The following is a 55,511-nucleotide window of genomic DNA, read 5'->3' as shown; positions in this document are numbered from 1 at the left end:
ACCGACCTCTTCGCCCTGCGCCCGCTGCACACCAGCGAGGAAATCCGCCTTTACGAGGAGATGGCGGGCCAGTTGATCGACAACGCCGACGAGACCACCCTCACCAATGTCGCGCGTAAATTGGGACGCTGCCTCGACGCCCCGCCCGCCCTGATCCAGCGCATCCGCGCGCGCGGCGGCGAGCCGGCCCGGGAAATCCTGCTGAGGGGCGCGAAGATCGGGTGGCGCGACCTGCGCCAGATCGCTTCGAGCGGCGCCTGCGACCAGGCCTGCGCGGTGGCGGGACGCGGCGACCTCGACCGCGAGATCGTCCGAATCCTCGCCGCCCGGCCGGAGCGCGAAGTCTTGCGCGCCCTTGCCGCCAATCCCAAGGCGCCCTTGTGGCCCGAGGACATTCGCCTGCTCGCGGCGCGCGGGCGCGACGATTCCGCGCTGGCGCGCGCCCTGCTTGATCGCGGCGATCCGACCCTCGACTGCCTGCCGCTTTATCTTTGCGCCGATGCGCGGGAGCGGACGCGGCTGCTCGCCCTGGCGCTCGACGCCAATCTGATCCACGCGGGCCGACCCGAACCCAGCGCGGCCCTCGACGCGGAGACGGCCGGGCGAATCGAAGCGTCAGCGATAAGGCAGAAGCGGGCGAGCTTCGCGCTGGCCATGGCCGAACTGCTGAAATGCGACGCGATGACGGCGCGGCGCATCGTGGACGACGAAATCGGCGACGCATTGGCCATCGCCTTCGTCGCCATCGGCCTGCCGGCGGATGTCGCCGCGCGCATTCTCCTGGTCGCCTTTCCCAAAATCGCTCTGTCACCCGAATCCTTCGACCGCGAAATGCGCCTGATCAAAACCGTTCCGCGCCGCGTCGCCCTGCGGATGATCGAAGCCATGGCCGGCGCCCCGCGCAATTCCGCGCCCGGCGCCACACGCCCGCCCATTCCCCGGCCCGCGGCGGCAGCCGAAAGGCGCGACATCGGCGAAGCGACATCTGTGAGAGCGACGAACCAGAACCGCGCCTGAACACGCGCCACCCGAAAAACGGACCGAGGAAGACGCTCGACAATGGCGTCGTCCACCGGGCGAAGAAAGGCGGCGCGCCGAGCTATTTCACGCGCTTGCGCGAGCCGGCGCGCAGCCAACGCAAGTCCTGATCGACAGTTCGGCGATCAAAGCCCGTCGCTCGGCGGCGGGCGCAAGACGACGATCCATGCGTTGACGGACGCCCAATGCCGCCCGCTTCATGCTGACCAGCAGGCAAGCCGCCGATTGCACGGCGGCCGCGGCGTTGCCCGAACGGCTCCTCGAGCGCCCGCGGTCAGGCGCTGGTTACGAGTCCGGCCTCTATGGCTCGATGACTTTGGCGCGGAACAGGGCGCCCGCCGCGACCGCGCCCGCAATCGGCGCGACGATAAACAGCCAGAGCTGCGCCAGCGCCTTGCCGCCGACGAACAAAGCCGGGCCCAGCGAGCGCGCCGGATTGACCGACGTGCCGGTGACGCGGATCAGGTTGATGTGAATGACGAGCAAGGCCACGCCGATCGCCACGCCGGCGACCGGCGTAACGCCTTTCTCCGAAGTCGCGCCGAGGATCACGACCAGGAAAAAGAAAGTCCCGACGAATTCGGCGATAAAGGCCGAGGTCGTCGAATATTCGGACCAGCCGTTCTGACCGAGGCCGCTCTTGGCGAGGTCCCAGCCGCCCTGATGTCCCGACAGGATGAGGTAGAGCACGCCGGCGCCGATGATCGCGCCAATGCATTGGGAAATGATGTAGCCGACGAGGTCGGCGGTCGAAAGCCGGCCCGCGACCCAGACCCCGACCGAAACCGCCGGATTGACATGACAGCCGGACACCGGGCCGACCCCATAGGCCATCGCCGCCAAGGTGAGGCCGAAGGCCATGGAAATGGCGATGACCGCGAGCGGCGCGAAAGGCGTGGACGAGCCGAGCAGATCGCCCATTCCCGCGAAGGTGACCGAGCCGCAGCCAAAAAAGACCAGAGCCGCGGTCCCTATGACTTCCGCAATATATTTTTTCATATTGACCTCCCCCAAGCCAGAATGGCGACGCCAGCTTAGTCGCTGTCTTCTGTGCGCCAAGTGACTTTTCGCACGGGAGGTCCCGAGCCTCAGCTGCGCTTCAGCTTTCCATCTTCACATGCGAGTTTGATGACGGCCCGCCGCCAGCCGCCGCTCGACGCCGCGCGCATAGGCCGACATGGCGAGGCAGAAGCCCAGATAGAACAGGCCGGCGAAGGCATAGGCCGTGACGGCGATATTCGGCCCGGCCCAGCGCGGATCGACCCGCGCCACGTCCACCGTGTGCAGGAAGTCGAAGATGCCGACGATCGCCACCAGGGTCGTGTCCTTGAATAAAGCCACGAAATTATTGACGATCGCGGGGATCACCGCCGCCAGCGCCTGCGGCAGAATGACGAAGCGCAGGGTCGCGATCCGGCCGAGCCCCAGGGCCTGCGCCGCCTCCCCCTGACCGCGCGGCACGGCGTTGAGCCCCGCGCGCGCGACCTCCGCCATATAGGCGGAGGCGAATAAAGCGATGCCGATCAGGGGCCGCAGCAAACGGTCCGGCGCCCAGTCCGGCGGCAGGAACAACGGCAGCATGGCGTTGGCCATGAACAGCACCGCGATCAAAGGCGCGCCGCGCACGAATTCGATCAGCCCCACGCATAGAGCTCGCACCGCCGGCAGGTCGGAGCGCCGCCCCAGCGCGAGCAGCACCCCGCCCGGCAAGGCGACGACAATGCCCGTCAGCGCGACCAGCAGCGTCACCATAGCGCCGCCCCACAGATTGGTCCCAACCCGCGGCAGACCGAGCGCCGGCGCCCCGCTGAGCAGCGCGAAACCAACCGCGGGAAGAGCGACGAAAAAGCCGAGAGCGGCGACGCCCTTGCGCTTCGCTCGCGGCCACAGCAGCCAGACAATCAGCGCGGCGGCGAGGGCGAAGGCGAGATCGACGCGCCAGCGCTGGTCGGGCGGGTAGGAGCCGTAAATGAAGAATGGCGCCTTGGCGGCGATGAAGGCCCAGCACGCGCCCGCGCCCGGCGCCCGGCATGGGACGCCGTCGGACGCCCGCCACACGGCGTCGGCGACGAGGAAACGCCACAAAGGCCCCAGCCCCAGCGCCAGCAAGGCGGCGACAGCGAGCGTGATCAGGGCGGACGTCCAATCCGCGAACAGATTTTCCCGCACGACCGCCCGGAATGGCCGCACGATTTTCGGCGGCGGGCGTTGCGGCGCCGGCGCCGCGCGCAAAAAGTCCGTCATGTCCGCCCTCCCCAGCGCAGCCGGCGCTCGTAGAGCCGCACCAGAACAAGGGTCGCCAGCGACAGGCCGAGATAGAGCGCCATGACCAGCGCGATGACCTGCAAGGCTGCGCCGGTCTGGTTGAGGATCGTGCCCGAGACCTGCATCAGATCGGCGAAGCCGACGAAGGCGGCAAGCGAAGAATTCTTCGTCATCGCCAGATATTGGCTGATGAGCGGCGGCAGGATCACCCGCATCGCCTGGGGCCGGATCACCAGCCGCCGCGCCTGCGACGCGCTCAGGCCCAAAGCCGCCGCCGCCTCGCTCTGGCCTTGCGGCACGCTTTGCACCCCGGCCCGCACGATTTCGGCGATATAGGAGCCGGTATAGATCGACAGGCCAAGGATCAGGGCGCAGGCCTCGGGCGCGAGGCGCCAGCCGCCCGCGACATTGAAAGGGTTCACCGCCGAATCGAACACGGGCCAGTCCGCCACGGGCCAGCCATGGGCAAAAGAAAGGGCTGGCCCACTCAAGCCGCGGTTGTTGAGGTAAAAGCCGGCGAAATGATAGGAATCCGCCGGCCCCGGCAGCGGCGCCAGCACCGCGACATACCAGAACAGGATCTGCAGCAGCAGCGGCAGGTTGCGCACGATCGCGACATAGGCGCCCGCAAGCCGCGACAGCGCCAGATTTCGCGACAGCCGCGCAAAGCCCATGGCGAAGCCGATGAGCGTCGCGAAAAGACCGGACAGCGCCGAAACCATCAGGGTATTGAGCAGACCGACCAGCAGCGCCCGGCCATAGGACGACAAGGGCGAATAGGGAATGAGACTCTGGTTGATGCTGAAGCCGGCGACGTCGTCGAGAAAGGCGAAGGACGTCGGGATTCCCAGGGCCCGCAGGTTGTCGCGGGCGTTGAGATAAGCGAAGACGAACAGACCGCCGACCGCGAGCAGCAGCGGGGCCTGAATCGCCCAGCGTCGCGCGGCGCGCGCCGTCATCGCACCGGAGGGGCGTAATGGAGCCCGCCATCGCGCCACAGCGCGTTGAGCCCGCGTGGAATTTTGAGGGCTGAATCCTTGCCGAGATTGCGATCGAAAATTTCGCCGTAATTGCCGACCGCCTTGACGATCCGCGCCGCCCAGTCCGGCGTCAGGCCGAGCCCCGCGCCGAAATCGCCCTCGACGCCAAGCAGGCGGCGGATGGCGGGATTGCTCGACGTCTTCATCTCCTCGACACTCTTCGAGGTCACGCCCAGCTCCTCGGCGTCGAGCAGCGCGAATTCCGTCCATTTCACCAGATTGAACCAACGGTCGTCGCCCTGCCGCACCGCCGGGCTGAACGGCTCCTTGGAAATCGTTTCCTTCAGCACGACATGGTCTTCCGGATGGGTCAGTTTCAGGCGCTGGGCATAGAGCGCGGAGCCGTCGGTGGTAAAGGCGTCGCAACGGCCTGAATCATAGGCCTTGATCGCCTCGTCGGCGCTCGCGAACACCACCGATTCCGCCTTCATGCCATGCGAGCGGAAGAAATCCGCGAGATTGAGTTCTGTCGTGGTGCCCTGCTGGGCGCAGATCGAGGCGCCGTTGAGCCGCAAGGCGGAGGTGATCCCGAGGCTCTTGCGAACCATGAAACCCTGGCCGTCAAAATAATTGATTCCGGTGAACAGCAGCCCCTGCCCCACCTCGCGCGATTCCGTCCACGTGGTGTTGCGCGAGAGAATGTCCACCTCGCCCGATTGCAAAGCGGTGAAACGGTCTTTGGCGGAAAGCGGGATGAACGTCACTTTCGCTGGATCGTCAAATATGGCCGCCGCGACCGCGCGGCAATAATCGATGTCGAAGCCCCGCCACGCGCCGCGATCATCCGGCAAGCCGAAGCCGGCAAGCCCAATATTCACGCCGCAGACGACAAAACCGCGCCTGCGCGTCTCGTCGAGCGTATCGGCCCGAACCGCCCGCGCCGCGAAAAAAGCCAAAAAAAAGAAGGCAAAGCCGATCGCCGCGAAATTGAGTTTCGGTTTGACAGATTTGCGCATGTCCGTTTGTTCCATCCGGCCCAGCCTATGCGCTGCGTCGCCGCGTGCAAAGCGATTCCGGCCAAGACCAAAGCGGATCGCGCCGGCCTCGCCAGCGGTCAGCGGACTCTGACGCCCGTCTCGATGCGCGTCTCGCGAACGTCCTGCGGCCTGTTTTCAGCGCCTGCCCTTGGCGACGAATTTGATGCAAACATACATCGGCCGTAACAAGGCGGCGCGAAAGTCAATCCAGTTCGCCCCATTCATTGCCCAAAAACGAAAAATCCCGACAATCCAGCCGGGCTTTCCGCAACAACTTATTGTTTTCCTTGGTGAGCGCGCTGGGACTCGAACCCAGGACCCTCTGATTAAAAGTTATGAAAAACGCTGTTTCCCACGATTTCCCGCCATAACTCTCTGATACTGAAATTGTCATATAATGCCGTTATTTTCAGCAAGTTATGAATGTCGCACATTTCATTCGTAGCCCCCGTCGATCACGCGGCTTCCCGTTTTGGTGGTTGCTAGGTGGTTGCTATTTTTGCCGAGCCGTTCGATGATTGCACGTCGCCCATGAGCCGCTACGCCATGCCCCGCCTTACCAAAAAGCTTGTTGACGCCCTCCCCTCCGCGTCTGAAGCCAGCTATGCATGGGACGATCAGCTGAGCGGTTTCGGCGTCAAGATTCTGCCGACCGGAAAGAAAAAATATATCGTCAAATATCGCGTGGGCGGTGGTCGCACGGGGCGACCTCGGTGGTATGCGGTTGGCGCGCACGGACAGCTGACGTGCGAGCAAGCGCGCGAAATCGCCACCCAAGTGCTAGCCGCCGTGGCTCGCGGCGAAGATCCGCAAGGCCAAAAGGAATCACTCCGCACCGCTCCAACGGTCGCTGATCTTTGGAAAAGGTTTGAGGACGAACATCTCCCGCGGAAAAAGCCGAGATCGGCCGCTGGCTACCGCCAGATCGCCTCGGCGCATTTGTTGCCAGCCCTCGGGCGACTTAAAGTCGCCGGACAGGCACTCCCACTTCGCTAAGAGCCTGACCTGAAATTGGTTGACCGGCCTCGCGGCCCTTGATTCCCTTGGTTTGCAACAACTTTGGGAGATTCGCGATGCCGTGGAGCGAGGCCGATCGCGCGAAGTATGAAGTCATTCGGGCGCGCTATTCAAGCGATATGTCGGAGGCCGAACTGGCGCTGATTTCGCCGCTGTTGCCGCCGCCCAAACGGCGCGGACGCAAGCCGACAGATGCCCAGATCATTCTCAACGCCTTGTTTTATTTGATCCGCTGCGGCTGCCCATGGCGATATCTGCCGAAGGATTTTCCGCCGTTCACGACCGTGCAAAACCGCTTCTACGCGTGGCGCGACAGCGGCGTGTGGGCGCAAATCATCAGCGTTCTCGTGATGGACGCCCGCGAAGCGGAAAGCCGTGAGGCCGCGCCGACGGCTGTCGTCGTCGACAGCCAATCTGTCAAGACGACGGAAGCCGGCGGCCCCCGTGGTTTCGATGCGGGCAAGAAGGTCAAGGGGCGCAAGCGCCATCTCGCCGTCGACACGATCGGTCTGCCCATCGAATGCCAGATCACGACCGCCGACGTGCAGGACCGCGACGCTCTCGCGCCGTTGCTGAAGGCCGTGCATCGCAAGAGCCCGTGGGTGAAAATGTCCTTCGTCGACGGGGGTTATCAGGGTGATGAAGCCAAGCGCGCAGCCTTCGAGGCGAGCCGCATTTCCATCACCGTCGTCAAGCGAACCGATAAAGAGGTGAAAGGATTTACGGTGCTGCCGAAACGCTGGGTCGTCGAAAGGACGCTCGGTTGGATCAATCGCGCGCGCCGTCTGTCAAAAGACTTCGAGGCGACCATCGAATCCGCCCTCGCGTGGCTGCAATTGGCCCTGGCTTTCCTTCTCATGCGAAGGCTGGCGAGGGCAAAAGCCAGTCAGAATTGAAATTCGAGTCGGGTTCTTATCAGGCCAATCGAAGCATCGCGCTTCTGTCGAAAATGATGATCATGGCCGAGGTTTGGGGCTATAGGCCAGACGGCAGCAACCCCTGTCGCCACATCGTGAAATATCGCGAACAAGCGCGACAAAGATACCTCTCACCCGATGAGCTTGTCCGCGTCGGCCAAGCGCTAGCCGTTGCGCTCGACGCCGGCGAAATCAACGCCCACATGGACGCCGCAATACGACTACTTCTTCTGACCGGCGCTCGCGTTTCAGAAATACTGGGCGCGCGCTGGGAATGGGTTGACTGGAATCGGCGCGTGATCGCCCTGCCCGAGAGCAAGACAGGCGCAAAGCCGCTGTTTTTGAGCGATCAAGCAATCGAATTGCTGCGCGTCAGAAAGGCGGCGGCGGAAGGATCGGATAACCCCCATGTCATCGAGGGGAGGCTTGCAAAAAAGCCTCTCGTCAATCTTGCCAAGCCGTGGGCGCTCATACGCAAGCGCGCCGGCGTCGAAGACGTCCGGATTCACGACTTGCGCCATACAGCGGCGAGCATCGGCGTCGCGAGCGGACTCAATCTGCCCGTCATTGGCCGGCTTCTTGGCCATACGCAGGCGGCGACGACGCAACGCTATGCGCATGTCGACATTGATCCCGCCCTTGCCGCCATCAACACGATCGGCGCGGCGATCGCGGCGTCGCTCAGCGGAGAAAAAACAGAGCTGCGTGAGGACGGCGCGGACGCGGGAGAGAACGAGAGCGTTGAAAGCGGCTCATAGTGTAGATTGCGAAAATTACACTTGCTTGGCCCTGCGAGTTTTCCTTTGCCGCAGACCTATCAATAGCTTGCTATTTCCTGCCACAGAATCGCGGCTCGCAGCGTCCCTTTCCTGAGGATTACTTTTGACGGCGTTTGATTGGCAAAGGCGTGCCCCCTCTGTCATTGGCGATTGGGTGTGTTCAACACTTTGCGGCCCTACCTCATAAAGGTCCCGCCAGCAGCTGCCGCACACTCAGCGGACGTTCCGAAAACGAAATGAACTGGCGTTCGTGACCCATGGCGGTCTTTCGCACCTGGAAAAGCCATCGGCTCGAAGAGGCGAAAAGCGGCCCTTGGCCGAATGATGGTATTGGGGCCGATGATGGCGACGATGCAGTTGGTCGACAGCTCGTCGACGAGGGCGAGCGCCATCGTCTCGCGGACGGGCCAGATGTCGCCGTTGGCGACCTTGTCGAGGTCGAGCGTGGACAGCGAGACAGCAGGGCGCGCTGGGGTGACAAAGCGGGCATCCCGCCTCGATCCGCAATTCCGCCACGTTGCGGGCCTTCGCTGCGCCCGCTTGGCGCTGCGGCTCGGCCCGGGAGGAGAAGAATGCGCGTCGTCCTTGGCCTTTGGCTCGCGCTCCTCGGGGTCGGCGTCGCGTTCGCCAAGCCGCCGTTGACGATCGAAAAGGCGCTCGCCGACAGCTGGGGCCTCGCCGGCTAGGTCAGAGGCTACGACAATCGATCCTCGCTCGTGCTGTTCCGCCGCAAGGACAAGACCTGCCTCGTCCAATGCGCGGCGCTCCACGACTGACGCGCAGTCCTCGCGTCGCCGTCAATTGCTACGAACGGCGCTGAACGCTTTGGCGATCGCGCCAAGCGGCGCGAGCGCCGATGGCCCGTCGAAGCCGAGGCCGCCGAGAAGCTGTTGCAGGAGCGTCCTGCGCGCCGCGGTTGCGACTTCGAAGAGGCGCGCCTCGTCCTTCAAGCGGAAGATGAGATCGTCGCCGGTCGACAAGGCGTCCACGAGGCCGAGGCCCACGGCCTCGCTCGCCAGCCACACGTCGCCGGTGGCGACCTTGGCGAGGTCGGCGGCCGGGCGGCGATCGGCGACGAAGCTCTTGAAGGCGGCATGCGTGTCCTCGATCTTGCCGCGGAAATGCTCGCGGCCGGCCGGCGTGATCTCTCCGAGCACCGAGACGGACCGCTTGAATTCGCCCGCCGTCAGCTCCTCGAAGTCGATATCGTTCTTCTTGAGAAGGCGATGGAGGTTCGGCACCTGCGCCACGACGCCGATCGAGCCGATGAGCGCGAAAGGCGCGGCGACGATTTTGTCCCCCGCGCAGGCCATCATGTAGCCGCCGCTCGCCGCGACCTGATCGACGGAGACCGTGACCCTGATCTTGCGGTCACGAAGACGCGAGATTTCGGCGGCGGCGAGGCCGTAGCCGGTCACCGTGCCGCCGGAGCTTTGCAGGCGCAACACGACCTCGTCTGTCTCCGGCCGGGCGACGGTAAGCACAGCGTCGATCTCCCGGGCCAGGCGCTTGACGGCCGACGCCACCAAGTCGCCCTTGAAGCCGAGCACATAAACGCGCTTGCCGGCCGGAGCCGCCGCGCGCGCCTTGGCCTCGCGCTTGCGGGCCCTGGCGAGCGACCGTCGCTCCTTGCTGTCGAGGATTTCCGCGTCGAGTTCGTCGCGCATCCGGTCGTAGCGCTCGTTGAGCGAGCGGACCTCGATTTCGCGCCCGCGCCCTGCGTCGCGGCGCGTCAGGCGCGCGACGAGCAGCGCGAGGGCGCTGAGCGCCGCAACGATAAGAACGGCTTTCAGGGCGAAGGATGCTATTTCCAACCAGAAGGCCATGGGAAGAGGTCCTTACGCGCGATCGGCTCGCCGCGTCTTTCCACGGCCGCCGGCGGAATGCAACTTTGACGCCGAGCGCGCGCCTGTCGCCGCTCCGTCTTAACGGAGGTTCGCCAAACGCCATGCGCTCGGAAAAGGATCGCAGCGGCGGCGCCTTTTGACGCTTCACGCCGCCTTGGCCGGCCGCTCGATCGGAACGACCTCGACCTCGTTCAGCTTTCCGCCCTGAATGACCCGCAAGATCGTCGGCCGACCGATACGCTCGCGGCCCAGGAGCCGAATCAGATCGTCGGCCCCGTCGATGGCGAGGCCGTCAAGGCTCAGCACGATGTCGCCGACATGAAGACCGCCGCGCTCGGCCGGACCGCCTGGCTCGACTTCGCCGACCCGCGCCGCCCGCGGCGCCGCGCCCGTCGCCACGACGAGACGGCGCGGGAGGGGGATAGTTTGCGCGGCGATGCCGAGATGGGCGCGTCGCACCCGGCCATGGGCGATGAATTCGCTGATGACGAAAGTCGCGGTATTGCTGGACACGGCGAAACACAGATTTTGCGCTCCCGCGATCATGGCGGTGTTGATCCCCATCACCTCGCCGCTCGCCGAAACCAGCGGGCCGCCAGAATTGCCGGGATTGAGCGCCGCGTCGGTCTGGATCACGTCGTCGATCAGCCGGCCGCCGCGTGAGCGTAACGAGCGGCCGAGCGCCGAGACGACGCCCGCCGTCACCGTCGACTCGAAGCCAAGCGGATTGCCGATGGCGATCACCAATTGGCCGCGCTTCAGCGTCTTGGAATCGCCCAGGCGCGCGATCGAAGCGCCGCGCGGCAATTCGGCGCGCAGCAAGGCGAGATCGGAATCGGGATCGTCGCCCAACAGCAGCGCGTCGGTTTCGCCGCCTTCGGCAAAGGACAGGCGCAGTTTTCTGGCGCCGCCGACAACATGGCTGTTGGTGACGACAAGGCCGTCGGGCGAAATGACCACGCCCGAACCGACGCCGCCGCGCCGGCTCAGAGGCGCCACGCGAACCACCGCCGGCCCGACCGTCTCCGCGACGTCAACAACCGCCTTCGAATAAGCGTCGAGAACGTTTTCCATTTTGGCCTACAAATGAAGGACGCCGAGCCGCGCGGCATGCGCGACCGCATCCGCGCGCCCATTGGCGTCAAGTTTGTCGAGCAGACGTCCGACGTGGAACTTGGCGGTGTGGGCCGAAATGCCGAGCCGCCGGGCGATGGTCTTGTTCGACGAGCCTTCGGCGAGCAGGCGCAGCACTTCCAGCTCGCGTTGCGTCAAAAGCGCATCCCCTTCGGGCGCGCGTTCAGACGGCCTCGCCTCGATAATGATGAGATCGGCGGCTTCGCCCGCCGCCGCGACCCGCAGGCCGCCCGCCTCGCGCAATGACGCGGCGACGCGTTCGGCGAGGGCGGGGTCGCCGATCTCAAGCGAGATGGTCAGGGGGCCATAGTCCTTCAATGCCGCGGCCTTTCGCTAATGGTCAGCGCCAGATCGAGTGGTTCGCCGCCGCGGCGCAAGCCGAGCGTCACGTTCTGGCCGACGCTGTCGGGCCCGAGCGTTCGCAGCAGCGAATAGACCCCATGCAAAGGCGCGCCGTTCCAGGCGACGATGACATCGCCCTGGCGCGCGCCGGCCTTTTCTCCGGGTCCGTCCTTGACGATCCCGGTAATGATCGCGCCGACGCCGTCCATGCCGTCGAGACGCACGGGCTGCAAGCCGAGGCCGAGAAATCCGCGCGGGACGCGCCCCTCGCTCACCAAAACGCTCGCCACCCTTGCGATCGTCGCCGCGGGAATGACCAGGACACGGCGTCGTGGCCCGAAAGTCGCCATGCCGATGGCGCGACCGGAGGCGTCGAGCGCGACGCCGCCTTGCGCGGCGCGGCGCAGACGCAGATCCAGCTCGATGCGCGAGTCGATTTTGCCGCCGCGCACCGACAGCCAGGACGGTCCCACGGCGGCCACGGATCCGACCGCTGCGAGCGCGCCCTCGGCGGCCGCGCCGACGACGAGCGCCAGGGCGCCGGCGCGGATCGGGGTCTCGCTGAATACGACCGGCGGAATTTTCGCCCCCTCGACACGTAGCAGCGCGATGTCGGTGGTCGAATCGCGGCCGAGCACTGTGGCCGGCCGGACTTCTCCGCCGGGGAGGACAACAGAAACGTCGCCCTCTTCCGCCAGGGCTTCGTCGGAAGTCACGATCGTGTCGGGCCGCCAGAAAAAGCCAGTCGATTGTGCGCGTTCGGAGGACAGGCGGACGACGCTCTCGGAGGCGGCGGCGACGAGGTCGGCGAGCGAATTCGAGAAGGCTTCGAGAGACACTTCGAGAGACACTTGGGGCATGGAAAAACTCCTTTCCCCAAATCTGTGTCTTCCCAAGGCGCGCCGCCACTGCCCGGATGGGCAGCGGCCACTTCAGGCGGCAAACTTGGCGCCGCGCCGCGACCAATTTCGCGGTGAACATCTGCGCCAGATCACCGCAATGGTTGCGAGTCTCGCTCCGCAGCGCGACCATGCCATGAACCGGCTTTGAACGCGACGGCTTCACACCTGGGATCTCGCTTTCCACCGTCAGAGCTTCGCCGAGCCGGCTCGATCGCTGCCAGCCAATTTCGCCGCTCGTGCGGATGATCCCGCTGGCGATCGCCGCGCCCCCGCCGACGAGTAGCTTCATGGTGATCGCCGCGACGCGCCAGCCGCTCGTCGCGAGGCCCCATTCGGCGCCGCGTTTTTTTTTCGCGCGTGGCCTGTAAGGATGCGTAAAGCGCATATAGTCTCAAAAAGCCGTCAGCGAGCCCTTCAAGCGCATTTGACCATTTTTAGCGCGTCCGCAGGAAGACGCAAATCGGCTCGAACGCCCCTTTCAAGCTTGTCTCGCAATGGCCGGTGCAACGCCGTCAGCGGACTTTCCCAGCTTCGGTCTGAACTGCGCCGGGTTTGCCGGAGGCTCCAACTTCCAAATAGATCCTATGGGGCGTGGATAGCAGCCCGCGCTCAGAACCCGACTCGAATTTCAATTCTGACTGGCTTTTGCCCTCGCCAGCCTTCGCATGAGAAGGAAAGCCAGGGCCAATTGCAGCCACGCGAGGGCGGATTCGATGGTCGCCTCGAAGTCTTTTGACAGACGGCGCGCGCGATTGATCCAACCGAGCGTCCTTTCGACGACCCAGCGTTTCGGCAGCACCGTAAATCCTTTCACCTCTTTATCGGTTCGCTTGACGACGGTGATGGAAATGCGGCTCGCCTCGAAGGCTGCGCGCTTGGCTTCATCACCCTGATAACCCCCGTCGACGAAGGACATTTTCACCCACGGGCTCTTGCGATGCACGGCCTTCAGCAACGGCGCGAGAGCGTCGCGGTCCTGCACGTCGGCGGTCGTGATCTGGCATTCGATGGGCAGACCGATCGTGTCGACGGCGAGATGGCGCTTGCGCCCCTTGACCTTCTTGCCCGCATCGAAACCACGGGGGCCGCCGGCTTCCGTCGTCTTGACAGATTGGCTGTCGACGACGACAGCCGTCGGCGCGGCCTCACGGCTTTCCGCTTCGCGGGCGTCCATCACGAGAACGCTGATGATTTGCGCCCACACGCCGCTGTCGCGCCACGCGTAGAAGCGGTTTTGCACGGTCGTGAACGGCGGAAAATCCTTCGGCAGATATCGCCATGGGCAGCCGCAGCGGATCAAATAAAACAAGGCGTTGAGAATGATCTGGGCATCTGTCGGCTTGCGTCCGCGCCGTTTGGGCGGCGGCAACAGCGGCGAAATCAGCGCCAGTTCGGCCTCCGACATATCGCTTGAATAGCGCGCCCGAATGACTTCATACTTCGCGCGATCGGCCTCGCTCCACGGCATCGCGAATCTCCCAAAGTTGTTGCAAACCAAGGGAATCAAGGGCCGCGAGGCCGGTCAACCAATTTCAGGTCAGGCTCTAAGGATTGCAGCGAAAGACAAAATTATTGAAATACAACATAATTTCGTATATGAAGACGATGCGTCGTTATCGCCTGAGATGCTTAGGAAAAATATGAAAGAGGCTATTTTTGCGGACGCGCTCACTGCTGATGAGCGTGATAAGCTGGATAAATTCTCTGCGTACATTGAAAAGATGTTCGCTTCTTGTTTAGCGAGAAAGGGCTACACGAAGGACGCAATAACGTTCATTAGCGATTTCGATGCGGCAGAGGCAGCAAACTTTAAATCAAACAAAAATTCTATTTCCGAGTTCGTTGCGAAATATCAAAATTGAGGCTGCCCCTTCAAAACCCGCCCGCACCCGGCGCTTTCATGCCGCGCCAATCTGGCGTCACGACTGCCCGCCTGCACTATCCACCCCCAACACAACCCGAACCAGTTTCCCTCCGCCCGGAACCCCATTCGCGCCCGCAGCCGGATCGTCAACCAACGCGACCTCGTTAGGCCGTTCCTTGCATCGATCGCACCGCAGGCGCGGCAGAATGTCGCTAAGGCGGGTCTGCGATCCGACGCGCTTAGGCGAGTAGCTTGATAGGCGTGTAGCTCTGGCGGCGCTTGCAATTCGTCTCCAGCCAATAGCCGGCTAGCAGCGACAACGGGGCGTCGAGTGGCGGAACGGTCACGCGTTCAGGTCCGGTTCGTATGAGAGAACAAGGCATGAACGCATTGGGGTTCGGCGTCAAGGGCGATGGGCTACAAGTGGGAAGCCTTAGTTGCTCTAGTTTGCATATTTGGAGCGAATTATCTCGACAGCTTTCGTTACAAGCGCCTCGGAATGAGTTCCGGCTTCATTGACGGCTTCAAAGACGATGAGCCACCCCCCTTTACGGGAGCATTTTTTGTAATTGGAAACTTGGTGAACCTGAACCGGAATGCATCCGGTGCAAATCGCTCAATCTCATTTGCTAAGAACCCGACTCGAATTTCAATTCTGACTGGCTTTTGCCCTCGCCAGCCTTCGCATGAGAAGGAAAGCCAGGGCCAATTGCAGCCACGCGAGGGCGGATTCGATGGTCGCCTCGAAGTCTTTTGACAGACGGCGCGCGCGATTGATCCAACCGAGCGTCCTTTCGACGACCCAGCGTTTCGGCAGCACCGTAAATCCTTTCACCTCTTTATCGGTTCGCTTGACGACGGTGATGGAAATGCGGCTCGCCTCGAAGGCTGCGCGCTTGGCTTCATCACCCTGATAACCCCCGTCGACGAAGGACATTTTCACCCACGGGCTCTTGCGATGCACGGCCTTCAGCAACGGCGCGAGAGCGTCGCGGTCCTGCACGTCGGCGGTCGTGATCTGGCATTCGATGGGCAGACCGATCGTGTCGACGGCGAGATGGCGCTTGCGCCCCTTGACCTTCTTGCCCGCATCGAAACCACGGGGGCCGCCGGCTTCCGTCGTCTTGACAGATTGGCTGTCGACGACGACAGCCGTCGGCGCGGCCTCACGGCTTTCCGCTTCGCGGGCGTCCATCACGAGAACGCTGATGATTTGCGCCCACACGCCGCTGTCGCGCCACGCGTAGAAGCGGTTTTGCACGGTCGTGAACGGCGGAAAATCCTTCGGCAGATATCGCCATGGGCAGCCGCAGCGGATCAAATAAAACAAGGCGTTGAGAATGATCTGGGCATCTGTCGGCTTGCGTCCGCGCCGTTTGGGCGGCGGCAACAGCGGCGAAATCAGCGCCAGTTCGGCCTCCGACATATCGCTTGAATAGCGCGCCCGAATGACTTCATACTTCGCGCGATCGGCCTCGCTCCACGGCATCGCGAATCTCCCAAAGTTGTTGCAAACCAAGGGAATCAAGGGCCGCGAGGCCGGTCAACCAATTTCAGGTCAGGCTCTAAGTCTTCAGGTGTTTCGACCCTCGGATTTAAATCGCGCCATGTTTTAGCGAAGACAAATACGCAATGCTTTCTTGTTTCGTCTATTTCTGCATCTAATCATGGTTGCCGTTTCCTACGAAGCAAGCCGAACATTCCCACCTCCATGATATTCAATATCAATCGATGGACGTGCGTGCTCTTTTAGCGGGCTAATGCTTTAGCCCATGGACCGACGTCCAGCGGGTCACGTCCGTCAAGGTGGTGGAAATTGTGGGGCGGTCGTTGCGCCTTTTCTCAGGCTGCGATTTTTGGCGGCGCGGCGGCTTCGTCGGCGAGGCCGGCCATCGTCTCCAGGCTCATGTAGCGATGCTGTAATTGCCACTCATCATTTTGTTCGAGCAGGATGGCGCCGAGGAGCCGCCTGATCGAAGTTTCGTTGGGGAAAATGCCGACCACGTCGGCGCGCCGTTTCACCTCCTTGTTGAGGCGCTCGATCGGGTTGGTGGAATGCAGCTTCGGCCAATGCGCGCGGGGAAACGCCATGAAGGCGAGCACGTCGGCCTCGGCGGCGTCCAGCATATCGGCCAGCCGCGAAAATCGCGCCCGCAATTGGTCGGCGACCTGGCGCCAGGTCCGTGACGCAGCGGCCTGATCCTCCTGGGCAAAGACGGAGCGGATCGCCGCCGACACCATGCCATGATGCGCTTTGGAAACATGAGCGAGCGCATTGCGCATGAAGTGCACCCGGCAACGCTGCCAACTCGCCTTGAAGACTTGGGCGATAGCCGCTTTCAGGCCTTCATGCGCATCGGAGATGACCAGCTTGACGCCCTTGAGGCCGCGGCTTTCCAGCGAGCGCAGGAAGCCGAGCCAAAACACCGCCGCCTCCGACGGCCCCAGCCCGAGCCCAATGATCTCACGCCGCCCTTCGCCGTTCACCGCTGTGGCTATTATTGCGGCGACCGAGACGATCCGGCCGTTCTCGCGCACTTTCAGATAGGTCGCGTCGAGCCAAAGATAGGGCCACTCGCCTTCGAGCTTGCGATCGAGGAACGAGTTCACCCGCTCGTCGATGTCCTCGCAGAGCTTCGACACCTGGCTTTTCGAGATGCCCGACATGCCCATCGCCTGAACGAGATCGTCGACCTTGCGTGTCGAAACGCCCTGGATCCAGGCCTCCTGAATGACGGCGACAAGCGCGCGCTCGGCGGTCTTGCGCGGTTCGAGGAAGCCAGGAAAATAGCTGCCCTTGCGCAGCTTCGGGATTTTGAGTTCCAGCGTGCCGAGCCGGGTGTCGAGTTCGCGCGGGCGATAGCCGTTGCGCTGCGTCGTGCGCACATCTGAACGCTCGTAGCGTCCGGCGCCGATCAGGTTGTCGACGTCAAAATCCATCAGCTTCTGCAACACCGCTTCGGCGAGGTCCTTCAGGAGGTCCTCCCCGCCGCGCTCGCGCAGTTGATGAAGAAATGCCATTGTGTCGTCGGTCATCATGTCCTCGTTTCGGTGGGGTCAAGCTTCAGCAACTCGACCATAACCAAAGAGGGCGCGGTGACCGCCCCGGCCCGCCGGCGGGCTCCGCTAAGCGGAGCTCCGCCCGCCGGCTTCACTCAGAAATCTCCACCACCTTCGTGGACGCTACCGTCCAGCGCAATGATGCGCAAGCGTAGCGTTAAATCCTGCTTACCGGAGGGCGTTTAGCTCAACGCCTCAACGTCCAATTCGACCTTGGACGCACAGAACTCGGACCAATCCGCCATAAGCTGCCTGCGCTTCTCGAACAGATCGCCCACCTATATGCCGCTTCGCCCTTTTGCGGACGGGAGGGCGTTCGAGTTAGAAGTCAGGGCGTTTCGCTTTCCGCCTCGCCCCGCGCGAATTTCGTTTCGGCGTTTTCGATCAAATCGCGGAATGCTTCTGTCGTTACGAATACGCCTTCCGACACGCCGTAGCCGGAAACGTGGGTCATAAGCAGTAGCGACCGATTTGAAAGCTCGGAAAGGCTTTCCCATACAGCGGCGAAACCCATTTCTCCCGCTTCGCTGAACGAAGTGAGCACGTCCATGACGGAAATCCCACCTTTGCTTGGTATTGGCGGCGGATTTGGTGGCGGCCTGTTCGCCAAATCGTTCATCAGCGCAATCACTTTCAAATCTCGCTTAGACAATCCTTCAATCCGTCGCGCCATCCTTGCGACGTGTCCGGGTTTCGGTTCGTCCTTTTTCATTTCGCCTGCAATGAAGGCGGCTAGGACCTCCAACGTATGTTCGTATTCGCCTTGTCTCGCGGCCTCGAAATAGCGAACTACCATCGGGACAAAGGCGGCCTGCTGTTCAACACTGAGCGAGGCCAAATTGAGCCGCGCGGTTTCGGCTTCTATAACCTCTTGGGCGCGCCTCGCGTACTTGTCGAACGCGAACGTTAAAGCCGCTTGCGACAGTCCGGCGAGTAGGGCGGCCTGCGGAAAGATCGTGGCGGCAACGGCGGTCAAAATCGAGGTTGTGAATTTGCCTCTGTCGGCGGCCTCTTGCGGGGGTACGGTAAGATTATTGCCGGGCATAATTTTCCCTGCCGACTAGTCCGAACCGATCAAGACCGCTCTACGGGCTTCCCTGAAGCTCTAATGCGCGTTTCCCCAACGTTTCCCAAGCCGGGAACCCGACCATGTTCCTATCAACACGCTGACGAACAAACCATTTATTTTATTTGCGAATTTGGTGCGGTTGCAAGGATCGAACTCGCGACCTACTGATTACAAATCAGCCGGAGTTCCACGAGCAATCGCGGGGCAGATCAGCGAAAGCAACGTTAAATATGTTGATGGATAATGCTCCGCTGAAAAATCCAAAAAATTCTTTGGGCGACCATGGAAGCCCCCGACCCCTCTGCATTCAAATTCCCCCCTCTGAGGCGGCCCTGCCGAAAAAAGAATTACTCACTTCGGCAGCGCCTTTGGACGAGCGCGACGCGCCAACGACCCAACGAGATCGAAGGAAGATCAGGCCAGAGGTGGGTGATGGCGAAGGCCATGACGCTATGAAGCCGGGCCTCCACGCCCCACCGTCATGATCAGGCGCAAGGCGCGCTGGGAGGCGGTCGCGAGTAAATTGGGTGGCAGTGCCCGCTACGGTTGGGACGCCTATGAACGGGGCGATCCGGCGATGGACGATGCTGACGGGACTTGTTGGGCTAGAAAGCGTAAAAAATCGTCATCGTGCTTCCCGGGTGCTGCCCAAATCGAACTTTTGGGAAGCACGCTCTTTAAAAATACAAGCCAAGTCTTTGATTTAACTTGGTGAGCGCGCAGGGACTCGAACCCTGGACCCTCTGATTAAAAGTCAGATGCTCTACCGGCTGAGCTACGCGCTCCCTCATGGGCGTGTGGGGAAGTACAGGGCTTCGGGGGCTTGGTCAATAGTTCGTTGTCGCGTTTTCCTCATCGGCAAGGCGCGAAATGGTCAGCGGCGCTGGATTTTTTCGGCGAGGGCGAGGAGTTTCGGGTTGCGTTTGATTATTCGTTTCGCGGCGGCGGCGAGCGTGAAAAAGGGTAGCGCCAGCCGCCCCCCGGCTGTCGGCGCGTAGAGCGCGTCGGCGAGCGGTTCGGCCTCGTCGCAAAAGGACGCCTTGTAGCGCGCGTCGCCGACACCGAGGTCGAAAGCGGCGAATTTGCGGGCGCAGGCGTCGCGCAGGACATGAGTGAGCAGGATTTCGCCGGGGCTCGACTTCGCGATCTCGGGATCGGGATCGTAGGAAATGAACATGCCCTGCAGGCGGGAGCCGGCCGCGCCGGCCCCGAGAACGGCGATGATGCGGTCGTCGAGGGCGAGCGCGTGAAGCTCGGCGCCGCTTTCGCCTGACGCAAGCGCGCGATAAAAGCGCCGCGTCGCGTCGAGTTCGGCTTCCGGCAGGGCGAATTCCGGGCGCCCGATCTTGTGCCGGAAAAAGGCGTCGAGAACATACCGCTTTTCTTGCGGGTCCCGGGCGCGGAAATAATGCAGGGCGCCCATAGCGGCGAGGCGTTTTTCCTTCTTGCGCAATTTTTTCCGCGTGTCGGTCGAAAGGCGGCTGGCGAGAAAGGCGTCGCCGTCCGCCGGCAAATGCGCGGCGTGGGCGCGGCTTGCGGCGGGCTGGTGATCGAGCCATGTCAGAGGATTGACGGCGCCGCGCCAAAGCAGCGGCAGATTCAGGAGGCGATAGAGATGGGGTCCGCCGGGCGTGGAATGGGCCGCCGCGCGCAGCAGTCGCCGCAGATCTTGCGCCGAAAAATCGGCGCCGGCGCGAAACAGGCCGAGATTGTAGTTGGAATGTTTTCCGCCCAGAAATTGCGCCACCCGCAACGGGCCGAAACGGAACAGGCCGAGCGGCAGGAAGGCGAGCGGCGCGCCGGCGGCGTCATAGGCGACGACGAAAAAGGGCGTCGCCTTGCGGCGCGGCGCGAAGATTTCGAGCCAAGCCAGCAAGAAAGGCTCGGTCTGGTAATACGAGCCGGGCGATTCTGGCGACAGGTCGCGCCAGGCCCGAAGCGCCCGCGCGGGATCGTCGTAGGTCTCGACGCGCGCGAAAGGCGACCGCGCCGGGGCCTCGGCCCGCGGCGCTGAAGATGACATGCTTTGCGGCGCGGCGACGGACATCGAGCCTTTCCTGCAGGCGAACCGTTCCTTACCTATCAATAAAAGGTCAATTCTTACTTGCTAATCTGGCGTTCCGTCTCAAACCCGGGCCCTCGACCGCGATGAACTGGAAGAAGAACGCAATTTCTGCCGGTTTCGGCCTGTTCCGCGCCACCCGGCTGCACCGCTTCGCCGGAGAGCTTTTTCGCGGGCGCGGCGTCCTCCTGACCTTCCATCGCGTGCGCCCCGCACCGCAGACGGGCTTCGCGCCCAACGCCCTGCTGGAAATCACGCCGGAATTTTTCGACGCCGTCCTCACCAGACTGCGCGAGAGCGGCTTCGCGCTGGTGTCGCTCGACGAGGCCATGTTCCGGCTGGTGAGCGGCGAGGGCGGCCCATTCGCCGCGCTGACCTTCGATGACGGTTTCCGCGACATTCTCGACGATGTCCTGCCCGCACTGGAGCGTCATGACGCGCCGGCGGCCTTTTATCTCGCGCCGGGTCTGGCGGATCGGACCGCGCGCCTGTGGTGGGTGGAGCTCGAAGAGGCGATACTCCGCCTGGACCGGATCGAACTCGAACTCGACGGCGCCCGCCTCTCCTTGCCGGCGGGCGGCGACGACGAAAAAAGCGTGGCCTTCGAGCGCGTCTATCGGCTGTTGCGCGGCGGCGGCGACGAGCGCCTCCTCGCCGCGGTGACGGAACTGAGCGCGAAGGCGGAAATCGAGGCCCGCGCCGTGGTCGAGGCCAATTGCCTCGACTGGGAAGGGTTGCGGGAACTGGCGGCGCATGATCTGGCGACGATCGGCGCCCATTCGATGACCCATCCGCGCCTTTCGAGCCTTCCGGTCGAGGCGGCGCGGCGTGAAATGGCGGAAAGCCGCGACCGGCTCGAAAGCGAACTCGGCCAGACCGTCCGGCATTTCGCTTATCCTTACGGCGCCGCCGATTCGGCGGGTCCGCGCGAATTCACGCTCGCCGCCGAAACCGGCTTTGCAACGGCGGTGACGACTCGACCAGGCATGATCTTCCCGGAACATGCCGGCCATCTCTTCGCCTTGCCGCGCCTTTCCGTGAACGGGCTGTGGCAGGACCTCGCCAGTTTCGACGTCCTGCTGTCGGGCGCGCCCTTCGCTCTATGGAACGCCGGCCGGCGCCTCAATGTCGGCTGAGCATCATCCCCACGAGATTTTGGCGTGGCCAGAGCGAACGATCAGGAACTCGCGAGCTTTTGGCGTAGGCCGGAGCGGGCGCGCAAAAATCCCACGAGCTCGCGGCCTCAATCGTCCCCGCGCTCCATCCAGCTGATGAGCGGGATGATGGGAATCGCCCAGCCGAGGCCGAGGGCGGCGAAGATCAACAGCCGCAGCGCCGCATTATTGACCTGGAGCGCCGTCGCCTGCGCCAGGACCATCGCGACCAGCGCATAGACGATGACGAAAAAGACCATGAAGATCGCGCCGATGAGTTTCCGTTGGCGGCTGCGCATATTGGTTCCCTCCCGCGCCTTGCATGCGTTCATATCAAGTTCAGGCGGGGGGGCGCAAATCTCAAGCGATGCCCGCAATCGCGCGGCGTCTCAGGTCATCCTGGAGAATTGCAATGCGCATCTTGAAAATTTCCACGCTCGCCCTGGCCTGCGTCATAGGCGGCCTCGCTCTTTCGCAGGCGCAGGCCGAACCGCCGGCGCCGCCCAAGGCGCCCGGGGCATGGATCAATCGCATGTGCTCCCCCGACGCGAAAGGCGACAAGTTCGCCGCCTTCATGGAGCGGCGCGTCCAGCGCTTCGCCACCATTCTGCAACTCACCGACACCCAGAAGGCGTCGCTCAAGGACATCATGGACGCCCGCGCCAAGGAGCGCGCGGATTTCAAGGCTTCGATCTGCGCCAGCAAGCCCGACCTTGCGAATTTCCCGGACCGCCTCGCCTTCCGCGAGAAAATGCTGCAACACCGCCTCGACGTCGTTAAGGCGGAAACGCCGAAGCTCCTCGCGTTTTACAACAGTCTCGACGCCAAGCAGAAAGGCGCCTTCGACGCAATGCGCGGCGGAATGCTGATGCATATGCGCGAGCGGATGATGGGGCGCGGCCATGGCGGCATGCGCGGCCCCGGGATGATGGGCGGCCCGGGAATGATGGGCGGCCCCGGCGGCATGGGCGGACCGGACCAGGAATAAGCCCCTTCCACGCGATAATGTTTCGCCGCGGCGGTCCTCCGCCGCGGCTTTTCCTTGGCGCGCCGATCTTCGCGGGCCCGAGCCGCGGAGACTCGCAGCCGGCCTCTCAAAAATAAGTATCCTATTGAAATTAAAATAAATTACTGATCTCAAGCGCCACGTGCGGAATGTCCCTGGTTTCGCAATCCCGCCAAGCGCGCTAAATTCAATTCAAGTTCGCGCGCGCAAGCGCAAAAATCTGGCGACGCCGTCGACTGCGCGGCGACGAAAAAAACATTGGGGAGAGTTAAAATGCGCAATTTGAAAATTTCGGCGCTGGCTTTGGCGGTTTTTGCGGGAGGATTTGCTCTTCCGGCGCAGGCTCAGCAGCAGGCCCCGTCTTCTCAGGCGCAGGCGCAGGCTCAGCCGCAGCCGGTGTCCGGCCCGCAGGAATGGATCGATCACATGTGCGAGGTCGCCAATATGGCCGCGCCGGACCCGTCCTTCATCGAGCGTCGCGCCCAGCATTTCGCCCAACTCTTGCAGTTGAACGAATCCCAGATGGCGGCGCTGAAAGATGTGGTGAACGCGCGCGTAAAAGCGTTCGCCGATGTCAAAGCCGCTTTTTGCGCCAAGAAGCCCGATCTCTCGACCTTCCCTAACCGGCTCAACTTCCGCATGCAGATGATGCAGCAGCGCCTCGACGCCCGCAAGGCGGTGACGGACAAGGCCATCGCCTTTTACAACGGCCTCAGTGACAAGCAGAAAGTGGTTTTCGACGACATGCGGCTCGGCATGATGTTGCATATGATCCTGTATTTTCACGAGCCGATGATGGAACATGAAATGGAGGACATGGGCGGTTCGGGCGAACCCGGCGGCATGCACGGCCCGATGGGCCCAGGCGGCATGCGCGGCCAGATGGGCCGAGGCGGCATGCACTGCCCGACGGGTCCGGACGGCATGCATTGCCCGATGGGTCGTCCCGGCGACATGGGCGCGCCGGGCGCCCCGGCCGGCGGTCCAACCTCGCATTGATCGCTCGGAAATGCCGATCGGCCGCGGCGGCGCCCCCCGCCGCGGCTTTCTTTTCGCAGCCTGCGGCCATTCAACTTTGCAGCTTATCCGCGCCGGGCTAAAATCAGGGAAGAAGGCTCGGAACCGCAATGCTGCATCGCCAACGTCCTGAAACCATCGTCCAGACCGCCGACCCCGACCGCGCCGTAAGAATCTGGCTTTGGCTCGTGGCGTTAAGCATTTTCGCCATGGTCGTCGTCGGTGGGGCGACGCGGCTGACGGAATCGGGCCTCTCCATCACCGAATGGAAGCCGGTCACCGGGGCGCTGCCGCCGCTCAATGCGGCGCAATGGGCCGACGCCTTCGAAAAATACAAGCAGATTCCGCAATATCACCAGTTATTCCCGGACATGGACCTCGCCCGGTTCAAGTCCATCTATGCCTGGGAATGGAGCCACCGCTTGCTCGGCCGGCTGATCGGCGTGCTGTTCGCCGTCCCCTTCCTGTGGTTCCTGGCGCGCGGCAAAATCACCGGCGGGTTGCGCTGGCGGCTCGCGGGTATTTTCGCGCTCGGCGGGCTTCAGGGTTTCGTCGGCTGGTGGATGGTGTCGTCCGGCCTCGTCCACCGCGTCGAAGTCGCCCCGCAGCGGCTGGCGATCCACCTTCTGCTCGCTTCGGTGACCTACGCCGCCGTCATCTGGACCGCCACCGGCCTCGCCCCGAATTACCGCGACCCGCTCGGCCGCGACGCCAAAACCTTCCGCCCCGAGGCGACCGCTTTGCTGGTTCTGGTCCTGGCGCAGATCGGGCTCGGCGGGCTGGTCGCGGGCTTGCGCGCCGGATATACCTATAACACTTGGCCCTTGATGGACGGCCGCTTCATCCCGCCGCTCGCCGACCTGTTCCGCCTGAAGCCGTGGACCGCCAATTTCGTCAATAATGTCACTTTGGTGCAGTTCCAGCATCGTATGGTCGCCTATGCCGTGTTGGCGGCGGCCTTGTTGCACGCCTTGCACATCGGCCGGGAAACATTGGCGAAGCGGGCGAAGCGCCGGGCGCGCGCGCTGGTCGCGCTGGTGCTGATCCAGATCGTCCTCGGCGTTGCGACCCTGCTGCTGGTCGTGCCCCTGCCCATCGCCATGGCGCATCAGGCCTTCGCCATGATGGTGCTGGCCATGGCCACCGTTCACCGGACGAAGCTGGGCTAGGACAATTCAGCGCGCGCGGTTGTCGCTTTCTTCATTTTTGCTCCCGATTGTAGCCGCGTTTCATCGCCCAGTTTCGGGAGAATTAATACATGTTGCGCGCAATTCTTGCCTCCGTCGCCCTGTTGGGCGCCGGCCTCCCCACACTCGCCTGCACCGCTGTCGATATGGTCGCCGCCGATAAAACCGTGATCGCGGGACGGACCATGGAATGGGCCTTCGACATGAAATGGGAGCTTGTCAGCCTGCCGAAAGGCTCGAAGCTGACGCTTGCGGCGCCCAAGAGCTCCGGACTGCCGGCCAAGGAGATCGAGACTCTTTATCCGGTCGTCGGCGTCGGCGTCGGCATCCTGCCGGGCGCGCCGCTGCTGGAGGGACAGAATTCGGCAGGGTTGGGCATGAGCGCCAATTTCCTGCCGGGCTTCACGACCTATCAAAGCGTGACGCCGCAGGATAATTCCTATGTCGAAATTCTCAGCTTCGGAGACTGGGCGCTCGGGCGTTTCGCCAATGTCAAGGATCTGCGCGCCGCGCTTCAGGAAACGAAGGTCTGGTCCGATCCCACCGCAGAGACCGGCCCCACCCCGCCGCTGCTCCATTTCGTCTTCACCGACCGCAGCGGCGCGGGCATCATCGTCGAATATGTGGGCGGCAAGGTCCAGATCCACGACAATGTCGCCCATGTTCTGACCAATGCGCCGACCTATCCCTGGCACCTGCTCAATGTGCGGAATTATCTCAGCCTGTCCACGGTCGGCGTGTCGAGCCGGCAGATCGGCTCGGTGGACGTCACCGCCATCGGCCAGGGCGGCGGCCTCGTCGGCCTTCCGGGCGATTACACGCCGCCGTCGCGCTTCGTGCGCGCGACCTTCCTGCGGCACGGAATCGCGCAACCGAAGACCGGCGACGAGGCGACCGAGGCCGTCGCGCATGTTCTCAACACGGTCGATATTCCCATCGGAGTCGCCCAGTCGCGCGAGAAGGACGGCTCGCTGATCTCGGATTACACCCAATGGGTCGCGATCAAGGACCTGACCCACAACCGCCTGACCTTCGCCGATTACAACCATCGCCTGCATTATCTGACCATCGATCTCAACCAGATCTTCGCGCAGACGAAGCCGATGTCGAAGCTGGTCGGCGACCTGCCCTATCCCAAGGCCGTCAGCGGCGTGGAAGCCCTCGCGCCCTGAGAGGGCTCATGGGGCGCGGGCCTGTTCCAGAAAGGCCCGCGCCTCGTCGGAAAAGGGTTTGGAGCGCCGCGTCGCCACGTCGGTGAGCACGACGGTGGATTCCCCGGTCGCGACACATTCGCCGTTCTGGAACACCGCCTGCGCCAGCTTGAGCGAGCTGCGCCCGACCGAGGCGACGCGCGTGCCGATTTCGACCTCGCCCGGCCAGTTGACCTCGCGCCGGTAATCCAGCAGCCGCCGCGCCAGGACGAAGGCGCCGTTCAGCCCCATCAGATCGACGTCGCCGCCGATCAGCATGTCGACCCGCCCGGTTTCCAGAAAGGTCGCGAAAGCGGCGTTGTTGACATGACCCTGGCGGTCGGTGTCGCCGTAGCGCAGCTTGTCGCGCGTTCGGAAGGGGAAATCCGTCAGCGCGGGCGCGGCGCCGGGACCGGGACCGGGTGAAGCGGTGGAAGGCTTGTCCGACATGGAAACTCGCTCGGCTGACGCGACTCGCCTGAGTCTAGCTGGTTTCGCGCGATGTTGCGACCACGCGCGCCCGTGCTAACCTGCGCGCGTGCAACGACATAGCCTCGAGAGGCCCCGCGCGTGACCAGATTGCTGCCTTCCCTCCTCTACGCCGTTTTCGTTCTGCTCGCGACGACGGCCGCCCGCGCGGAAACGGTCCGCACCGCCGCCGTGTTCGACGCGGTCTTCGTCAATTCCTCGCCGCAGCCGACGACGCCCGAAGAAAAGGCGCGGATCGCCAGATTGACCGCGCAATTGAAACAGGCGCTGGACAAGTCGGGCCAATATCATGTGATCGACGTCGCCTCGATCAAGCCCGAGGTCGACGCGGTGCGGGACGTCCACGACTGCAACGGATGCGAGGCGGATCTCGCCAAAAAGGCCGGCGCGCAGGTGGCCGTGGTCGCCTGGGTCCAGAAGGTCAGCAATCTGATCCTGAACATGAACATCCGCATCGTCGACGCCGCCACCGGCGCGCCGATCAAGGGCGGCAGCGTCGATATCCGGGGCAACGACGACCTCTCCTGGAACCGCGGCCTGAAATATCTGCTGGAAGAGCACGTCTTCAACGCGACGCGCTGATCCCCAGGGGTGCGCCGGACGGTCCCCGCGCGCGCCCGTCAGCAAACTGTCAGCTTGAATGTGCGATGGGAACGAACCCGGCGGCGGCGGCCCGGCGCGGCAAGCCTGCGCCGATCGACGACTGTCGCCGGCGTCCGGTTGACTGGCAAGACGCCGGGGCGTCAGAAACCAGATGAGGGTAATTCTTTGTCCGAGGACTTTCAAATGGTGCTGGCAGGCGCGAGGCGCATTCGATACTGTCGCGATGACGCCGTCGGACGAGCGGCTTTCGCCGTCGAGCGGAAGACCGCGCCGCGATCGATCCCCCTTCGACGGGAATGTCCGCACGGCGGGCGCGCCGGTCGCCCAAGCCTGAGCGGTGGTCAATGATGGCTCGGATTGGCTTCGGCCCCTCACCGTTCCGGCGTTGCGCGACGGTTCTGGCTGCGGCGGCCCTGATCGGCGGCATTCCGCCATCTGCTTCCGTCGCGAATGAACTCACCCTGACGCCCGAGCAGATCAAACAACTCGACATCAAGCTCACAGACGTCGGGGTCGCGACCAAGAGCATCGTCGCCACCCTGCCCGCCACCATTATCCCGCCGCTCAACACCCGCATTGCGATCACAGCGCCGTTCTCGGGGACCGTCGTCGCCGTGAAGGTCCTGCCAGGCCAGACCGTCCATCAGGGCGAACCGCTTGTCGTTCTGGCGAGCCGCGACGTCATGGAGGCCGTCGTCCGTCTCAAGCAGGCGGAAGCCGATCTGCACGCGGCCGAAGCCATCGCGCGCCGTCAACGCCAGCTGTTCGATAAAAAGCTGGTTTCGGTGAGCAAGGTCGGCGAGGCCGAATCCCAGGTCGAGAAAATCCGCGCGCTGGTCAGCCAGAGCCAACGCCTTCTGGCCATCGGCGACATCAAGCTCAACGCCGACGGCGGTTACAGCCTGACCGCGCCGAAGGACGGCCGCGTCGTCGAAGTCAAGGCCGCGCCCGGCGTCGCCTTGCAGGCCATGGACGCGGCCGTGATCATCGACACCAGCCACGAGCTTTGGCTGCAGGCGCAGCTGCCCGGAAACATGATCGGCGCGGTGGCGGTCGGGGACAAGATCGAATTGCCCAATGGCGACGCCGGCAAGGTGATCTCGGTCGGGATCGCGCTCGATCCGGTGACGCGTTCGACCATGCTGATCGCGAAAATTCCAGCGAGCCCTGAGCATATTTCCGGGCAGACGACGTCAATCACCGTCGTCAAGCAATCCTCGAGCAAGCAATTCGAAATCGCGTCCGACGCCATTTCATGGATCGGCGGGAAGGCTCATGTTTTCATTCAAACCACAGGCGGCTTCACCCCGACGCCGATCGTCGTCAAGGGCCGCACGGCCGCGATCGCGACGGTGGAGGGCGACCTGCGGCAAGGCCAGAAACTCGCGGTCAGCGGCCTCGCGCAGCTGGAAAAAATGATGTCCGGGGAATAGGCATGCTACGACGTCTCGTCGAATTCTCGCTGTCGCAGCGTCTGTTCACCCTGCTGGTCGCCGGGTTGATCGCCGGGTTCGGCGTCTATGCGTTCATGCGCATCCCGATCGACGCTTTCCCAAACATTGCCCAGGTGCAGGTCAAGATCATCCTGAAGGCGCCAGGGATGACCCCGGAAGAGGTCGAGACACGCGTCGTTACGCCGCTCGAAATGGAACTGCTCGGCATTCCCGGCAAAACCATCCTGCGCTCGTCGGCGAAATATGCTATCGCCGACGTGACGATCGATTTCGAGGACGGAACCGACATCTATTGGGCGCGCCAGCAGGTGGCCGAGCGTCTCGCCGCGGTCCGCGGCGACCTGCCAACCAATATTTCCGGCGGTCTCGCGCCGATCTCGACGCCGCTTTCAGACGTGTTCATGTTCACCGTCGAGGGCGACAGCCTGTCGCTCGAGGAAAAGCGCACGCTGCTCGACTGGACCATCCGGCCGGCGCTGCGGACGATTCCCGGCGTGGCCGACGTCAACGCCCTGGGCGGCTTTGTCCGCACCTTCGAGGTCGTTCCCGATTCGCGGCTCCTCGCCGCGGCGGGCCTCGGCGTCGCCGATCTCGTCGAGGCGATTTCAGTGAATAATCGCAATGACGGCGCCGGTCGCCTGGTCGACGGCGAGAAGGCGCTTGTCGTGCGCTCGGAAGGGGCGATCAAGACGCCGCAGGATCTCGAACAGATCGTTTTGAAGATCGAGGGCGGCCGGATCTTGCGCGTTTCAGACGTTGCGACGGTCCGCATCGGCGCCCTGACGCGCTATGGCGCGGTCACGCAAAACGGCAAGGGCGAGGCTGTCGAGGGCCTTGTGATCGGCTTGCGCGGCGCCGACGCCAGCGCGGTTGTCAAAGCCGTGCGCGAACGACTCGCCGAGTTGAAGTCGAGCTTTCCGCCCGGCGTCTCCGTCAGCGTCTTCTACGACCGCGCCGACCTCATTCACAAGGCGGTCGGAACGGTCAAGAAGTCCCTGATCGAAGCCACCGTCCTGGTCATCATCCTTCTCCTGCTTTTCCTCGGCGATCTCCGCGCGGCAATCGTCGTCGCGATCACCCTGCCCATGGCGGCCCTGGTGACGTTCGTGATCATGCGTTGGTTCGACATGTCGGCCAATCTCATGAGTCTTGGCGGCCTGGCGATCGCCATCGGCCTCATCGTGGACGCCGCTGTCGTCGTCGTCGAGAACAATGTCGACCGGCTCGGCCGGGCCAGCCACAGCCAGACGCCGCGGCTGCACCACATTTATCAATCGACCGCGGAGGTTGCGACGCCGGTCGCGTCCGGCATTCTCATCATCTGCCTGGTGTTCCTGCCGCTGCTTTCGCTCCAGGGGCTCGAAGGCAAGATGTTCGCGCCGGTGGCGCTCACCATCATCTTCGCCTTGAGTGGATCGCTTCTCCTGTCGCTGACCCTGATTCCGGTCCTCGCGTCGATGGTCCTGAACGTCACGGGGCATCACGAACCGTGGCTGATGCGAATTCTGAACCCCGCCTACAGAAAGGTCCTGGGCTTCGCCCTTCGGCGCCCGCTGCCCATCATCCTGGTCGCAACGAGCGGACTTGTCGCCGCGGCCTTCGCCTATGGCGCTGTCGGCAAGGCCTTCATGCCGACCATGGACGAAGGGGCCATCATCATGCAGACGACGAAGTTGCCGTCGATCAATCTGGCCCACAGCGTCGAGCTTGACCTTCTGCTGCAACGGCAAGTGCTCAAATCGGTTCCGGAAGTCGAGCGCATCGTCACGCGCGTCGGCGCCGACGAACTCGGACTCGACCCGATGGGGCTCAACGAAGCGGACAATTTCCTCGTGCTCAAGCCGCGGGAGCAGTGGCGCGTGCCCGACAAGGAATGGCTGCTGGGACAATTGCGCGAGGCTATGTCCGGTTTCCCCGGCGTCGAATTCGCCTTCACCCAGCCCATCGAAATGCGCACCTCGGAAATGCTGACCGGGTCGCGCGGCAATCTCGCGGTCAAGATTTTCGGACCGGACCTCGACACCCTTTCGACGCTCGCCAACCGGATCAAATCGGTCATTTCCAAGGTCAGGGGCGCCGCCGAGGTGATGACGCCCTCGGCAGGGGCGGTCGATTACTTTCAGGTCAAGCTCGACCGTATGGCGCTCGGACGCGCCAAATTGTCGGTGAATCGAATCGAGGACGAGTTGCGCTCGCTGCTCGAAGGCGCCCCCGCCGGCCTGGTCATCGAGCCCAACCGCCGAACCGGTATTGTCGTCCGCGGCCCGAAGGACCTCCGCGAGTCGCCGGAAGCCTTTGCCGACATGCAGCTGGCGTCGGGCGACGGCGGATTGATCCGCAGCCGGGATGTGGCGCAGCTCTCCAGAACGGCGGGCGCGGTGAAGATCGACCGCGAGGATGGATCGCGCTTCTCGATCGTGCAGACCTATGTCAGCGGCCGCGACCTCGTCGGCTTCGTCGACGACGCCCAGAAGGCGGTGGCGGCGCAGATTCCGCTTCCGCCCGGCTACCGGCTCGTCTGGGGCGGCGAATTCGAAAACCAGCAACGCGCGATGGCGCGGCTCGCCATCGTCGTCCCGATTGCGCTCGGCCTGATCTTCGTCGTGCTCTTCGCCACCCTCGGCTCGATCCGGCAGGCTCTGCTGATCCTGGCCAATGTGCCCTTCGCTTTGGTCGGCGGACTCATCGCGCTGTGGATTTCCGGTCAATATCTGTCCGTGCCCGCCTCGGTGGGCTTCATCGCCCTGCTCGGCATCGCGGTGCTCAACGGCCTTGTGCTGGTCAGCTATTTCAACCAGCTCCTGGCGGCCGGAGCGCCGATCGAGAGCGCCGTGTTCGACGGCGCGCTGCGGCGGCTGCGTCCGGTGCTGATGACGGCCACCATCGCGGCGCTTGGCCTCGTTCCGCTGCTTTTCGCGTCGGGTCCCGGCTCCGAGATCCAGAAGCCGCTCGCGGTCGTGGTGATCGGCGGGCTCATCACCTCGACTCTGCTGACGCTGGTGCTGCTGCCCATCTTTTTCAGACGCTTCGGGGAGGAGAACCGTTCCGCCTCGGATAAATCGCGGAAACCGCAATGGATCACGACCTCTGCAAGCTGAACCTAGTCTTTCCGGTGACGGCGGAAGACCAGATCCTGGATTTCCTGCTCGATTCCCGGCCGGCCCTGCCGGGGTTCACCAGCCTGCGCGTCGAAGGACACGGCGCTGGATTCGAAAACGCCTCGCCGCGCGAAATGGTTCGCGGCCGGATCGAACGACGCCTGGTCTTCATCGTCCTCGACCGCGCGAGGCTGGAGAGCCTCCTCGCCGAATTGCTCGAGCGGATCGCCGTGCCCAATCTCGCCTATTGGGTGGAGCCGGTCGAACAATTTGGACAATTCAAATGAACAGGGCGAACCATCTTCCGATGACCGACGCCTACGCCTTTGCGCGGCGAGAGCGGCCGATTGCGAGCGTCAGCGATATCACGGGGACGCTCGCATGACCCCTCGCGCGCGATTTTGCCTTGTCGCGCTGCTCGCGGCCGCGATCTCGAGCAGCGCCTTGGAAGTCGCGGCGGAGACGATTTCGGGCGCCCTGGGGCGCGCCTATCGAAACAATCCGGAACTCAACGAACAGCGCGCCGCCGTCCGCGCCAGCGACGAAAGCGTGCCGCAAGCCAAATCCGGTTGGCGTCCGAAAATCAACGGGAGCGTCGGCGACGGCCCTCAATATAGCGTCACCATTGGCGATCCGACGTCGCCGGCGAAAGACGTGTCGAAGGCGCCGGCGGCGACCTATGAAGTCGGCTTGACGCAGAACCTTTTCGATGGTGGGCGCACCGCAAATTCCGTGAGCGAAGCCGAAAGCAGCGTGCTTGCGGCGCGCGCGCTACTGCGCCAAACCGAATCGAACACGCTTCAGACTGCGGCGACCGCTTATATGAACGTCATGCGCGACACCGCGATCCTCAACCTGCGGCAGGGATATGTCGAGGCGCTGAAGGTCGAACTGGTAGATGCGCGCGCCCGTTTCGACGCCAATGAGGTAATGTGGACCGACGTCGCGCAAGCTCAAACCTTCCTGGCCGTCGCGCGCGCCGATCTGGCGATGGCGCGATCCAATCTGGAGGCCAACATCGCCAACTATCGTCGTGTGGTGGGAGTCGCGCCCGAGCAGCTGCAGCCGGCGCGTCCCATCGAAAAACTGCTTCCGGGCAGCCTGCGGCTGGCGATCGCGGCCGCGATGGCGCAACATCCGGCGATCATTGGCGCGCTGCATCAGGCAGCCGTCGCCGAGGCCGCGGTCAAGGTCGCCGAAAGCGCCCTGCTCCCGACCGTCGTCGCCCAGGGCGCGGCCCAGCAGCCGACCGACTTCACAGGCCCTCCCGACAATGTCGTTTCCTTCGCGAGCGTCGGGGGCCAGATCAACATTCCCATCTACCAGGGTGGTGCGGAATATGCCGCGATCAGGCAGGCGCGACAACATTTGGCCGAGGCGCGCCTCGCCGTGGAGTCCCAACGGGCAGCCGTCCGCGCGCGGCTTTCCACGGCCTGGGGCCGGCTTGTGGCCGCGCGTGCGACGATCCCCGCCGACGAGGCGACCGTCAGAGCGGACGAATTCTCATTGATGGGCCTGCGCGAGGAGGCCAAGGACGGATTGAGGACAACTCTCGACATTCTCAACGCCCATCAGGCCCTGCTCAACTCTCGGATAAGATTGCTGACCGCGCAATATGACCGGGTCGTTGCGTCCTACGCCGTGATGACGGCGTCCGGCCTCCTGTCGGCGCAGCGTCTCGGCCTTGCCGTGACGACATACGATCCGAGGACTCATTACGATCAGACGAGAGATCGCTTCATCGGCGTCGACACGCCCGATGGCCGCTGACGCAGCCGGCGTGGAACGAAGAATTTCCAGAAGCCCGCGTTCAGCTCGGCGAGGGCGGCGAGATCGTCAGCGTGATCCAACCATTCCAGTTCGCCGGGCGGTTTTCGGCCCAGAATTCCTTGTATGCCTTGAAATTCAGCGAACCCTGCCAGTCATTCACTGGAAAATTGTAGGTAAGCTGCGGACCGACGCCAAAAGCCTGGGAAATATCGCAGCCGTCGAAGGCGCCCGAACCGCTGTCGCAGTTAAGCTGGTGGAAGAAATAGCCGACCACACCCGCCGAGATCTTGTCGTTGAATGTATAGGACGCCGCCCAATCGAAATGGATGTCGACGCCGTCACGGTACTGCGTCGATGGATTGATGAAACTATAGGTAAAGCCGACGACGCCGGAATACTCCCATCCGGTCTTCTGATTGAAATAGGTATAGCCGCCGCCGGCGTCGATCGCCCAATGACCGATCCCGATATTGGAGAACCGGGCGGCGTTGAACAATCCGGCTGGAATATTGAACCCGGCATAGGCGAGAAAGTTGTGCACGCCGGAGGCCCATTTCAGACTGGCCTCCGGCGCAATGTCGCCGAGACCTGAAATCGTGTCGCCGCCCACGCCATATTGCGTATAGGGCTGAACGCCCGAGGGAGTCGAAGCAAATCCCAACCAATGTCCGCCGACCGTCGATGACGACTGCGTCACCTGGGCGGTGACGTTCAAGGCGAGTTGGCCCCAGAGAACGGGATCCTTGAACGTGTAAGTTGGCGAGATATAGCCCTGATAGGCCGTGTTATATTGCGTGGCGTAGGGGATGGCGGCCACATTGGCCGGCAAGGCCCCGAGCACGGGATCCCGCGAGAAAATCCCAGGCGCGTTCATCTGAGCGTTGACATAATAGAACCAGGTCGACACGGACCAGCCCGGAGCGGTCGGGACAGCCGCCATGCTGCCAAACGACCCGGGCACCCAATAGCTGGTTCCACCCTCGTCCGCGAAAGCGGCATGCGGGCCGGCGACCAGGACCGCAATCGCCGTCGCGCACACGCCTCTACGCAAGACCTTGCCCGAATTCATAAATGCCCCCAACTGATCCGCGGCGCGACGATTTTACGCAGCCTCTGTGACGATCAGCCATAGGCCACGGCGACCCGGATCCAAACCGGAATTCCAATCTTTAGAAAACTTCTAATTTGTCTGCCGAACATCAATCGGCGGCGGGCGTATGTCATAACATAAAATGTTTTTTGCAACCCCCTCAAAGCGCTAGCCTGGCTCCCGCGAAAACCAGCGAGAGGGCCAGAAGCGTGCGTAAAACGCGGTCTGGGGCGCGGGCGGCGAAATGGCTTGCGATCATGATTCCCGGAATGGAGCCGAGCAACAGCGAAACCAGCATCGACCAATCGACCGAACCGATCATCCAATGGCCCGCGCCGGCGATCAGGGTCAGGGGAACCGCATGAGCGATGTCCGAGCCGACGATTTGCAGGGTGGACATGCGCGGATAAAGCATCAGAAGAGCCGTGACGCCAATGGCGCCGGCCCCGATCGACGACATGGTGACCATAACGCCAAGCACAACGCCGAGGACCACGGTGAGGGCGCCGATCCTCTCGTCGGACATTTTCTCGAAGAACGGCTGGGTCTTCGCCACCAGCCAGGACCGGAACAGCAGGATGACCGCCGTCAGCAGGAGCGTATAGCCCAGAATCAGGGTAATGGCCCGGCTCGACTGCGACGAGACCACGCCGAAATGCGACAGACTCGCCAGCGTCAGGAGCGCCGCCGGCGCCGAGCCTGCCGCCAGGCGCCGCACCACTTTCCAGTCGATCGAGCCATTGGCGTGATGAACGGCGGAGCCACTGATCTTGGTGATCCCGGCATAGAGCAGGTCGGTGCCCACGGCGACCGCCGGATGGACGCCGAACAGCAGAACGAGCAAAGGCGTCATCAGCGAGCCGCCGCCCACGCCCGTCAGCCCCACCAGCGATCCGACGGCGATCCCGGCGATCGTATAGTGAAACTGGATGAAATGTCCGGCCAACATGGAGCCCCTCCATCTCGAGAAACTGATTAAGTTTGGAAATTATAGCAAATTAGTCAACTGATAATTTGACGCAGGACAGGAGAGCCTGACCGGCTCCACTAAAACATTGGCATTTCGCGCGCTGCGTGAAATATTTGCGACAGGCCGATCCGAAACGAATGGAGGAGCGGGACATGGGCGAGAACGCAAATGGCGACAGACGCGTCAGCGGGCCGCGGCTCTTCGCGATCGTCGGCCCGTTCCAGAGCGGCAAGACCACCCTGCTCGAATGCCTGCTGACCCGGGCGGGCGCGCTGTCGCGCCAGGGCTCGGTGCGCGACGGCTCCTCGGTCGGCGACAGCACCGCCGAGGCCCGCGCCCACGCCGCGAGCGTCGAGGCCAATATCGCCTCGGTCGATTATCTCGGCGACCGCTACACTTTCATCGACCTGCCCGGCTCCGTCGAATTCGCTCACGAGGCGCGCAATGTCCTGCCCCTGTGCGACGCCGCAATCGTGGTCTGCGAGGCGGATGAGCGCAAACTGCCGGCTTTGCGCATAATCCTGCGCGAACTCGAAGATCTTCGCGTGCCGCGCATCCTGTTTCTCAACAAGATCGACCAGACGGCGGTGCGCATACGCGAGATTCTCGCCATGCTTCAGCCGGCCTCGCAAACTCCGCTGCTGTTGCGGCAAATCCCGCTCTGGCAGAACGACATCGTCACCGGCTTCATCGATCTCGCTCTCGAACGGGCCTTCGTCTATCGCGAGCACGCGCCTTCCGTCGTCGTGGACGTGCCGGCGGGCGAGATGCCGCGCGAGAAGGAGGCGCGCTATACCATGCTGGAGCGCCTCGCCGATTATGATGACGCCTTGATGGAAGAACTGATCGCCGACATCGAGCCGCCGCGCGACCAGATTTTCGACGACCTCACCCGCGACCTGCGGGAGGGACTGGTGGCGCCGGTGCTGATCGGCTCTGCGGAGGCCGGTCACGGCGTCACCCGCCTGCTCAAGGCTCTGCGCCACGAATCGCCCGGGCTCGCCAGGCTGCGCGCCCGTCTCCATCTCGCCGACGACGGTCCCGCGCTCGCCCAGGCGGTCAAGACCATCCACACCGCCCATGGCGGCAAGCTCAGTTTCGCCCGGGTGCTGCGCGGTTCGTTCACCGACGGCGCGCTGGTCCGGAGCGGCGCGGGCGAGGATCGCATTTCCGGCCTCTCCCGTCTGATGGGCCTCACGGCGTCGAAGCAGGGCAAGGTCGAGGAAGGCGATTGCGTCGCCTTCGGCCGGCTGGAGCATGTCGCGACGGGCGACGCCTTCGGCGACGCCAAAAACAGCGACCCGGCGCCCGCCGTCGCGGCGGCCGCGCCGCCGCCGCCGACCCATTGCGTCGCCCTGAGCGTGAAGGACCGCAAGGACGAGGTGCGTCTCGCCGCCGCCATGGCCAAGCTCAGCGATGAGGATCCCTCGCTCTCCTTCGTGCAGGACCAGGATGCGGGCGAATTGAAATTATACGGCCAGGGCGAGATGCACCTGCGGGTCGCCCTGGAGCGGCTGGCCGCGCGCTTCGGCGTCACCGTCGAGGCGCGCAAGCCCGGCGTCGGCTATCGAGAGACGATCCGCCACGCGGTGTCCACGCGCGGACGCCACAAGAAGCAGTCCGGCGGCCACGGCCAGTTCGGCGACGTGGCCCTGGATGTCGCGCCTTTGCCCCGCGGCGAGGGTTTTTCCTTCAGCGAGACCGTCCATGGCGGCGCCGTGCCGAGGAATTATTTCGGCGCCATCGAGGAAGGCTGCAAGGACGCGATGGAGAAGGGACCGCTGGGCTTCCCGGTGGTGGACGTCGCCGTGACCCTCACCGACGGCTCCTATCACACCGTCGATTCCTCCGACATGGCCTTCCGCACCGCCGCCCGCATTGGCATGTCGGAGGCTTTGGCCAAGGCCGGTCCGGTCCTGCTGGAGCCGATTCTGAAAGTGGAAATCGCGACGCCGAGCGACGCCCTGTCGCGCGTGACCGCGATCGTTTCCGGCCGGCGCGGCCAGATCCTCGGCTATGACGCAAGGCCGGGCTGGGACGGCTGGGACGTGCTCAACGCCCTGATCCCGGAGGCGGAAATGGACGGGCTGATCGTCGAATTGCGCTCGGCGACGGCGGGCGTCGGCTCATTCACCCAGAAATTCGACCATCTGGCGGAAATTGTCGGCAAGACCGCCGACGCCATCGTCGCCCATCATTATGGCGCGAAGGCCCCGGCGCACTGAACAGGGAGCGGCGGCGTCACTTCTTGAAAGTGTTGCGCTCCGCCTTGCTGAAATTGCTGGCGTCGCCCTCGCGCGCCGCCGCCGCGCGCCATGACTTGCGAATGGCGTCGGATTTCAGCTCCGGCGCCAGCCAGGAGGGCAGGCGCTCCATCTTCTCGCCGCCGCAGGCCGGACAGACAGCTTTGTCGTCCGAACGCATCAGAAGTTCGGATTCCTTCCCGCAATCGGCGCATTTGTAGGAATAAAGCGGCATATGGGTCCCCGGATGAATTTGCCTAAGATTGAAGCAAGTTCCAGGCCAAGGATCGTGCCGGAAGGCAAGGAACGAGCCGGGGAAATGCCCTATAAGACAAATCAATAATAGATCGTCACTATCGCGACCAAATAAGGCCGTCATTACGGCGGTAACGAAGCAATCCGCCACTCAGTCCGCCAAAACACGACGACGGATTGCTTAGATCTGCTCGCAATGATGGCCTCATCGTTCGATTTGAAAGCCGCGTCTCATTCCGCAGCCAAACAGCACTTTTTGTATTTCTTGCCACTACCGCAGGGGCAAGGGTCGTTACGGCCGACATTCTTCAGGGGGTTTTCCGCCGGCGCCTCGGGCAGGTCGTCCTCGTCCACGTCGAAAACGGCCAGGGCGTCCAACGCATCGTCGATCGGCTTGATCCCCCGCTCTTCGAAAAGCTCGCGACGGTCGGCGGCGGCGCGGCTAGCGCGCAGATCGGCCTGGAAATCCTCGAAGGTCAGGACATTCTTCTCCACCAGGCCCTGGCGGAAGGCGCGCGCGACCGACGGCTCCAGTTCGCTCAGGCCCAGCAGCGCGACGCAGCCCTGCCAGCCATACCAGACCGGGTGGTTTTCGCGGGGCTGCAGCGTCTCGAAACATTTGGAAAGAAAAGCCACGGCCTCGTCCATCGGAATCTGGCCATCCGCGGCGATAGCCGAAAAACATTCGAGCGCCGCGACGCGGCCCCAATCGTCGGCCTGCGGCGCCTCGATCAGCTTTTTCAGCCCGTCGAGATCGCCCGGATAAAGGCTGAGCAGGATAGCGGGGAGCGTTTCCGAGGTCGCGTCGCCGATCATATCGTAGAGAATCTCGCGCTCCATCGCCACGGCGAGCAGGGGCGCCCATGCCTCGGTCTCGCGTTTTTCGGCCATGAGATGAAGGCCGAAAAAGACCTTTTCAGCGTTTTCCGGGCTGCGATCGGCGCCCGAGGCGAAAAGGTTCAGCGCTTCGAGGAGCGGCCCCCTCGCCTCGGCCCATTTCTGGCGAAGCGTCATCAAGGCGTCGAGCGGAAAGGTTTCCGCGCCGGAAAGATCGTTCAGAGCGATTTCGACCAAATTCATGGAATTATGCCTTATACCGGAACCCGGACGCTGGCCCGCAGGCCGCCGAGCGGGCTGGTGGAGAGAAAGATTTCACCGCCATGCGAGCGGGCGATGTCGCGCGCGATGGCGAGGCCGAGGCCGGTGCCGCCCTCGTCCTGGTTTCGTGCCTCGTCGAGGCGGACAAACGGCCGGAACACGTCCTCCCGAGCCCCGGCCGGAATGCCCGGCCCGTCGTCATCGATATGAATTTGCAGGAATTTCGTGTCGCATGAGCCTTCGAGACGAATGCGGTCGCCATGGCGCGCCGCATTGTTGAGCAGATTGGCGAGGCAACGCTTGAAGGCGTCGGGCCGCACCGTGGCGACCGGTTCGCCAGAGTAGAGAACTTCCGTGTCATGACCAAGGCGCTCGCCCTCCTGGCGCAAAGTTTCAAGCATGGCCGGAATATCGGTCGGGGCCGCGCCCTCGCCGATGTCGCCGCGGGCGAAGGCGAGATAGGCTTCGAGCATGCGCTGCATTTCATTGACGTCGGCGGTCAGTTCCTCCGCCTCCGCGTCGTCGCCAAGCAGGGCGAGGGAAAGCTTGAAGCGGGTGAGGATGGTGCGCAGATCGTGGCTCACCCCGTTGAGCATGGTGGTGCGCTGCTCCATGGCGCGCTCGATGCGCCGCTTCATTTCCAGGAAAGCATAGGCCGCGCGCCGCACCTCTCGCGCCCCGCGCGGGCGGAATTCGATCTCGCGGCCCTTGCCGAATTCCTCCGCCGCGTCGGCAAGCGCGAGAATCGGCCTGATCTGGTTGCGCAGGAACAGAATCGCGACCGTGATCAGCACGAGCGACGTGCCGACCATCCAGATGATGAAAATATGGGTGTTGGAGGCATAGGCCTGGCTGCGCAGCGCCACGACCCGCAGGATGGCGTCGCCCATGTCCACGCGCACCTCGATGAAATCCGAGCGCCCCACCGTGTCGATCCAGAACGGCAGGTGGATTTGTTTCTGGATCTCGCTCGACATGGCGCGATCGACCAGTGAGAAAAAGGGCTTTGGAAGAGCCGGCGGCAGCGGCCCGGGCGGGAGGATTTCGGCGTCGAGCTTGAGGCGCCGGCGCGCTATGTCCTCCAGCTTGCTGTTGTCGGGATCGAGGCTATGGAAATCGCGATAGATGTCGATCAAAGCGGCGATGTCCTGGGTCACCGCGTTGGAGAGGCGAAAGGTCACCATCTGCCAGTGGCGCTCCATGAAGACCAAAGCCACCGCCGATTGCAGCAGAACCATGGGCAGGATGACGATGAGCAGCGAGCGCGCGTAAAGCCCCTTCGGCATGACCCCCGCGAGCATGCGCGTGAACATCCGCCATAGCCGCAACGCCGGAAAAAAGACCCGCCAGGCCGAATTCATCTTTCGATCGCCAGCTTGTAGCCGAGGCCGCGCACGGTCTGGAGATGCAGGGGATTGGTGGGGTCGGTCTCGACCTTGCGGCGCAGGCGGTTGACCTGCACGTCCACGGTGCGCTCATTCGCCGCGCCACCTCCGCCGCCGAGCGCCTCGCGCGACACCGTCTCGCCGGGCTTTTCCACCAGGATTCGCAGCATTTCGCGCTCGCGTTCCGTAATCCGGATCACATCGTCGCCCTGGCGCAATTCGCCGCGGTCGGGATCGAAGGTGTATTCGCCGAAGCGCACGGCGTTCTTGCCCGGAGCGGTCTGGGCGGGCGCGCGCGGCGCGGCGCGGCGCAAAATCGAAGCGACGCGCAAAGCCAGCTCGCGCGGCTCGAAAGGCTTGGCCATGTAGTCGTCGGCCCCGGCTTCGAGGCCCTTGACGCGGTCCTCGGTGTCGGAGCGCGCGGTGAGCATCAAGATCGGCGCTTCCGCGAGCGGCGTGTTTTCGGCGCGGATTTTCGCCGCGAATTCCACGCCGCTCTGCCCGGGCATCATCACATCGAGAATGATGAGATCGAAATGGAGCCCGCGCAGATGGTCATAGGCGGCCTCGGCGCTTTCCGCGGCCGTCACCCGATAGCCCTCGCCTTGCAGATAGCGTTTCAGCAATTGCCGGATGCGGCGGTCGTCGTCCACGATCAGCAGGTGGAGGGCGTCGTCCGCCAGGGGGTGGAGTTCCGCATCGTTCATCTGGGCTCTCCTGGCGCCTCTCTTGGCGATTCCTTTGGCGCGCGGTCGCGATTTTCCGGGTCCCGCACGGCGGCGAGAAAGGCCGCCGCCTGTGCGCGCGCGCCTTCGGGCAAAGTGGCGAGCGCCCGGGCGAAACGGCGCGATTGCAGCTCCGCCAGCTCCAGCGCCAAAGCCTCGCCCTTCGCGGTCGGAAACATCAGGCGCTGGCGGCGGTCGAGCAGGCCCGGCCGCTGTTCGATGTAATTCTGGTCGAGCAGGTCCTTCAGCACCCGAGACAGGCTCTGCTTGGTGATTTTCAAGAGGTCGAGCAGTTCGGCAACCGAAAGGCCCGGCCGGCGATCCACGAAATAAAGCACGCGATGATGGGCGCGGCCGAAATTATAACGCATGAGCAGACGATCGGCGTCGCCGACGAAATCGCGATAGGCGAAGAAAAAAAGCTCGATCAGGTCGAACATCGGCCCCGAACCCGCCTTAAGCTCGGGGCGCGCGGGCGACGCGCCCCTGCGCTGCAAAGCGTCCGTCATGCGGCCGTCCTCCCGAGCCCGGTCGAAATACGTCAGGTCTATTGACATATTTCAGGTCGGGGTTTAGTCGTCAAGCCTTCCTATCGGGACGATTTCGAGGATTCCGCCATGTCTGTGCTGCCCTTCGACCAACGCGACGGCTATATCTGGATGAACGGCGCGCTGGTCGAGTGGAAGGACGCCAAGCTTCATGTCCTGTCCCACGGCCTGCATTACGCCTCCTGCGTGTTCGAGGGCGAGCGCGCCTATGGCGGCGTCATCTTCAAATCGCGCGAACATTCCGAGCGATTCAAGAATTCCGCCCAGCTGCTCGATTTCGCCGTTCCCTATTCGGTCGAGGAGCTGATCGCGGCCAAGGATCTGGTCGTCGCCAAAAACAACCTCAAGAACTGCTATGTCCGCCCGGTCGCCTGGCGCGGCTCGGAAATGATGGCGGTCGCCGCCCAGCACGCCACGATCCATGTCGCGATCGCGGTGTGGGACTGGCCGTCGATGTTCGACATCGCGACCAAGATGAAGGGCATCAAGCTCGACGTCGCCGAATACCGCCGCCCCGATCCGATGACCGCGCCGTGCCATTCCAAGGCCGCCGGCCTCTATATGATCTGCACCATCTCCAAGCATCGCGCCGAGCGCCGCGGCTATGCCGACGCCATGATGCTCGACTGGCAGGGCCGCGTCGCCGAATGCACCGGCGCCAATATTTTCTTCACCAAGGATGGCGAAATCCACACCCCGATCGCCGACTGCTTTCTGGACGGCATCACCCGCCAGACCGTGATCGGCCTCGCCAAGGCCAAGGGAATCAAGGTCAACGAGCGCCGGATCATGCCGGAGGAGCTTTCGGGCTTCGAGGAATGTTTCATTTGCGGCACGGGCGCCGAGGTCACCCCGGTTTCCGAAATCGGCCCCTATAATTTCGTTCCGGGCGCGATCTCGCGCGGCCTGATCGAGGCCTATACCGACGAAGTCCAGCCCAAGGTGGCGGCGGAAGCCCTGGCCCGATAAGGCGCACCAGCGAAATTTGCATGTGTAAGGCGGCCGTCCGTTCGGGCGGCCGTTTTTCTTTGTCCGGCCCTTGACGGCGTTTATATCTAAGATATATCTTTACCTATCTAAAGCGGAATAGAACATTCCGCTCTGGGTCCGGCGCCGGCCCCATGAAGGAATTGGGCGCGCACCGGCTTTTCATCCACCTCAAAAAGATATATCGGAGATAATACATGCTCGGACAATTCAAGGGCCGCGGCCATGGCTTTCAGCGCGGCGGACCGGAATTCGGCGAAAGGGAACAGGGCATGAGCGAGGGGCCGTTCGGCCGTCATTTCCGGCGCGGCCGCCAGATGTTCGAGGGGGCCGAAGGGTCGCTCGGACGCCATGGCTTCGGGCGCGGCGAGAAGCGCCGGATGTTCGAGGGCGGCGCGCTGAAGCTCGTCTTCCTGGCACTCATGGAGACCGAGCCGCGCCACGGCTATGACCTGATCCGCGAAATCGAAACCCGCACCGGCGGCGCCTATGCGCCAAGCCCCGGCATCGTCTATCCGACGCTTGCTCTGCTGGAGGAAACCGGCCAGATCGAGGCTCAAGCATCCGAAGGCGCCAAAAGGCAATTTCGCCTGACCGAAGCCGGCAAGGCGTTCCTCGACGAAAACCGGACCGAGGCCAACGCGGTTCTGGCGCGGCTCGACGCCGTCGGCGAGCGTGTCATGCCGATGGAGGCCGGCCCTGTCGCCCGCGCCATGAACAATCTGCGCACGGCTTTGCAGCAGCGCCTCGCGGAAGCGGCGGACAAGAAGCTCCTGTTCGAGGTCGCCGACATCATCGACGAAGCGGCCCGCAAGATCGAGCGGCTTTAAGGCGGGCCGGCGCCCGGGCGCCGGTCAACGCTCGCTCTGGCATGCGCCAACCGCTCGAGGTTCTTGGTCAACGCTCGTTCTGGCATGCGCCAACCGCTCGCTAAGCTTGGTCCGCTCGCTCTGGCATACGCCAACGGCTCGCTATTCTGGGCTCCAGCGCTTCAACGCGGCCTCGTCGTCGTCCTTCGCCGCGACCCAGTCTCCCTGACTGCCGTCGGCGCGATGCGTCTTTTTCCAGAATGGCGCGCGGCTTTTGAGGAAATCCATCAGGAACTCCGCCGCCGCGAAAGCCGCCGCGCGATGGGCGCTGGCGCAGAGAACGAGCACGATCTGCTCGCCGGGCAGGATCTTGCCGGTGCGATGGATCACGGTGACGCCGAGCAACGGCCAGCGGCTCTCGGCCTCGTCGACGATGCGGTCGATCTCCTCCTCCGCCATGCCTGGATAATGCTCAAGCTCCAGCGCTTCGAGCGTCCCGGCCTCGTCGCGGCACAGGCCGATGAAACTGACGACGGCGCCGATATCGGCGCGCCCCCGCGTCAGCGCCGCGCTCTCGGCGGCGGCGTCGAAATCTTGCGGCTGGACGCGAACATTATGGCGAGGCATGCGATCTTTGCTTGGCCCGGGAGAGAGGGAAAGGTCTGGCGCAGTTTATAGCCGGCGCATCGCCCGCGGAAAGACCAATTCGGTCGGGATGAAACCAGCAAGGCGTCGCCTCGACCGTCGTTTCGACCACGAGAACCGTTCATTCCTCCGGCCGCGCTCATGCCATGGGCGGCAAAAGAGAGCATGAACCTCCGGGTCATGGGCGCGTATTGGCGCGCTCCATCGCATTCGGATCGATTCCAACAGCCGTCAGCGCCTGATGCAGCGTGGAGAAAATCCTGTCGGCGCCGAGCGCCTCCACGATCCCGTGACGATCGAGATCATTGCGCAGGTCCGCGCTGACGCGGCCCATGACGACTTCGACGTTTTTGGTCGCGAGTTCGGCGAGCAGATCGCGAAGGCTTCGCGCGGCGGAGAAGTCGATATCGGTCAGCGCGCCAGCGTCGATCACGAAATGGCGGATCGGCGACGGCGCCGCGGCGATGAGGTCGCGCGCCTCGTCGGCGAAACGATCGACATTGGCGTAGAACAGATCGGCCGCGAAGCGGTAGACGATCAGGCCCGGCGCCGTTTGCAGGCCGGGCCTTGCCCGCGTCGGCTCCCAGCGTCCGAGGGCGTTAGGCGCCAGGATCGAAATTTGCGGCCGGTAGGAATGCCGGACGTGGCGGACCAGCGACAGCGCGATCGCCAGCAGGATGCCCTGCTCGACCCCGATTCCGGGAACGGCCGCCGCGGTCAGCGCGGCGAGGCGGAACTCGCCGGCGTCCTCCTTCAGAATCGCCTTGAGACCCTTGATGTCCACCATGCCGACGGCGATGGTGAAGACGATGCTCGCCAGCACGCAATGCGGCAGATATTGCAGCGGGCCGGTCAGGGCGACCAGCACGACGGCGACGATCGCGGCGAAGGTCAGCTGCGCGACCTGGCTGCGGGCTCCGGCATTGTCGGCCATCGCGGTCTGGGTCGGGCTGCCGTTGACGACGAAGGCGCCCGTGAGCGCGGCGCCGGCATTGGCCGCGGCGAGGCCGAGAATGTCGGCGTTTTCGTCCACCCGCTCCTTGTGACGCAGGGCATAGACGCGCGAGGTCGCAGCGCTTTGCGCGATGATCATCACGAAACAGGAGCCCGCGACGGGCAGAAGCGCGAGCGTCTCCTGCAAGGACACGTCGGGCCAGCGCAAAGACGGCAGGCCGCCGGGAACCGGGCCGATCAAAGCCACGCCATGGCTGGCGAAATCGAAACCCGCGCTGGCCGCGATCATGCCGAGGACGACGATCATCGCGACCGGGAAATGCGGTGTGAAGCGCTTGCCCAGCAGGATCGCGCCGACAACCAGAACCGACAGGCCAAGATCGAACTGATTGAGCCGCGGCAGGCCGAGCAGGACGTCCCAGAACTGGACGAGCGTGCGGTGGGACTCCGCCTTGACGCCCAGCATGTCGGGCAGCATGGCGACCCCGACCTGGATTCCGACGCCCGTCAGGAAGCCGACCAAAGCCGTGCGGGACAGGAAATCCGCGAGGAATCCCAGCTTGAAAATTCGGGCGAGCAGCAGCAGGAGCGCCGTCAGCAAGGTCAGCATGCCGACGAGCGCCATATATTTCTCGCTTGCCGCCGGCGCCATGCGCGACAGCGAGCTGGAGAAGATCGCGGCGGTGGCGGAATCCGCGGCCACCACCAGATGGCGCGACGATCCGAACAGCGCGAAGCCGACGAGCGGCAGCAGAACGGTATAGAGCCCGGTGACGACCGGCGTTCCTGCGATTCGCGTATATCCGAGAACCTGCGGCGCGTTCATCGAGGCAAGAGTCAGGCCCGCGAAGGCGTCCTTCAAAGCCTCGCGGCGTTTCAGCGGCAAAAGGCCTCCCAGAATGCTGAACCCCATCCCCCTGCGTCCCCCTGCCCCGAGTTACCGCAAGCGAAGCGCAAATTGGGTAGTGTCCTAATTTGATTTCAAGGTGGCGAGTTTCTCGTCAATAATCTCCTTCGCTTTTTGCAGAGCGAGTTCTGGGGTTTTTTCCAGCGGCCCATCATGGATCGGGGGCAGCCCGTCCCCTTCACGGATTTGCGCACGCGCTTTTGGCCGGTGAAGGTAGTAAAGAGCTATGTCATAGAACCCGACTCGAATTTCAATTCTGACTGGCTTTTGCCCTCGCCAGCCTTCGCATGAGAAGGAAAGCCAGGGCCAATTGCAGCCACGCGAGGGCGGATTCGATGGTCGCCTCGAAGTCTTTTGACAGACGGCGCGCGCGATTGATCCAACCGAGCGTCCTTTCGACGACCCAGCGTTTCGGCAGCACCGTAAATCCTTTCACCTCTTTATCGGTTCGCTTGACGACGGTGATGGAAATGCGGCTCGCCTCGAAGGCTGCGCGCTTGGCTTCATCACCCTGATAACCCCCGTCGACGAAGGACATTTTCACCCACGGGCTCTTGCGATGCACGGCCTTCAGCAACGGCGCGAGAGCGTCGCGGTCCTGCACGTCGGCGGTCGTGATCTGGCATTCGATGGGCAGACCGATCGTGTCGACGGCGAGATGGCGCTTGCGCCCCTTGACCTTCTTGCCCGCATCGAAACCACGGGGGCCGCCGGCTTCCGTCGTCTTGACAGATTGGCTGTCGACGACGACAGCCGTCGGCGCGGCCTCACGGCTTTCCGCTTCGCGGGCGTCCATCACGAGAACGCTGATGATTTGCGCCCACACGCCGCTGTCGCGCCACGCGTAGAAGCGGTTTTGCACGGTCGTGAACGGCGGAAAATCCTTCGGCAGATATCGCCATGGGCAGCCGCAGCGGATCAAATAAAACAAGGCGTTGAGAATGATCTGGGCATCTGTCGGCTTGCGTCCGCGCCGTTTGGGCGGCGGCAACAGCGGCGAAATCAGCGCCAGTTCGGCCTCCGACATATCGCTTGAATAGCGCGCCCGAATGACTTCATACTTCGCGCGATCGGCCTCGCTCCACGGCATCGCGAATCTCCCAAAGTTGTTGCAAACCAAGGGAATCAAGGGCCGCGAGGCCGGTCAACCAATTTCAGGTCAGGCTCATAGCCTCGATAGTAATCCACTCTATCAGCCATTCTTAGCCCTCGCCTCTGCCACGATCGCGGCCCTCACCGCATCCGCTGGCGACCTTATGCCGCCCATATGTAGCACGGTAAAGAACCTTCGCTTGTCGCTTCCCTCGATCGGCGAAGACCACGCATAGGCGCGCGTGGCCTTAGGATTGTCGGCGAGGTCGAAGACATGCACGACGCCTTCCCAGACAGTTTGGCCAGAGAAAGTCTCTTTGACCGGAACCGATTGGACATGAATCGCCGTTCCGCCGTGTTGGGATTCAACGGTCAAGCGAAGCTGATAAATATCTTCGTCTTTCATATTGGCCATACCTTCACGGCAAATTCGGCAAGTTCGGCCTGTCGTTTTTCGATTTGTTTTGGTCCCCAAGTTCTTTGTTTTGCAATTTCACTAGTTAATATAAACGGACTTATTTTTAAGATCGGCTTTTTTTCGACAAATGACTTGTTTCCCAAATCGACGTTTTGCCTAGAATTTAGGAGTGCCATGTTTCCGATGCGCTTATAATATGCACTGGCGATATCTGGTTCGATATCCCAATCCTCAGATGGTGTGACGGGCAATACATGCTCAAGATTCACTGCTGATGTGTCCTCATTCGGTAGTAATTGCGGCCGAGTTTCATCCTTAACATATAACTCTAACGCTTTTAGATAATATCTCGCTAGGTTGTTCTTTCGAACAGTCGCGCTTGAAAACGCCCGTTTAAATACTTCATCGTTTGGAACAACCTCAGACATTCTTTCTTTAAGCTGTTTAGCCGTCGTGAGCTCGCCTTTTGTTATTTCACGCGCTCTAGATCCATAATTCTTATCTAAAACGCCACCGCCGCCGCCCCCTGCTATGAGAAAGCGAACGGACCACGATACCATTATTTCAAAGGCCTTCTCGGCCTCTTTGGCTGGAAAATTCCTGGCGACAGCAAGGATTAAAGGCCTTATTTGTTCGCCACCCAATTCATGGCTAATGGTGTAAAGAGAGCCCTTAGCTGTTCGACTAAGTTCATTCCATCGTGGATGATCGCGCGGCTTTAGGATTGCAACGTAATCGGAAGCGTTAGAAGAAAGTGCGGTAATAATTTCAGCCGCCTGACGCTCGCTTTTGACAAATGCTTCCACGGACGATCCAAGATCGCGTTCAGTTGTCGGGCCGTGCTGAGATATCCAAAAATGTCGCACAAACTTTAGAAGCAGTCCGTCTTCTCCCAAACCTTCGATGGTTGAAATCATTTGAATCCAACGCGGGTGAACTTCGGCAAGTCTGTCCTTTGCGAGGTCAAATAAAAAGTTTTTGAGAATATCAAGTTGAGACGCTTCCATTCCGCGCGCATTCAACGTTTCAAACATTTTGAATGCGTTGCCAACCTTACCAGGAACCATGATAATAATTATTTTTGCAGCTTCGCGCAAAAAGTCGATCCAATCGTATAGCCTTGATGCCTTTTCGTTTAACGGAAAAGCTGCAACCATCTTTCGAACATGGTTGGATGCCAGTTTTGCAGCGGCAGCTAATCTATCGTGTGAGTTAAAATGCTGTCCCGCGAAGACCTTTCGTTCTTTTGGCGGCTTCAAAATTGTGGATAGAAAAAAGTCGTGGTCTTCATAATTCAAATAGAATTTTGGACTAAAATCCTTCTTTCTTGGGTCATAGTCTAGGAGAAATGTAGATTGGTATTTTGCTGCCCCTGCGTCGTCTCCAAGCTCAATCAAAAAATCTCTTACAGCAGCAATTAAAATAGATGTTGTTGCAAGCCTTTGCTGTCCGTCAGCGACCTCCCATTGCTTATTGTTTCCGCGCGTCAAAACAATAGTTCCAAGAAAATATATTGTTGCTCCTTCATCAAAAGCGCGATACAAGTCATCGACTAAAGTTTGAACCTCCTCCTCCGTCCACGCGTACGGTCGTTGATTGAGTGGAACGCGCAGAGTTCGTTGAGCGATAGCGTCAGCTATTCCTCGCTCTTCAAAATTTAGCCCTGTAGATGCGTGATCCATTATTTTTCGTCCCGTCTAAGTCTAGCGAACGGAACCTGCCGTCCGGCATCTTCAAGCTCGATACGCGCTGCGCGGCGCAGTCTCTCTCGCACCCATGCTGACAATGGTATGCCTGCCAATTCTGCGGATTCTTCGAAGGCTCGTTTCTCATCGATTTGAAGGCGCAGCTTCATAAATTCAGTTTTCTGCATTCTCGTTTCCCCGTCAAGGCTTATTGTTCCCACAAACGACACACAAAAGCAATTTAAAAGTTGATATGTGTGTTATTTGTGGGTACATTTTTGTTATTGAAGGAGATCGAAATGAACCGCATTTCCCTCGCTCGCCGCACTCAGATCATCGGGGCCTTGGTCGAAGGCAATTCGATCCGTTCAACGGAGCGAATGACCGAAACGCATCGCGACACGATCATGCGGCTTATGGTCGAGGTCGGAAACGGCTGCGCCAAGCTCTTGGATGAAGAAATGCACGATTTGCCCTGCAAGCGTATCCAGGTCGATGAAATCTGGGCCTACGTCGGAAAGAAGCAGCGCCAAGTCAGTAAGGACGACGACAAGACGCGCGTTGGCGATCAATGGACCTTCGTCGCCATTGATCCAGATACGAAGCTGATCCCGTCCTATTTGGTCGGCAAGCGGTCGAAGTCCAACGCTATCGCGTTCATGACTGACCTCTCCGAGCGGCTGGCAAACCGCGTCCAGATTTCATCCGATGCGCTCAGCTCCTATGTTGACGCTGTTGAGCAGGCTTTCGGCGCGGACGTGGACTACGGGCAGGCAGTTAAATTCTACGAAGCCGAGCCCATTGGCCCCGGTCGCTACAGCCCTCCCAAGGTTGGGCGGTCGGAACGGACGGCTATCGCTGGCGCGCCGGATCGTGCCCATATCCCCACCAGCATGATTGAGCGTCAAAACCTGACGATGCGAATGAGTATGCGCCGGTTCACTCGCCTGACGAATGGCTTCTCAAAGAAGGTCGAGAACCATCGCGCGGCGGTTGGACTGCATTTCGCTCATTACAATTTTGTCCGGCTCCACAAGACGCTCAGGACTACGCCAGCGATGGCGGCGGGTGTAAGCTCGCGCCTGTGGTCATTGGAAGAGTTGGTCGAGGCGACGACGAAGTGAGGAGACGGTCTATGCAAGCAAGTGACTCAATCATAGAGTTTAAGATAAATAAGCATCCATCTGGAACCTATTCCTTGGACTACAGACCAATTTCGTCCGGCATGTTTTTAATGCCGGACGAAATTGATTTGAAGGCGTGCGGAGACGAAGCCCGCTTTTACCGCGCGGTTGTCGGTTGGATCGCTCGGGCCGCCGAGGAGGGAAAAAGGGTGCGACTGCTGTACCCTCTACCAGAGGCAAATTAGGACACTACCCAATCGCGCGGCCATATCGTGGCGATGACCGGCGACTGCGTGAACGACGTCCCGGCGCTGAAACAGGCGGATTGCGGCACCGCGGTGTCCGGCGCGACCGACGCGGCGCGCGGCGCGGCCTCCCTCATCCTCACCGCGCCGGGGCTTTCGGTCATCAACAGCGCCATCGACGAGGCGCGGCGCATCTTCGGGCGCATCACCAGCTATACGATCTATCGCGTCGCGCTGACGATGGACATCATGTTCCTGGTCGTGCTGTCGTCGATCTTCCTGAATTTCCAGCCGCTGACCGCGATCATGATCGTCGTCATCTCCCTGCTCGACGACGTTCCGATCATGGCCATCGCCTATGACAAAGTCCGCGTCAGCGAACGGCCCATCCGTTGGCAAATGCCCAAGCTCCTGGGCGTTTCCGCGACGCTCGGCTTCTTCTCGATCGTTCAATCCTTCGGCCTGCTCCTGGCCGGTTTCGAAATCCTCGGCCATTCGGCCCACAGCGCCGCCTTCGGCCTGACGAGCACGGCCCAGTTGCAAACCATGATGTTCCTCCAGCTTGTCGCCGGCGGCCATCTGCTGCTGTTCGTGACCCGCACCGAACGATGGTTCTTCGAAAGGCCTTTCCCGGCCGCGCCCCTGTTCTGGGCGATCGTGGCGACCCAGGCGCTTGCGGTCGCGATCTGCGCCGTCGGCTGGCCGGTTCACCCGATCTCCTGGACCCTGATCGGCTTCGTCTGGGCCTATAATATCGTCTGGATGCTTTTGATGGGCGCGATCCGGATCGCGGCGGAAAAGTTCCTCGATTACGATACCTTGCGCCATCGCAGGAGCATCAGGATGTTGAACCGGTCGCTCCGTTCACGCATGGCCGAATCCATGCGGGCGGCCCGCAGGTCTTAAGGATTCGCCCTCAGCCCCCGGTCATCGGCGGGAAAAAGGCGATTTCCCGCGCGCCCACGACGCTTGCCTCAAGCTTGGCGTGTTTCTTGTCGATCGCGGCGCGGACGATTGTGTCGGCGAAGGTCGCGGCATAGGCCTCGTCGCGGGCGGCGAGCCAGGCGATCAGTTCGGCGATGGTGCGCACCTGCGGCGGCAAATCGACCTCTTCGGCATTCTTGCCGATGCGCTCGCGCAGCGAGGCGAAATAGATGAGCCTCATTCCTCGACCACATATTTGATGCCGGCGCGGAAATAGTCCCAGCCGGTATATAGCGTCAAAAGCGCGGACAGCCACAACAGGCCGAGGCCGATGCGCTCGGTGCCGGGCAACACGACCTCCCCCGCCCGGCCGGCGATGAGAAAGCCGAGCGCGATCATCTGCATGGCCGTCTTCCATTTGGCGACCCTGCTCACCGGCACCGACACCTTCAGCTCGGCGAGAAATTCGCGCAGGCCGGACACCAGGATTTCGCGGCAAAGAATCACGATGGCCGCCCATAAGGACCAGCTCTTGATCGTGCCGTCGGCGACGAGAATCAGCAAAACCGCCGAGACCAGAAGCTTGTCGGCGATCGGGTCCAGCATCCGCCCCAAGGCCGATTGCTGCTCCCAGGCGCGGGCGAGATAGCCGTCGAAGAAATCGGTCACCGCCGCGACGACGAACAGCCCAAGCGCGGTCCAGCGCAGGGTGAAATTGTCCGGCCAGAACAGGCAGGCGACCACGGCCGGAACGATCAGGACCCGGCCGAAGGTGAGGATGTTCGGCAGGTTCAAGGCGCGGCGGGAGCCGGAGCGGGCGTGGCTGAACGACATGGCGGGAGGGAAGCTTTTTAAGCGCGCCGCGTCAAGGCGCTTCACCCCTTTTCGTGGAAATGATCGAACACCAGCTTCGCGGTGGCGGCGGAAAGGCCCGGCGTTTTTTCGAGATCGGCCAAAGCCGCCGCCGCCACGGCCTTGGCGGTGCCGAAAGCCTGGAGCAGCGCCCTTTTGCGCGCCGGACCGACGCCGGCGATCTCGTCGAGCGGGTTTTTGGCGAATTCCTTCTTGCGCCGCGCGCGATGCGTGCCGATGGCGAAGCGATGGGCCTCGTCGCGCAGGCGCTGGACGAAATAAAGCGCGGGATCGCGCGGCGCCAGTCTGAACGGCTCGCGCCCGGCGACGAAAAAGCTCTCGCGGCCGGCGTTGCGGTCGGCGCCCTTGGCGATGGCGGCGAGGGTCACGCCGGTCACGCCCAGATCGTCGAGCACGGCGCGCACCGCGTCATATTGGCCGCGTCCGCCGTCGATCAGGATCAGGTCGGGGGCCTGGGGAAAGGCGTCGGGATCTGACGCGTCCGGCGTTTCCGCCTCCTTGAGCAGGCGGGCGAAGCGGCGCGACAAGACCTCGCGCATCATGGCGTAATCGTCGCCGGGCGTGACCGGGCCCTTGATATTGAAGGTCCGGTAATGGGTCTTCATGAAGCCGAGCGGGCCGGCGACGATCATCGCGCCGATTGCCGAACTGCCCATGATGTGGGAATTGTCATAGACCTCGACCCGGCGCGGCGGCTTTTCCATGCCGAAGGCGGCGCCGAGCGCCTCCAGGAGTTTCATCTGGCTGGCGCTGTCGGCGAGCCGCCGCCCCAAAGCCTCGCGGGCGTTGTTATGGGCGTCCACGACCATTTCCCGCTTCTCGCCGCGCTGCGGGACGAGGATCTCGACCCTGTGCTCCTGGCGCTCCGACAGGGCCTCCGCGAGCCAGGCCGCCTCGTCGATGGCGTGAGAGAGCAGGACCAGTTTCGGCGCCGGCCGCTCGGCGTAAAACTGGCCGATGAACGAGCCGAGCACCTCGCCGGCCGAAAGACTCTTGTCGGCGCGCGGGAAATAGGCGCGATTGCCCCAGTTCTGGAAGGCGCGATAAAAAACCGCCTCGACGCAGAACTGCCCCGCCTCCTCATGGAGGGCGAAGACGTCGGCCTCCGCGACCGTGCGCGGGTTGATCCCCTGCTGGCCCTGGATCGCAGCCAGCGCGGCGATGCGGTCCCGCAGCCTTGCGGCGCGCTCGAACTCCAGCTCTTCGGCGGCGGCGTTCATCTCCTCGGCCAGGCGCTCGCGCACGGCGCGGGATTTCCCGGCGAGGAAATCGCGCGCCTCGCGCGCCAGTTCATCGTAATTTTCCGCCGAAACCTCCCCGGTGCAAGGGCCCGAGCAGCGCTTGATCTGGTAAAGCAGGCAGGGCCGCGTGCGATTGTCGAAGAAGGAATTCTCGCAGGAGCGCAGAAGAAAGGCGCGCTGCAGAACGTTCAGGGTGCGGTTGACCGCCCCGACATTGGCGAAGGGCCCGAAATAATCGCCTTTCCGGCTGCGCGCGCCGCGATGCTTGGCGAGCTGCGCGCCGCGCTCGTCCTTCGTCAGCAGGATATAGGGAAAGCTCTTGTCGTCGCGCAGCAGCACGTTGAAGCGCGGCTTAAGCTGCTTGATGAGATTGGCTTCGAGCAGCAAAGCCTCGACCTCGGTGCGGGTCGAGACGAAAACCATCGACTCGGTAAGGGCGATCATGCGCGCAATGCGGTTGGCGTGGCCCGTCAACCGCGTATAGGAGGCGACGCGCCTGCGCAGGCTCTTGGCCTTGCCGACATAAAGCACCGCGCCGTTCTCGCCGATCATGCGATAGACGCCCGGCCCCATCGGGGCGTGCTTCCAATGTTCGTGGATCGCGCGCAGGCCCCGCTTGAACAAGGATGCGGCGGGCTCGGCGTCGAGATCGAGCTCGACGCTCGAGCTCTCATCGACCGCTTCTTGGGCGAAATCCGCGGCCGGCCCGGCGTCGTCCGCCGCGCCGGGCTCGAAGATTCCCTGCGGCGGCGCGTCAATGGGGTTTTTCAAGCGACTCATGGCGCCAATCCAAGCGGGATTTCCGAAAAGTGGTGACCGGTTTTCGGACAAAAATCCTGCTAAATCAAAAGAATCTAAGCATGAATTCGTTGGCGAGCCAACGAATTCATGCTTAAGCGCGATTTCCGAAAAGTGGCATAGGCCTGTCGCTGTCGCGCGCGATCATCGATGGCCAAGGCGGGAGGGCCCGACGGAATCGCGGCAGGCTAGACCTTCGCCTCATTTGCGGCTAGCTATGACGTTAATGAATCGTCAATAATCGACGGGGCGAGACTTCATGGCGGCATTTTCGGCGGTTCTTCGCGGCTTGCTCCCCTTGGCCGGCGTGGGCGCAGTCGCGCTCCTGCTCTCGGGCTGCAACGATCACGTCAGCCCCGCCGCCGTCTCGGCGCAAGACGCCCAGATCGTCCCTTCGGGCTACAGCCCTCGCCCCGCGGCCCTGGCGGTGGTCGGAATTCACGGCGCGCCCTCGCCGCTCGAAAATCAGTTCATGGCCTATTTCGACGCCGACGCGGCCAAGGCGGACGTGGCGCTGACCAATCCGGCCGGCGCGCGCTATCTGGCCAAGGGCTATCTCGCGGCGATTCCGGTCGATGGCGGCGCCCGGCTGACCTATGTCTGGGACATTTACGACCACCACGACCATCGCGCGCAACGCCTGAACGATGAAATCGCGCTGCGCGGCTCGGCCCAGGATCCGTGGCAACTGGTTGATTCCGCCGCCCTCGCCGCGCTTGCCGGGCGCAGCGCCGACGAACTCGCGGCCTATCTCTCCAACACGCCCGAGGCGCTTGCCGCCGCGCATGATGCGGCGGTCACGGCGCAGAACGCGGGCGACGCCGCCAAAGCCGTCGCGGCGCCGGCGGCGCCCGCCACGCCTGCGCGGCAGGCTTTGTCCTATGCGGCGGATCGCTGAGCGCGCCAGCCGTCTTTGACAAAATCACGACGAGCTTCGGCTGTCGTATTGTTCATTGCTCCCCCCCCTGCTAAGACGCCCGCGCAATCGGACCTGGCAAGGGCTGCGTAATGGCTGGGACAATGAAAATTCTGGCGGGCAATTCGAATCGGCCCCTGACCGAAGCGATCGCCGCCTATCTCGGCATGCCTTTGACGAAATGTCAGGTGCGGCGCTTCGCCGACATGGAGATTTTCGTCGAAATTCAGGAAAATGTGCGCGGCCAGGACACTTTCGTCGTCCAGTCCACCTCCGCACCGACCAATGACCATCTGAT

53 protein-coding genes, 2 tRNA genes and 1 pseudogene (2 of these 56 cut by a window edge) are annotated in these 55,511 nt (G+C 62.8%); 23 read left to right on the top strand and 33 right to left on the bottom strand.

Annotated elements, in window-relative coordinates:
• Together K2U94_RS08500 and K2U94_RS08495 are read left to right on the top strand one after the other, a co-directional pair.
• Positions 1–1,017, top strand: the 3' portion of a protein-coding gene (locus tag K2U94_RS08500; RefSeq protein ID WP_243066798.1) for a DUF2336 domain-containing protein. 93 nt of this gene lie to the left of the window's left edge; 1,017 of the gene's 1,110 nt are visible here — the last part of the coding sequence; its start codon lies off the left edge, out of view; the stop codon is at positions 1,015–1,017.
• Between the two features lie 20 nt (positions 1,018–1,037).
• Positions 1,038–1,291, top strand: a pseudogene (locus K2U94_RS08495) (IS5/IS1182 family transposase); the annotation flags it as partial.
• 47 nt (positions 1,292–1,338) lie between these two features.
• On the opposite strand, the gene K2U94_RS08490 reads toward K2U94_RS08495, so the two are convergent.
• The 4 genes from K2U94_RS08490 to K2U94_RS08475 form a co-directional block, all read right to left on the bottom strand.
• Positions 1,339–2,037, bottom strand: a complete 699-nt coding sequence (locus K2U94_RS08490) for an MIP family channel protein (protein WP_243066797.1) — start codon at positions 2,035–2,037, stop codon at positions 1,339–1,341.
• A 114-nt stretch (positions 2,038–2,151) separates the two neighbouring features.
• Entirely contained in the window at positions 2,152–3,282 is a 1,131-nt protein-coding gene (locus K2U94_RS08485) for an amino acid ABC transporter permease (RefSeq protein ID WP_243066796.1), read from the bottom strand.
• Complete coding sequence (locus tag K2U94_RS08480) at positions 3,279–4,262, bottom strand: amino acid ABC transporter permease (protein WP_243066795.1); 984 nt, start codon at positions 4,260–4,262, stop codon at positions 3,279–3,281. The genes K2U94_RS08485 and K2U94_RS08480 overlap by 4 nt, the downstream gene beginning before the upstream one ends.
• Positions 4,259–5,299, bottom strand: coding sequence for an amino acid ABC transporter substrate-binding protein (locus K2U94_RS08475; RefSeq protein ID WP_243066794.1), 1,041 nt, complete (start codon positions 5,297–5,299; stop codon positions 4,259–4,261). Before K2U94_RS08475 ends, K2U94_RS08480 begins: the two co-directional genes overlap by 4 nt.
• 507 nt (positions 5,300–5,806) lie before the next feature.
• Here K2U94_RS08475 and K2U94_RS08470 point away from each other — a divergent pair.
• From K2U94_RS08470 to K2U94_RS08460, 3 genes are all read left to right on the top strand, one after another.
• Entirely contained in the window at positions 5,807–6,316 is a 510-nt protein-coding gene (locus tag K2U94_RS08470) for an integrase arm-type DNA-binding domain-containing protein (protein ID WP_243066793.1), read from the top strand.
• 77 nt (positions 6,317–6,393) lie between these two features.
• On the top strand, positions 6,394–7,233 hold the full coding sequence (locus tag K2U94_RS08465; protein WP_243065792.1) for an IS5 family transposase: 840 nt from the start codon (positions 6,394–6,396) through the stop codon (positions 7,231–7,233).
• Between the two features lie 56 nt (positions 7,234–7,289).
• Positions 7,290–8,012, top strand: coding sequence for a site-specific integrase (locus tag K2U94_RS08460; protein ID WP_243066792.1), 723 nt, complete (start codon positions 7,290–7,292; stop codon positions 8,010–8,012).
• A gap of 818 nt (positions 8,013–8,830) precedes the next feature.
• Here the strand turns inward: K2U94_RS08460 and sohB are convergent.
• From sohB to K2U94_RS08435, 5 genes are all read right to left on the bottom strand, one after another.
• Positions 8,831–9,859, bottom strand: a complete 1,029-nt coding sequence (sohB, locus tag K2U94_RS08455; protein ID WP_243066791.1) for a protease SohB — start codon at positions 9,857–9,859, stop codon at positions 8,831–8,833.
• 165 nt (positions 9,860–10,024) lie between these two features.
• A complete protein-coding gene (locus K2U94_RS08450; protein WP_243066790.1) occupies positions 10,025–10,954 on the bottom strand; it encodes a S1C family serine protease in 930 nt (309 codons plus the stop codon).
• A 6-nt stretch (positions 10,955–10,960) separates the two neighbouring features.
• Entirely contained in the window at positions 10,961–11,332 is a 372-nt protein-coding gene (locus K2U94_RS08445) for a response regulator transcription factor (RefSeq protein WP_243066789.1), read from the bottom strand.
• Positions 11,329–12,216, bottom strand: a complete 888-nt coding sequence (locus K2U94_RS08440) for a S1C family serine protease (protein ID WP_243066788.1) — start codon at positions 12,214–12,216, stop codon at positions 11,329–11,331. The genes K2U94_RS08445 and K2U94_RS08440 overlap by 4 nt, the downstream gene beginning before the upstream one ends.
• 670 nt (positions 12,217–12,886) lie before the next feature.
• Positions 12,887–13,726 carry an IS5 family transposase gene (locus K2U94_RS08435; protein WP_243065792.1) on the bottom strand — a complete coding sequence of 280 codons (840 nt, stop codon included), beginning with the start codon at positions 13,724–13,726 and terminating at the stop codon, positions 12,887–12,889.
• A 16-nt stretch (positions 13,727–13,742) separates the two neighbouring features.
• Here K2U94_RS08435 and K2U94_RS08430 point away from each other — a divergent pair, with 16 nt between their 5' ends.
• Positions 13,743–14,120, top strand: a complete 378-nt coding sequence (locus K2U94_RS08430) for a hypothetical protein (RefSeq protein ID WP_243066787.1) — start codon at positions 13,743–13,745, stop codon at positions 14,118–14,120.
• A gap of 651 nt (positions 14,121–14,771) precedes the next feature.
• Here K2U94_RS08430 and K2U94_RS08425 read toward each other — a convergent pair.
• The 6 genes from K2U94_RS08425 to K2U94_RS08400 all read right to left on the bottom strand — a co-directional run bounded on the left by K2U94_RS08425 (position 14,772) and on the right by K2U94_RS08400 (position 20,298).
• The gene (locus K2U94_RS08425; protein ID WP_243065792.1) at positions 14,772–15,611 is read right to left on the bottom strand and encodes an IS5 family transposase; all 840 of its coding nucleotides are present in this window, start codon (positions 15,609–15,611) and stop codon (positions 14,772–14,774) included.
• Between the two features lie 353 nt (positions 15,612–15,964).
• Positions 15,965–17,158: an IS256 family transposase gene (locus K2U94_RS08420; protein ID WP_243065387.1), complete on the bottom strand. Its 1,194-nt coding sequence runs from the start codon at positions 17,156–17,158 to the stop codon at positions 15,965–15,967.
• Positions 17,159–17,510: 352 nt separating this feature from the next.
• Positions 17,511–18,227 carry a hypothetical protein gene (locus K2U94_RS08415; RefSeq protein ID WP_243066786.1) on the bottom strand — a complete coding sequence of 239 codons (717 nt, stop codon included), beginning with the start codon at positions 18,225–18,227 and terminating at the stop codon, positions 17,511–17,513.
• A 155-nt stretch (positions 18,228–18,382) separates the two neighbouring features.
• Positions 18,383–18,452, bottom strand: a tRNA-Thr gene (locus K2U94_RS08410).
• 508 nt (positions 18,453–18,960) lie between these two features.
• A tRNA-Lys gene (locus K2U94_RS08405) sits at positions 18,961–19,036 on the bottom strand.
• 89 nt (positions 19,037–19,125) lie between these two features.
• Positions 19,126–20,298 carry a GNAT family N-acetyltransferase gene (locus tag K2U94_RS08400; protein ID WP_243066785.1) on the bottom strand — a complete coding sequence of 391 codons (1,173 nt, stop codon included), beginning with the start codon at positions 20,296–20,298 and terminating at the stop codon, positions 19,126–19,128.
• A gap of 101 nt (positions 20,299–20,399) precedes the next feature.
• On the opposite strand from K2U94_RS08400, the gene K2U94_RS08395 reads away from it, so the two are divergent.
• Complete coding sequence (locus tag K2U94_RS08395) at positions 20,400–21,449, top strand: polysaccharide deacetylase family protein (protein WP_243066784.1); 1,050 nt, start codon at positions 20,400–20,402, stop codon at positions 21,447–21,449.
• A 107-nt stretch (positions 21,450–21,556) separates the two neighbouring features.
• Here K2U94_RS08395 and K2U94_RS08390 read toward each other — a convergent pair whose 3' ends face one another.
• On the bottom strand, positions 21,557–21,766 hold the full coding sequence (locus K2U94_RS08390; RefSeq protein WP_243066783.1) for a DUF2842 domain-containing protein: 210 nt from the start codon (positions 21,764–21,766) through the stop codon (positions 21,557–21,559).
• Between the two features lie 113 nt (positions 21,767–21,879).
• Between K2U94_RS08390 and K2U94_RS08385 the strand changes: the two genes are divergently transcribed.
• The 4 genes from K2U94_RS08385 (at position 21,880) to K2U94_RS08365 (ending at position 25,849) form a co-directional block, all read left to right on the top strand.
• A complete protein-coding gene (locus tag K2U94_RS08385) occupies positions 21,880–22,455 on the top strand; it encodes a Spy/CpxP family protein refolding chaperone (RefSeq protein WP_243066782.1) in 576 nt (191 codons plus the stop codon).
• A 291-nt stretch (positions 22,456–22,746) separates the two neighbouring features.
• A complete protein-coding gene (locus K2U94_RS20525) occupies positions 22,747–23,472 on the top strand; it encodes a Spy/CpxP family protein refolding chaperone (protein WP_272884850.1) in 726 nt (241 codons plus the stop codon).
• 128 nt (positions 23,473–23,600) lie between these two features.
• Positions 23,601–24,659, top strand: a complete 1,059-nt coding sequence (locus K2U94_RS08370) for a COX15/CtaA family protein (protein ID WP_243066781.1) — start codon at positions 23,601–23,603, stop codon at positions 24,657–24,659.
• 89 nt (positions 24,660–24,748) lie between these two features.
• The gene (locus K2U94_RS08365; RefSeq protein WP_243066780.1) at positions 24,749–25,849 is read left to right on the top strand and encodes a choloylglycine hydrolase family protein; all 1,101 of its coding nucleotides are present in this window, start codon (positions 24,749–24,751) and stop codon (positions 25,847–25,849) included.
• 6 nt (positions 25,850–25,855) lie between these two features.
• Here the strand turns inward: K2U94_RS08365 and K2U94_RS08360 are convergent, their stop codons facing one another.
• A complete protein-coding gene (locus K2U94_RS08360; RefSeq protein ID WP_243066779.1) occupies positions 25,856–26,317 on the bottom strand; it encodes an acyl-CoA thioesterase in 462 nt (153 codons plus the stop codon).
• Between the two features lie 120 nt (positions 26,318–26,437).
• Between K2U94_RS08360 and K2U94_RS08355 the strand changes: the two genes are divergently transcribed.
• The 5 genes from K2U94_RS08355 to K2U94_RS08335 all read left to right on the top strand — a co-directional run bounded on the left by K2U94_RS08355 (position 26,438) and on the right by K2U94_RS08335 (position 33,281).
• Positions 26,438–26,938 (top strand): DUF3280 domain-containing protein, encoded by a 501-nt coding sequence (locus K2U94_RS08355; RefSeq protein WP_243066778.1) that lies wholly within the window; start codon positions 26,438–26,440, stop codon positions 26,936–26,938.
• Positions 26,939–27,303: 365 nt separating this feature from the next.
• Positions 27,304–28,392 carry an efflux RND transporter periplasmic adaptor subunit gene (locus K2U94_RS08350; protein WP_243066777.1) on the top strand — a complete coding sequence of 363 codons (1,089 nt, stop codon included), beginning with the start codon at positions 27,304–27,306 and terminating at the stop codon, positions 28,390–28,392.
• Positions 28,393–28,394: 2 nt separating this feature from the next.
• Positions 28,395–31,511, top strand: coding sequence for an efflux RND transporter permease subunit (locus tag K2U94_RS08345; RefSeq protein ID WP_243066776.1), 3,117 nt, complete (start codon positions 28,395–28,397; stop codon positions 31,509–31,511).
• On the top strand, positions 31,487–31,798 hold the full coding sequence (locus K2U94_RS08340; protein WP_243066775.1) for a DUF3240 family protein: 312 nt from the start codon (positions 31,487–31,489) through the stop codon (positions 31,796–31,798). The genes K2U94_RS08345 and K2U94_RS08340 overlap by 25 nt, the downstream gene beginning before the upstream one ends.
• A gap of 94 nt (positions 31,799–31,892) precedes the next feature.
• The gene (locus tag K2U94_RS08335; RefSeq protein ID WP_243066774.1) at positions 31,893–33,281 is read left to right on the top strand and encodes a TolC family outer membrane protein; all 1,389 of its coding nucleotides are present in this window, start codon (positions 31,893–31,895) and stop codon (positions 33,279–33,281) included.
• Between the two features lie 40 nt (positions 33,282–33,321).
• On the opposite strand, the gene K2U94_RS08330 is transcribed toward K2U94_RS08335, so the two are convergent.
• Both K2U94_RS08330 and K2U94_RS08325 read right to left on the bottom strand, forming a co-directional pair.
• Positions 33,322–34,350 (bottom strand): SphA family protein, encoded by a 1,029-nt coding sequence (locus K2U94_RS08330; RefSeq protein WP_243066773.1) that lies wholly within the window; start codon positions 34,348–34,350, stop codon positions 33,322–33,324.
• Positions 34,351–34,531: 181 nt separating this feature from the next.
• Entirely contained in the window at positions 34,532–35,320 is a 789-nt protein-coding gene (locus K2U94_RS08325; RefSeq protein ID WP_243066772.1) for a sulfite exporter TauE/SafE family protein, read from the bottom strand.
• A gap of 173 nt (positions 35,321–35,493) precedes the next feature.
• On the opposite strand from K2U94_RS08325, the gene K2U94_RS08320 reads away from it, so the two are divergent.
• Positions 35,494–37,566 (top strand): elongation factor G, encoded by a 2,073-nt coding sequence (locus K2U94_RS08320; protein WP_243066771.1) that lies wholly within the window; start codon positions 35,494–35,496, stop codon positions 37,564–37,566.
• Between the two features lie 16 nt (positions 37,567–37,582).
• On the opposite strand, the gene K2U94_RS08315 is transcribed toward K2U94_RS08320, so the two are convergent.
• From K2U94_RS08315 to K2U94_RS08295, 5 genes are all read right to left on the bottom strand, one after another.
• Entirely contained in the window at positions 37,583–37,819 is a 237-nt protein-coding gene (locus K2U94_RS08315) for an FmdB family zinc ribbon protein (RefSeq protein ID WP_243066770.1), read from the bottom strand.
• Between the two features lie 251 nt (positions 37,820–38,070).
• Positions 38,071–38,919 (bottom strand): DUF1186 domain-containing protein, encoded by an 849-nt coding sequence (locus tag K2U94_RS08310; protein WP_243066769.1) that lies wholly within the window; start codon positions 38,917–38,919, stop codon positions 38,071–38,073.
• Positions 38,920–38,930: 11 nt separating this feature from the next.
• The gene (locus K2U94_RS08305) at positions 38,931–40,250 is read right to left on the bottom strand and encodes an ATP-binding protein (protein ID WP_243068831.1); all 1,320 of its coding nucleotides are present in this window, start codon (positions 40,248–40,250) and stop codon (positions 38,931–38,933) included.
• A gap of 44 nt (positions 40,251–40,294) precedes the next feature.
• Positions 40,295–41,029, bottom strand: coding sequence for a response regulator (locus K2U94_RS08300; RefSeq protein WP_243066768.1), 735 nt, complete (start codon positions 41,027–41,029; stop codon positions 40,295–40,297).
• Entirely contained in the window at positions 41,026–41,556 is a 531-nt protein-coding gene (locus tag K2U94_RS08295; protein WP_243066767.1) for a MarR family winged helix-turn-helix transcriptional regulator, read from the bottom strand. Before K2U94_RS08295 ends, K2U94_RS08300 begins: the two co-directional genes overlap by 4 nt.
• A gap of 108 nt (positions 41,557–41,664) precedes the next feature.
• On the opposite strand from K2U94_RS08295, the gene K2U94_RS08290 reads away from it, so the two are divergent.
• A complete protein-coding gene (locus tag K2U94_RS08290) occupies positions 41,665–42,564 on the top strand; it encodes a branched-chain amino acid aminotransferase (RefSeq protein ID WP_243066766.1) in 900 nt (299 codons plus the stop codon).
• Between the two features lie 215 nt (positions 42,565–42,779).
• Positions 42,780–43,412, top strand: coding sequence for a PadR family transcriptional regulator (locus K2U94_RS08285; protein ID WP_243066765.1), 633 nt, complete (start codon positions 42,780–42,782; stop codon positions 43,410–43,412).
• 141 nt (positions 43,413–43,553) lie between these two features.
• Here the strand turns inward: K2U94_RS08285 and K2U94_RS08280 are convergent, their stop codons facing one another.
• The 6 genes from K2U94_RS08280 to K2U94_RS08255 all read right to left on the bottom strand — a co-directional run bounded on the left by K2U94_RS08280 (position 43,554) and on the right by K2U94_RS08255 (position 49,280).
• Positions 43,554–44,018 carry a molybdenum cofactor biosynthesis protein MoaE gene (locus K2U94_RS08280; protein ID WP_243066764.1) on the bottom strand — a complete coding sequence of 155 codons (465 nt, stop codon included), beginning with the start codon at positions 44,016–44,018 and terminating at the stop codon, positions 43,554–43,556.
• A 196-nt stretch (positions 44,019–44,214) separates the two neighbouring features.
• On the bottom strand, positions 44,215–45,876 hold the full coding sequence (locus K2U94_RS08275) for a SulP family inorganic anion transporter (RefSeq protein ID WP_243066763.1): 1,662 nt from the start codon (positions 45,874–45,876) through the stop codon (positions 44,215–44,217).
• Positions 45,877–46,147: 271 nt separating this feature from the next.
• Positions 46,148–46,987 (bottom strand): IS5 family transposase, encoded by an 840-nt coding sequence (locus K2U94_RS08270; protein WP_243065792.1) that lies wholly within the window; start codon positions 46,985–46,987, stop codon positions 46,148–46,150.
• A 102-nt stretch (positions 46,988–47,089) separates the two neighbouring features.
• On the bottom strand, positions 47,090–47,395 hold the full coding sequence (locus K2U94_RS08265; RefSeq protein ID WP_243066762.1) for a hypothetical protein: 306 nt from the start codon (positions 47,393–47,395) through the stop codon (positions 47,090–47,092).
• Positions 47,392–49,089 (bottom strand): DUF262 domain-containing protein, encoded by a 1,698-nt coding sequence (locus K2U94_RS08260; RefSeq protein WP_243066761.1) that lies wholly within the window; start codon positions 49,087–49,089, stop codon positions 47,392–47,394. Before K2U94_RS08260 ends, K2U94_RS08265 begins: the two co-directional genes overlap by 4 nt.
• On the bottom strand, positions 49,089–49,280 hold the full coding sequence (locus K2U94_RS08255) for a plasmid mobilization protein (protein WP_243066760.1): 192 nt from the start codon (positions 49,278–49,280) through the stop codon (positions 49,089–49,091). Before K2U94_RS08255 ends, K2U94_RS08260 begins: the two co-directional genes overlap by 1 nt.
• A 111-nt stretch (positions 49,281–49,391) precedes the next feature.
• Here K2U94_RS08255 and K2U94_RS08250 point away from each other — a divergent pair, with 111 nt between their 5' ends.
• A complete protein-coding gene (locus K2U94_RS08250; protein ID WP_243066759.1) occupies positions 49,392–50,216 on the top strand; it encodes a hypothetical protein in 825 nt (274 codons plus the stop codon).
• A gap of 293 nt (positions 50,217–50,509) precedes the next feature.
• Positions 50,510–51,367: a cation transporting ATPase C-terminal domain-containing protein gene (locus tag K2U94_RS08245; protein WP_243066758.1), complete on the top strand. Its 858-nt coding sequence runs from the start codon at positions 50,510–50,512 to the stop codon at positions 51,365–51,367.
• A gap of 10 nt (positions 51,368–51,377) precedes the next feature.
• Here K2U94_RS08245 and moaD read toward each other — a convergent pair whose 3' ends face one another.
• From moaD to uvrC, 3 genes are read right to left on the bottom strand one after another with little or no spacing between them, the layout of a single operon-like run.
• Positions 51,378–51,626, bottom strand: a complete 249-nt coding sequence (gene moaD, locus K2U94_RS08240; protein ID WP_243066757.1) for a molybdopterin converting factor subunit 1 — start codon at positions 51,624–51,626, stop codon at positions 51,378–51,380.
• Entirely contained in the window at positions 51,623–52,219 is a 597-nt protein-coding gene (gene pgsA, locus K2U94_RS08235; RefSeq protein WP_243066756.1) for a CDP-diacylglycerol--glycerol-3-phosphate 3-phosphatidyltransferase, read from the bottom strand. The genes moaD and pgsA overlap by 4 nt, the downstream gene beginning before the upstream one ends.
• A 41-nt stretch (positions 52,220–52,260) precedes the next feature.
• Positions 52,261–54,279 (bottom strand): excinuclease ABC subunit UvrC, encoded by a 2,019-nt coding sequence (uvrC, locus tag K2U94_RS08230; RefSeq protein ID WP_243066755.1) that lies wholly within the window; start codon positions 54,277–54,279, stop codon positions 52,261–52,263.
• A gap of 277 nt (positions 54,280–54,556) precedes the next feature.
• Here uvrC and K2U94_RS08225 point away from each other — a divergent pair, with 277 nt between their 5' ends.
• Complete coding sequence (locus tag K2U94_RS08225) at positions 54,557–55,195, top strand: hypothetical protein (RefSeq protein ID WP_243066754.1); 639 nt, start codon at positions 54,557–54,559, stop codon at positions 55,193–55,195.
• Between the two features lie 122 nt (positions 55,196–55,317).
• Positions 55,318–55,511 carry the beginning of a ribose-phosphate pyrophosphokinase gene (locus K2U94_RS08220; RefSeq protein WP_243066753.1) on the top strand. 739 nt of this gene lie beyond the right edge of the window, so 194 of the gene's 933 nt are visible here — the first part of the coding sequence; the start codon lies at positions 55,318–55,320; its stop codon lies beyond the right edge, outside the window.

This window comes from Candidatus Rhodoblastus alkanivorans (genome assembly GCF_022760755.1).
In the GTDB taxonomy this organism is placed as follows: Bacteria; Pseudomonadota; Alphaproteobacteria; order Rhizobiales; family Beijerinckiaceae; genus Rhodoblastus; species Rhodoblastus alkanivorans.
The sequence above is the reverse complement of the archived record's forward strand: the minus strand, read 5'-3'. Positions and strand labels throughout refer to the sequence as shown.

Excerpts from the sequence above, each read along its gene's own strand:
- K2U94_RS08490 (WP_243066797.1), bottom strand. The coding sequence starts at position 2,037 with ATGAAAAAATATATTGCGGAAGTCATAGGGACCGCGGCTCTGGTCTTT.
- K2U94_RS08485 (WP_243066796.1), bottom strand. The coding sequence starts at position 3,282 with ATGACGGACTTTTTGCGCGCGGCGCCGGCGCCGCAACGCCCGCCGCCG.
- K2U94_RS08480 (WP_243066795.1), bottom strand. The coding sequence starts at position 4,262 with ATGACGGCGCGCGCCGCGCGACGCTGGGCGATTCAGGCCCCGCTGCTG.
- K2U94_RS08475 (WP_243066794.1), bottom strand. The coding sequence starts at position 5,299 with ATGCGCAAATCTGTCAAACCGAAACTCAATTTCGCGGCGATCGGCTTT.
- K2U94_RS08465 (WP_243065792.1), top strand. The coding sequence starts at position 6,394 with ATGCCGTGGAGCGAGGCCGATCGCGCGAAGTATGAAGTCATTCGGGCG.
- K2U94_RS08460 (WP_243066792.1), top strand. The coding sequence starts at position 7,290 with ATGATCATGGCCGAGGTTTGGGGCTATAGGCCAGACGGCAGCAACCCC.
- sohB (WP_243066791.1), bottom strand. The coding sequence starts at position 9,859 with ATGGCCTTCTGGTTGGAAATAGCATCCTTCGCCCTGAAAGCCGTTCTT.
- K2U94_RS08450 (WP_243066790.1), bottom strand. The coding sequence starts at position 10,954 with ATGGAAAACGTTCTCGACGCTTATTCGAAGGCGGTTGTTGACGTCGCG.
- K2U94_RS08440 (WP_243066788.1), bottom strand. The coding sequence starts at position 12,216 with ATGCCCCAAGTGTCTCTCGAAGTGTCTCTCGAAGCCTTCTCGAATTCG.
- K2U94_RS08435 (WP_243065792.1), bottom strand. The coding sequence starts at position 13,726 with ATGCCGTGGAGCGAGGCCGATCGCGCGAAGTATGAAGTCATTCGGGCG.
- K2U94_RS08425 (WP_243065792.1), bottom strand. The coding sequence starts at position 15,611 with ATGCCGTGGAGCGAGGCCGATCGCGCGAAGTATGAAGTCATTCGGGCG.
- K2U94_RS08420 (WP_243065387.1), bottom strand. The coding sequence starts at position 17,158 with ATGACCGACGACACAATGGCATTTCTTCATCAACTGCGCGAGCGCGGC.
- K2U94_RS08415 (WP_243066786.1), bottom strand. The coding sequence starts at position 18,227 with ATGCCCGGCAATAATCTTACCGTACCCCCGCAAGAGGCCGCCGACAGA.
- K2U94_RS08400 (WP_243066785.1), bottom strand. The coding sequence starts at position 20,298 with ATGTCCGTCGCCGCGCCGCAAAGCATGTCATCTTCAGCGCCGCGGGCC.
- K2U94_RS08395 (WP_243066784.1), top strand. The coding sequence starts at position 20,400 with ATGAACTGGAAGAAGAACGCAATTTCTGCCGGTTTCGGCCTGTTCCGC.
- K2U94_RS08390 (WP_243066783.1), bottom strand. The coding sequence starts at position 21,766 with ATGCGCAGCCGCCAACGGAAACTCATCGGCGCGATCTTCATGGTCTTT.
- K2U94_RS08385 (WP_243066782.1), top strand. The coding sequence starts at position 21,880 with ATGCGCATCTTGAAAATTTCCACGCTCGCCCTGGCCTGCGTCATAGGC.
- K2U94_RS20525 (WP_272884850.1), top strand. The coding sequence starts at position 22,747 with ATGCGCAATTTGAAAATTTCGGCGCTGGCTTTGGCGGTTTTTGCGGGA.
- K2U94_RS08370 (WP_243066781.1), top strand. The coding sequence starts at position 23,601 with ATGCTGCATCGCCAACGTCCTGAAACCATCGTCCAGACCGCCGACCCC.
- K2U94_RS08365 (WP_243066780.1), top strand. The coding sequence starts at position 24,749 with ATGTTGCGCGCAATTCTTGCCTCCGTCGCCCTGTTGGGCGCCGGCCTC.
- K2U94_RS08360 (WP_243066779.1), bottom strand. The coding sequence starts at position 26,317 with ATGTCGGACAAGCCTTCCACCGCTTCACCCGGTCCCGGTCCCGGCGCC.
- K2U94_RS08350 (WP_243066777.1), top strand. The coding sequence starts at position 27,304 with ATGATGGCTCGGATTGGCTTCGGCCCCTCACCGTTCCGGCGTTGCGCG.
- K2U94_RS08345 (WP_243066776.1), top strand. The coding sequence starts at position 28,395 with ATGCTACGACGTCTCGTCGAATTCTCGCTGTCGCAGCGTCTGTTCACC.
- K2U94_RS08340 (WP_243066775.1), top strand. The coding sequence starts at position 31,487 with ATGGATCACGACCTCTGCAAGCTGAACCTAGTCTTTCCGGTGACGGCG.
- K2U94_RS08335 (WP_243066774.1), top strand. The coding sequence starts at position 31,893 with ATGACCCCTCGCGCGCGATTTTGCCTTGTCGCGCTGCTCGCGGCCGCG.
- K2U94_RS08330 (WP_243066773.1), bottom strand. The coding sequence starts at position 34,350 with ATGAATTCGGGCAAGGTCTTGCGTAGAGGCGTGTGCGCGACGGCGATT.
- K2U94_RS08325 (WP_243066772.1), bottom strand. The coding sequence starts at position 35,320 with ATGTTGGCCGGACATTTCATCCAGTTTCACTATACGATCGCCGGGATC.
- K2U94_RS08320 (WP_243066771.1), top strand. The coding sequence starts at position 35,494 with ATGGGCGAGAACGCAAATGGCGACAGACGCGTCAGCGGGCCGCGGCTC.
- K2U94_RS08315 (WP_243066770.1), bottom strand. The coding sequence starts at position 37,819 with ATGCCGCTTTATTCCTACAAATGCGCCGATTGCGGGAAGGAATCCGAA.
- K2U94_RS08310 (WP_243066769.1), bottom strand. The coding sequence starts at position 38,919 with ATGAATTTGGTCGAAATCGCTCTGAACGATCTTTCCGGCGCGGAAACC.
- K2U94_RS08305 (WP_243068831.1), bottom strand. The coding sequence starts at position 40,250 with ATGTTCACGCGCATGCTCGCGGGGGTCATGCCGAAGGGGCTTTACGCG.
- K2U94_RS08300 (WP_243066768.1), bottom strand. The coding sequence starts at position 41,029 with ATGAACGATGCGGAACTCCACCCCCTGGCGGACGACGCCCTCCACCTG.
- K2U94_RS08295 (WP_243066767.1), bottom strand. The coding sequence starts at position 41,556 with ATGACGGACGCTTTGCAGCGCAGGGGCGCGTCGCCCGCGCGCCCCGAG.
- K2U94_RS08290 (WP_243066766.1), top strand. The coding sequence starts at position 41,665 with ATGTCTGTGCTGCCCTTCGACCAACGCGACGGCTATATCTGGATGAAC.
- K2U94_RS08285 (WP_243066765.1), top strand. The coding sequence starts at position 42,780 with ATGCTCGGACAATTCAAGGGCCGCGGCCATGGCTTTCAGCGCGGCGGA.
- K2U94_RS08280 (WP_243066764.1), bottom strand. The coding sequence starts at position 44,018 with ATGCCTCGCCATAATGTTCGCGTCCAGCCGCAAGATTTCGACGCCGCC.
- K2U94_RS08270 (WP_243065792.1), bottom strand. The coding sequence starts at position 46,987 with ATGCCGTGGAGCGAGGCCGATCGCGCGAAGTATGAAGTCATTCGGGCG.
- K2U94_RS08265 (WP_243066762.1), bottom strand. The coding sequence starts at position 47,395 with ATGAAAGACGAAGATATTTATCAGCTTCGCTTGACCGTTGAATCCCAA.
- K2U94_RS08260 (WP_243066761.1), bottom strand. The coding sequence starts at position 49,089 with ATGGATCACGCATCTACAGGGCTAAATTTTGAAGAGCGAGGAATAGCT.
- K2U94_RS08255 (WP_243066760.1), bottom strand. The coding sequence starts at position 49,280 with ATGCAGAAAACTGAATTTATGAAGCTGCGCCTTCAAATCGATGAGAAA.
- K2U94_RS08250 (WP_243066759.1), top strand. The coding sequence starts at position 49,392 with ATGAACCGCATTTCCCTCGCTCGCCGCACTCAGATCATCGGGGCCTTG.
- moaD (WP_243066757.1), bottom strand. The coding sequence starts at position 51,626 with ATGAGGCTCATCTATTTCGCCTCGCTGCGCGAGCGCATCGGCAAGAAT.
- pgsA (WP_243066756.1), bottom strand. The coding sequence starts at position 52,219 with ATGTCGTTCAGCCACGCCCGCTCCGGCTCCCGCCGCGCCTTGAACCTG.
- uvrC (WP_243066755.1), bottom strand. The coding sequence starts at position 54,279 with ATGAGTCGCTTGAAAAACCCCATTGACGCGCCGCCGCAGGGAATCTTC.
- K2U94_RS08225 (WP_243066754.1), top strand. The coding sequence starts at position 54,557 with ATGGCGGCATTTTCGGCGGTTCTTCGCGGCTTGCTCCCCTTGGCCGGC.